At 42.4% G+C, this 57,671-nt stretch carries 50 protein-coding genes and 4 tRNA genes (1 of these 54 running past the window's edge); 31 read left to right on the top strand and 23 right to left on the bottom strand.

Annotated features, from left to right (window positions below):
• Together lnt and WAE57_RS11205 are read right to left on the bottom strand one after the other, a co-directional pair.
• Nucleotides 1-854, bottom strand: the 5' portion of a protein-coding gene (gene lnt / locus WAE57_RS11210) for an apolipoprotein N-acyltransferase (RefSeq protein ID WP_337710683.1). It extends 706 nt beyond the left edge of the window; only the first 854 of its 1,560 coding nucleotides appear in the window; it begins with the start codon at nt 852-854; its stop codon lies off the left edge, out of view.
• Nucleotides 851-1,690: a CBS domain-containing protein gene (locus WAE57_RS11205; protein ID WP_337710682.1), complete on the bottom strand. Its 840-nt coding sequence runs from the start codon at nt 1,688-1,690 to the stop codon at nt 851-853. The genes lnt and WAE57_RS11205 overlap by 4 nt, the downstream gene beginning before the upstream one ends.
• 200 nt (nt 1,691-1,890) lie before the next feature.
• Between WAE57_RS11205 and tusA the strand changes: the two genes are divergently transcribed.
• The gene (gene tusA, locus WAE57_RS11200; RefSeq protein ID WP_291355657.1) at nt 1,891-2,148 is read left to right on the top strand and encodes a sulfurtransferase TusA; all 258 of its coding nucleotides are present in this window, start codon (nt 1,891-1,893) and stop codon (nt 2,146-2,148) included.
• A gap of 114 nt (nt 2,149-2,262) precedes the next feature.
• On the opposite strand, the gene WAE57_RS11195 is transcribed toward tusA, so the two are convergent.
• A complete protein-coding gene (locus tag WAE57_RS11195) occupies nt 2,263-3,975 on the bottom strand; it encodes an electron transfer flavoprotein-ubiquinone oxidoreductase (protein WP_237787753.1) in 1,713 nt (570 codons plus the stop codon).
• A 184-nt stretch (nt 3,976-4,159) separates the two neighbouring features.
• Between WAE57_RS11195 and WAE57_RS11190 the strand changes: the two genes are divergently transcribed.
• The 5 genes from WAE57_RS11190 (at nt 4,160) to WAE57_RS11170 (ending at nt 8,595) form a co-directional block, all read left to right on the top strand.
• The gene (locus WAE57_RS11190; RefSeq protein ID WP_337710681.1) at nt 4,160-4,771 is read left to right on the top strand and encodes a DUF1285 domain-containing protein; all 612 of its coding nucleotides are present in this window, start codon (nt 4,160-4,162) and stop codon (nt 4,769-4,771) included.
• Nucleotides 4,772-4,819: 48 nt separating this feature from the next.
• Nucleotides 4,820-5,692 carry a glutamate racemase gene (murI, locus tag WAE57_RS11185; protein ID WP_337710680.1) on the top strand — a complete coding sequence of 291 codons (873 nt, stop codon included), beginning with the start codon at nt 4,820-4,822 and terminating at the stop codon, nt 5,690-5,692.
• A 127-nt stretch (nt 5,693-5,819) separates the two neighbouring features.
• On the top strand, nt 5,820-6,848 hold the full coding sequence (locus WAE57_RS11180; RefSeq protein WP_237787756.1) for a DUF4062 domain-containing protein: 1,029 nt from the start codon (nt 5,820-5,822) through the stop codon (nt 6,846-6,848).
• Between the two features lie 67 nt (nt 6,849-6,915).
• Complete coding sequence (gene hemH / locus WAE57_RS11175; protein WP_237787757.1) at nt 6,916-7,929, top strand: ferrochelatase; 1,014 nt, start codon at nt 6,916-6,918, stop codon at nt 7,927-7,929.
• A 21-nt stretch (nt 7,930-7,950) separates the two neighbouring features.
• Nucleotides 7,951-8,595, top strand: coding sequence for an MBL fold metallo-hydrolase (locus tag WAE57_RS11170; protein WP_337710679.1), 645 nt, complete (start codon nt 7,951-7,953; stop codon nt 8,593-8,595).
• A 772-nt stretch (nt 8,596-9,367) separates the two neighbouring features.
• Here the strand turns inward: WAE57_RS11170 and WAE57_RS11165 are convergent.
• Nucleotides 9,368-9,553 (bottom strand): DNA gyrase inhibitor YacG, encoded by a 186-nt coding sequence (locus tag WAE57_RS11165; RefSeq protein WP_086174058.1) that lies wholly within the window; start codon nt 9,551-9,553, stop codon nt 9,368-9,370.
• Between the two features lie 84 nt (nt 9,554-9,637).
• On the opposite strand from WAE57_RS11165, the gene WAE57_RS11160 reads away from it, so the two are divergent.
• The 3 genes from WAE57_RS11160 (at nt 9,638) to WAE57_RS11150 (ending at nt 12,016) form a co-directional block, all read left to right on the top strand.
• Entirely contained in the window at nt 9,638-10,312 is a 675-nt protein-coding gene (locus WAE57_RS11160; protein ID WP_337710697.1) for an SAM-dependent methyltransferase, read from the top strand.
• Nucleotides 10,313-10,319: 7 nt separating this feature from the next.
• On the top strand, nt 10,320-11,522 hold the full coding sequence (locus tag WAE57_RS11155) for a TIGR03862 family flavoprotein (protein WP_337710678.1): 1,203 nt from the start codon (nt 10,320-10,322) through the stop codon (nt 11,520-11,522).
• Between the two features lie 83 nt (nt 11,523-11,605).
• Nucleotides 11,606-12,016, top strand: a complete 411-nt coding sequence (locus WAE57_RS11150) for a GFA family protein (RefSeq protein ID WP_237787761.1) — start codon at nt 11,606-11,608, stop codon at nt 12,014-12,016.
• A 45-nt stretch (nt 12,017-12,061) separates the two neighbouring features.
• On the opposite strand, the gene WAE57_RS11145 is transcribed toward WAE57_RS11150, so the two are convergent.
• Nucleotides 12,062-12,676 carry a hypothetical protein gene (locus WAE57_RS11145; protein WP_337710677.1) on the bottom strand — a complete coding sequence of 205 codons (615 nt, stop codon included), beginning with the start codon at nt 12,674-12,676 and terminating at the stop codon, nt 12,062-12,064.
• 10 nt (nt 12,677-12,686) lie between these two features.
• Nucleotides 12,687-13,469: a class I SAM-dependent methyltransferase gene (locus tag WAE57_RS11140; RefSeq protein WP_337710676.1), complete on the bottom strand. Its 783-nt coding sequence runs from the start codon at nt 13,467-13,469 to the stop codon at nt 12,687-12,689.
• A 120-nt stretch (nt 13,470-13,589) separates the two neighbouring features.
• On the opposite strand from WAE57_RS11140, the gene WAE57_RS11135 reads away from it, so the two are divergent.
• The 3 genes from WAE57_RS11135 (at nt 13,590) to WAE57_RS11125 (ending at nt 16,277) form a co-directional block, all read left to right on the top strand.
• Nucleotides 13,590-14,870 carry a hypothetical protein gene (locus tag WAE57_RS11135; RefSeq protein ID WP_337710675.1) on the top strand — a complete coding sequence of 427 codons (1,281 nt, stop codon included), beginning with the start codon at nt 13,590-13,592 and terminating at the stop codon, nt 14,868-14,870.
• A gap of 143 nt (nt 14,871-15,013) precedes the next feature.
• Nucleotides 15,014-15,211, top strand: a complete 198-nt coding sequence (locus WAE57_RS11130; RefSeq protein ID WP_337710674.1) for a hypothetical protein — start codon at nt 15,014-15,016, stop codon at nt 15,209-15,211.
• Between the two features lie 112 nt (nt 15,212-15,323).
• Entirely contained in the window at nt 15,324-16,277 is a 954-nt protein-coding gene (locus tag WAE57_RS11125) for a 2-hydroxyacid dehydrogenase (RefSeq protein WP_337710673.1), read from the top strand.
• A gap of 85 nt (nt 16,278-16,362) precedes the next feature.
• Here the strand turns inward: WAE57_RS11125 and WAE57_RS11120 are convergent, their stop codons facing one another.
• The 6 genes from WAE57_RS11120 to glyQ all read right to left on the bottom strand — a co-directional run bounded on the left by WAE57_RS11120 (nt 16,363) and on the right by glyQ (nt 23,778).
• Entirely contained in the window at nt 16,363-16,827 is a 465-nt protein-coding gene (locus tag WAE57_RS11120) for a hypothetical protein (protein WP_337710672.1), read from the bottom strand.
• A gap of 204 nt (nt 16,828-17,031) precedes the next feature.
• Nucleotides 17,032-17,388: a hypothetical protein gene (locus tag WAE57_RS11115; protein WP_337710671.1), complete on the bottom strand. Its 357-nt coding sequence runs from the start codon at nt 17,386-17,388 to the stop codon at nt 17,032-17,034.
• A 356-nt stretch (nt 17,389-17,744) separates the two neighbouring features.
• Nucleotides 17,745-18,134, bottom strand: coding sequence for a hypothetical protein (locus WAE57_RS11110; protein ID WP_337710670.1), 390 nt, complete (start codon nt 18,132-18,134; stop codon nt 17,745-17,747).
• A 73-nt stretch (nt 18,135-18,207) separates the two neighbouring features.
• Nucleotides 18,208-20,649, bottom strand: coding sequence for a P-loop NTPase fold protein (locus tag WAE57_RS11105; protein ID WP_337710669.1), 2,442 nt, complete (start codon nt 20,647-20,649; stop codon nt 18,208-18,210).
• Nucleotides 20,650-20,719: 70 nt separating this feature from the next.
• Nucleotides 20,720-22,789: a glycine--tRNA ligase subunit beta gene (glyS, locus tag WAE57_RS11100; protein ID WP_337710668.1), complete on the bottom strand. Its 2,070-nt coding sequence runs from the start codon at nt 22,787-22,789 to the stop codon at nt 20,720-20,722.
• Nucleotides 22,789-23,778, bottom strand: a complete 990-nt coding sequence (glyQ, locus tag WAE57_RS11095; protein ID WP_237787772.1) for a glycine--tRNA ligase subunit alpha — start codon at nt 23,776-23,778, stop codon at nt 22,789-22,791. The genes glyS and glyQ overlap by 1 nt, the downstream gene beginning before the upstream one ends.
• A 205-nt stretch (nt 23,779-23,983) precedes the next feature.
• On the opposite strand from glyQ, the gene WAE57_RS11090 reads away from it, so the two are divergent.
• Nucleotides 23,984-25,084 carry an HPP family protein gene (locus tag WAE57_RS11090; protein WP_337710667.1) on the top strand — a complete coding sequence of 367 codons (1,101 nt, stop codon included), beginning with the start codon at nt 23,984-23,986 and terminating at the stop codon, nt 25,082-25,084.
• Nucleotides 25,085-25,168: 84 nt separating this feature from the next.
• On the opposite strand, the gene WAE57_RS11085 is transcribed toward WAE57_RS11090, so the two are convergent.
• Complete coding sequence (locus tag WAE57_RS11085; RefSeq protein WP_237787774.1) at nt 25,169-25,432, bottom strand: PspC domain-containing protein; 264 nt, start codon at nt 25,430-25,432, stop codon at nt 25,169-25,171.
• A gap of 308 nt (nt 25,433-25,740) precedes the next feature.
• Between WAE57_RS11085 and WAE57_RS11080 the strand changes: the two genes are divergently transcribed.
• On the top strand, nt 25,741-26,346 hold the full coding sequence (locus WAE57_RS11080) for a hypothetical protein (RefSeq protein WP_337710666.1): 606 nt from the start codon (nt 25,741-25,743) through the stop codon (nt 26,344-26,346).
• A 122-nt stretch (nt 26,347-26,468) separates the two neighbouring features.
• On the opposite strand, the gene WAE57_RS11075 is transcribed toward WAE57_RS11080, so the two are convergent.
• From WAE57_RS11075 to WAE57_RS11050, 6 genes are all read right to left on the bottom strand, one after another.
• Nucleotides 26,469-26,544 (bottom strand) — tRNA-Lys (locus WAE57_RS11075).
• 221 nt (nt 26,545-26,765) lie between these two features.
• Nucleotides 26,766-26,841, bottom strand: a tRNA-Lys gene (locus WAE57_RS11070).
• 23 nt (nt 26,842-26,864) lie between these two features.
• Nucleotides 26,865-26,940 (bottom strand) — tRNA-Lys (locus tag WAE57_RS11065).
• A gap of 23 nt (nt 26,941-26,963) precedes the next feature.
• A tRNA-Lys gene (locus WAE57_RS11060) sits at nt 26,964-27,039 on the bottom strand.
• Nucleotides 27,040-27,232: 193 nt separating this feature from the next.
• Nucleotides 27,233-29,074 carry a long-chain-acyl-CoA synthetase gene (locus WAE57_RS11055; protein ID WP_337710665.1) on the bottom strand — a complete coding sequence of 614 codons (1,842 nt, stop codon included), beginning with the start codon at nt 29,072-29,074 and terminating at the stop codon, nt 27,233-27,235.
• A gap of 196 nt (nt 29,075-29,270) precedes the next feature.
• On the bottom strand, nt 29,271-32,654 hold the full coding sequence (locus WAE57_RS11050; RefSeq protein WP_337710664.1) for an Rne/Rng family ribonuclease: 3,384 nt from the start codon (nt 32,652-32,654) through the stop codon (nt 29,271-29,273).
• A gap of 761 nt (nt 32,655-33,415) precedes the next feature.
• Here WAE57_RS11050 and WAE57_RS11045 point away from each other — a divergent pair.
• The 7 genes from WAE57_RS11045 to WAE57_RS11015 all read left to right on the top strand — a co-directional run bounded on the left by WAE57_RS11045 (nt 33,416) and on the right by WAE57_RS11015 (nt 41,693).
• Entirely contained in the window at nt 33,416-34,366 is a 951-nt protein-coding gene (locus WAE57_RS11045; protein ID WP_086174038.1) for an RluA family pseudouridine synthase, read from the top strand.
• A 395-nt stretch (nt 34,367-34,761) separates the two neighbouring features.
• Complete coding sequence (locus WAE57_RS11040) at nt 34,762-35,430, top strand: HAD-IA family hydrolase (RefSeq protein WP_086174037.1); 669 nt, start codon at nt 34,762-34,764, stop codon at nt 35,428-35,430.
• Nucleotides 35,431-36,081: 651 nt separating this feature from the next.
• On the top strand, nt 36,082-36,879 hold the full coding sequence (locus tag WAE57_RS11035; protein ID WP_337710663.1) for a fumarylacetoacetate hydrolase family protein: 798 nt from the start codon (nt 36,082-36,084) through the stop codon (nt 36,877-36,879).
• A 37-nt stretch (nt 36,880-36,916) separates the two neighbouring features.
• A complete protein-coding gene (locus WAE57_RS11030; protein WP_337710662.1) occupies nt 36,917-37,813 on the top strand; it encodes an acetaldehyde dehydrogenase (acetylating) in 897 nt (298 codons plus the stop codon).
• Between the two features lie 11 nt (nt 37,814-37,824).
• Nucleotides 37,825-38,844: a 4-hydroxy-2-oxovalerate aldolase gene (gene dmpG / locus WAE57_RS11025; protein ID WP_086174034.1), complete on the top strand. Its 1,020-nt coding sequence runs from the start codon at nt 37,825-37,827 to the stop codon at nt 38,842-38,844.
• A gap of 429 nt (nt 38,845-39,273) precedes the next feature.
• Nucleotides 39,274-40,539, top strand: coding sequence for an OprD family outer membrane porin (locus WAE57_RS11020; protein WP_337710661.1), 1,266 nt, complete (start codon nt 39,274-39,276; stop codon nt 40,537-40,539).
• A 296-nt stretch (nt 40,540-40,835) separates the two neighbouring features.
• Complete coding sequence (locus WAE57_RS11015) at nt 40,836-41,693, top strand: alpha/beta hydrolase (protein WP_337710660.1); 858 nt, start codon at nt 40,836-40,838, stop codon at nt 41,691-41,693.
• 71 nt (nt 41,694-41,764) lie between these two features.
• Here the strand turns inward: WAE57_RS11015 and WAE57_RS11010 are convergent, their stop codons facing one another.
• Together WAE57_RS11010 and hcaR are read right to left on the bottom strand one after the other, a co-directional pair.
• Nucleotides 41,765-42,436: a DUF1345 domain-containing protein gene (locus WAE57_RS11010; protein WP_237787782.1), complete on the bottom strand. Its 672-nt coding sequence runs from the start codon at nt 42,434-42,436 to the stop codon at nt 41,765-41,767.
• A 287-nt stretch (nt 42,437-42,723) separates the two neighbouring features.
• Nucleotides 42,724-43,623, bottom strand: coding sequence for a DNA-binding transcriptional regulator HcaR (gene hcaR, locus WAE57_RS11005; protein WP_337710659.1), 900 nt, complete (start codon nt 43,621-43,623; stop codon nt 42,724-42,726).
• Between the two features lie 282 nt (nt 43,624-43,905).
• Here hcaR and hcaE point away from each other — a divergent pair, with 282 nt between their 5' ends.
• The 9 genes from hcaE (at nt 43,906) to WAE57_RS10960 (ending at nt 53,142) form a co-directional block, all read left to right on the top strand.
• Complete coding sequence (hcaE, locus tag WAE57_RS11000) at nt 43,906-45,273, top strand: 3-phenylpropionate/cinnamic acid dioxygenase subunit alpha (protein ID WP_092819097.1); 1,368 nt, start codon at nt 43,906-43,908, stop codon at nt 45,271-45,273.
• Nucleotides 45,270-45,788: a 3-phenylpropionate/cinnamic acid dioxygenase subunit beta gene (gene hcaF / locus WAE57_RS10995; protein WP_337710658.1), complete on the top strand. Its 519-nt coding sequence runs from the start codon at nt 45,270-45,272 to the stop codon at nt 45,786-45,788. Before hcaE ends, hcaF begins: the two co-directional genes overlap by 4 nt.
• Complete coding sequence (hcaC, locus tag WAE57_RS10990) at nt 45,788-46,114, top strand: 3-phenylpropionate/cinnamic acid dioxygenase ferredoxin subunit (protein ID WP_076752998.1); 327 nt, start codon at nt 45,788-45,790, stop codon at nt 46,112-46,114. Before hcaF ends, hcaC begins: the two co-directional genes overlap by 1 nt.
• Nucleotides 46,115-46,116: 2 nt before the next feature.
• Nucleotides 46,117-46,935 (top strand): 3-phenylpropionate-dihydrodiol/cinnamic acid-dihydrodiol dehydrogenase, encoded by an 819-nt coding sequence (gene hcaB / locus WAE57_RS10985; protein ID WP_237787784.1) that lies wholly within the window; start codon nt 46,117-46,119, stop codon nt 46,933-46,935.
• Nucleotides 46,936-47,001: 66 nt separating this feature from the next.
• Nucleotides 47,002-47,964, top strand: a complete 963-nt coding sequence (locus WAE57_RS10980) for a 3-carboxyethylcatechol 2,3-dioxygenase (RefSeq protein ID WP_337710657.1) — start codon at nt 47,002-47,004, stop codon at nt 47,962-47,964.
• Nucleotides 47,965-47,975: 11 nt separating this feature from the next.
• Nucleotides 47,976-49,208 (top strand): 3-phenylpropionate/cinnamic acid dioxygenase ferredoxin--NAD(+) reductase subunit, encoded by a 1,233-nt coding sequence (hcaD, locus tag WAE57_RS10975; RefSeq protein WP_337710656.1) that lies wholly within the window; start codon nt 47,976-47,978, stop codon nt 49,206-49,208.
• Nucleotides 49,209-49,503: 295 nt separating this feature from the next.
• Complete coding sequence (locus tag WAE57_RS10970) at nt 49,504-50,406, top strand: EamA family transporter (protein ID WP_337710655.1); 903 nt, start codon at nt 49,504-49,506, stop codon at nt 50,404-50,406.
• Between the two features lie 666 nt (nt 50,407-51,072).
• Nucleotides 51,073-52,011 carry a cation diffusion facilitator family transporter gene (locus WAE57_RS10965; RefSeq protein WP_337710654.1) on the top strand — a complete coding sequence of 313 codons (939 nt, stop codon included), beginning with the start codon at nt 51,073-51,075 and terminating at the stop codon, nt 52,009-52,011.
• A 75-nt stretch (nt 52,012-52,086) separates the two neighbouring features.
• On the top strand, nt 52,087-53,142 hold the full coding sequence (locus WAE57_RS10960) for an MBL fold metallo-hydrolase (protein WP_337710653.1): 1,056 nt from the start codon (nt 52,087-52,089) through the stop codon (nt 53,140-53,142).
• A 5-nt stretch (nt 53,143-53,147) separates the two neighbouring features.
• Here WAE57_RS10960 and WAE57_RS10955 read toward each other — a convergent pair whose 3' ends face one another.
• A complete protein-coding gene (locus tag WAE57_RS10955; RefSeq protein WP_337710652.1) occupies nt 53,148-53,549 on the bottom strand; it encodes a DoxX-like family protein in 402 nt (133 codons plus the stop codon).
• A 370-nt stretch (nt 53,550-53,919) separates the two neighbouring features.
• On the opposite strand from WAE57_RS10955, the gene katG reads away from it, so the two are divergent.
• On the top strand, nt 53,920-56,112 hold the full coding sequence (katG, locus tag WAE57_RS10950; RefSeq protein ID WP_337710651.1) for a catalase/peroxidase HPI: 2,193 nt from the start codon (nt 53,920-53,922) through the stop codon (nt 56,110-56,112).
• 193 nt (nt 56,113-56,305) lie between these two features.
• Here the strand turns inward: katG and WAE57_RS10945 are convergent, their stop codons facing one another.
• Nucleotides 56,306-57,493, bottom strand: a complete 1,188-nt coding sequence (locus tag WAE57_RS10945; protein ID WP_337710650.1) for a DUF4268 domain-containing protein — start codon at nt 57,491-57,493, stop codon at nt 56,306-56,308.
• Nucleotides 57,494-57,671 lie beyond the last annotated feature (178 nt).

Here is a 57,671-nt window from a genome sequence, read left to right as displayed (position 1 = left end):
TCGAGGAAAGGTTCGATATCGGTCTGGAACATAGGAATCGAAGATTCTGGCCAGACAATCAGATCGCGTCCCCATTCAGTCCGGCTTAAATTGGCATAGATCATCAAGGTTTTGACTTGATACTCTGTCAGCCATTTCAGGTCTTGTGGAATGTTGCCCTGAATTAATGAAACGGAAAGCGGCTTCTCATTTTTTTGTTCCACAAACTGAAGGTAGGAAGCACCCCAAGCGCCCAGCAGTATCAGGGCTGAAGGGATAATCCAGAACATGCGTTTATTCAGGATTTCCACCAGCGCACAGGCTAAGATAATCACTACAAACGAGACACCGAAGATCCCAAACAGTGGCGCATAGTTATCTAGGAAGCGCTCGGTAAACGCATACCCTGCAAATAACCAAGGGAAACCGGTAAATACCCAGGTTTTTGCCCATTCAAAGAATACCCAAAGCGGCGCAAAAGTCAGCGGTGTTTCCGGGAAAAAGCGACGATAGATCCAAGTTTGCAATGCGGTAAACAAGCCCATCACCAAGGCCATAAAAGCAATCATCAGCACACTTAAAAAGGCACTGGTATCCCCATAGACATGAATCGAGGTATATAACCAGAAGGCACCGACAAACCACAAGCCAAAGCCGTAAGCCCAGCCAATGAAAAAAGCCTGTGGAGCAGAACGTTTACGCAGTGAAGCATAGAGCAAAGCTGGAGACAGCAGGGCCAGCCACCAGTAATAATAAGGTGCCAGTGCAAAACTGAACATGGCACCTGAAAAAAGCGAAATTAAAAAGGGATAAATAAAAGGGAGCTGCTTGTGTTGTTGAGATGAATTTAACAGCTTATCAAAGTAAGTTCTCATTTACGGACAGCTCGAATCAGATGAATAGTACGTGCATCTGCTTCCAAAATGGTAAATTCCCAATTCTCAAGTTCAATCACTTGACCTTGTAAATCGCTGACTAGACCCATTTCCTGAAGCAATAAACCGCCGACAGTTTCTACTTCATCATCAGAAAATTCAGCATCTAAAACATTGTTAAAGTGTTCAATTGGTGTAAGCGCCTGAACCAGCCAGGTATTCGCCGTGTGTGGATCTTGATCGGGAACAATGTACTGGGCTTCTTCATCCACCTTGTCATGCTCATCTTCAATTTCACCGACAATCTCTTCCAGAATGTCTTCCAGTGTCACTAGGCCTGAAGTCGTGCCATATTCATCAATCACTACAGCAATATGGGTCTGGGTGTTTTTCAACATCCGCATCACCTGGTCAGAACGTGCGCTTTCCGGCACAAACAGTGGTTGGCGCATTAAGGCGCGAATGTCCACTTTAGATGTCGGCTCAGTCAGGAATGGCAATAGGTCTTTGGCCAATAAAATGCCGACCACATTATCCGGCTGGTCAGATGAAAAAACAGGAAAACGTGAATGGGCAGACTCAACCAGCACATGCAGGATATCAAGCAGTTGATCATCTTCTTGCAAGCTGATCATGGCAGTTCGCGGGGTCATGACCTCACGAATTTTAGTGGCAGGCAGGTCAAGTACGCCCTCAAGCATGGCCACTGTATCGGGTTCTAAAAAACGACGTGAATCTTGTACTAATTTTAACAGTTCGTCGCGAGTTTCGGGTGCTGTACCCAACCATTTGCGTAAGCCGCGCATGCCCCACGACGGGCCTGATTCCTCGTGCATGATCTTTCCTAAAGACGCTTAATATCTAAAAAACATAATTTTCATCATACCGTAGAAAATACAGTTGTCTATCGCTAATATTGATCTAAATCATGGGTAATTGAGTCAAAAAAAAAGGCTATCTTTTTCATTTTGCTGTATTTCACCGGGTCTTGATGTTTATGCTAAAATAATTGCAGATTCTAAACCTGAGTTTTTTGATGTCTGAACCCTCTGTTACTCCAAGCATTCAACTAAATACCCGTGGATTACGTTGCCCTGAACCGGTGATGATGCTGCATCAGGCGATTCGTAAATCCAAGTCTGGCGATGTGGTGGAAGTATTTGCAACAGATAATTCAACCTCTTGGGACATTCCGAAATTCTGTATGCATTTGGGACATGAGCTGTTATTGCAGGAAGAACGTTTAGATGAAAACGGCAATAAAGAGTTTCATTATTTAGTCAAGAAAGGCTAGAGGGATTTCGAGTCAGTTTCTTTCTCAAAGCCTAATAAAAATCCCTGCATTAAGCAGGGATTTTTTTAATTTGTTTGAATAGTTCAAGCAAAGCCCAAACCATCCACAATCAAATTACATGTTTGGATAGTTCGGACCACCGCCACCCTCAGGCGTTACCCAGGTGATGTTCTGAGATGGGTCTTTAATGTCACAGGTCTTGCAGTGTACACAGTTGGCTGCATTGATCTGGAAACGTTTCGAGCCATCATTATTTTCCATGATTTCATAAACTCCCGCAGGGCAGTAACGCTGAGCAGGCTCATCCCATTTCGGCAGATTCACGTTCACTGGAATTGAAGCGTCAGTCAGTTTTAAATGCGCTGGCTGGTTTTCTTCATGTACCGTATTCGATACAAACACCGAAGACAGGCGGTCAAAGGTCAGCTTGCCATCCGGTTTTGGATAATTCGGCTTAAAGGTTTCTGCTGCCTGTGTTTTTAGTGCTGCATAGTCAAGAACAAGATCATGCAGTGTAAATGGCACTTTAAAGACATTCTGATCGATGAAGTTAAATGCACCACCACCGAATGTACCGAATTTATGCATCGCCGGGCCAAAGTTACGCGAGTTATATAACTCTTCTTTTAGCCAGCTGTTGTTGAACTTGTCGGTATAAGCCGTCAATTCTTTAGTGAAGAAATCTTCACCTTCAGTCACACGTGCAACCGCAAGGTCACCACCTTTTTCCACACCGGCAGCAATGGCTTCAAACACTGCTTCACCACAGAGCATGCCGGATTTCATCGCGGTATGTGAGCCTTTGATTTTGGCAAAGTTCAGGAAGCCTGCATCATCACCAATTAAAGAGCCACCCGGGAAGGTGAATTTAGGTAGCGAGTTAAAGCCACCTTTGGTCACGGCACGCGCGCCATAAGAAATACGCTTGCCGCCTTCCAGGTACTGTTTGATCAGCGGGTGGGTTTTCCAACGCTGCATTTCCATAAATGGATACATATGCGGGTTAGTGTAGGAAAGATCGATGATCATACCCAAAGTGACCTGATTGTTTTCAGCGTGGTATAACCACCAGCCACCTGAAGAACCGGTCTCGGCAAGAGGCCAGCCGGCACCGTGCATCACCAGACCGGGCTTGTGTTTAGCAGGATCAATTTCCCAAAGCTCTTTAATCCCGATACCGTAATGTTGTGGATCTGAATCTTTATCGAGGTTGTATTTGGCAACTAAACGCTTGCCGAGGTGACCACGGCAGCCTTCAGCAAACAGGGTATATTTGGCATGCAGTTCATAGCCCGGAGTAAAGTTATGTGTCGGTTCGCCATCCTTGCCAATGCCCATGTCACCGGTTTGAATGCCTTTCACCGAACCATCTGCATGGTACAGAATTTCAGCAGCGGCAAAGCCTGGGAAGATCGATACTTCCAGCTCTTCCGCTTTTTGACCCAACCAGCGCACCACGTTGCCGAGCGAGATAACATAGTTGCCATCGTTATGCATGGTTTTAGGCACCATCCAGTGTGGCGCTTCTTGTGATTTTTCATCCGAAAGCAGGAAATAGGTCTTGTCTTCGGTCACTGGAACATTTAAAGGTGCACCTTGTTCTTTCCAGTCAGGGAATAATTCATTGATCGCACGTGGCTCTAGTACAGCACCAGAGAGGATATGCGCACCGACTTCAGAGCCTTTTTCCACGACACAAACCGACAGATCGTTCAGGTTGTTTTCAATTGCAAGTTGACGGATCTTGATCGCTGCAGAAAGACCGGCCGGTCCTGCACCTACGATGACGACGTCAAACTCCATCGATTCACGTTCGATGTGTTCCATGTAGGATTCCTCATATCATTAGAAGGTGGCGACCGTCATTATTCCGGTGCTGCCATGAGTGTTCTGTATGCCCAGACACAATTTTAGTATCGTGCCTTTTATATTGTGGGCTAGTATAGTTTTAAACCTTGATCTAGCCAATTGGCTGAATCATATTATTTTTCCGTCAGCAGGGTCTTTAGTTATGATTAATCAAAATAATTCACCAAATCCGACGAAAAAAGTAGCTATTCCCGATGATAAAAATTTAATGGACATTGCACAATACTTAAAAGATGCACAGGCCGGTCACAAAAGGTCAATCCCCCCATTAGACCAATTTAACCCGAAGCATTGTGGTGCAATGGATTTGAAGGTAAAAGCCAATGGAGAATGGTGGCACGAAGGTCAATTGATCAAACGACAAGCCTTGATTGAGCTTTTCTCAACCGTGCTCTGGAAAGAACAGGACAAGTTCTACTTAAAGACTCCGGTTGAGCAGATTGAAATTGAAGTAGAAGATGAGCCTTTATTTGTCAATCAGGTTGATCAGGTCGAGATTGATGGAAAGACTTATATTCAATTCACCACGACCACACAGGATGTGGTGATTATGGATCAGGCGCATCCCGTGTTTATGCGTGAATATGAAAGTGAATTGCGTCCTTATGTATATGTGCGTTTTGGCATCAATGCCTTAATTCAACGTTCTGCTTTTTTTCATTTAATTGAAATGGGACAGCTCCTTGAAAATGACAAAAATGAAACCATTTTAACGCTACAAAGTGGCGATTTTCACTTGCAATTAGGCACCTGAGGTTTAAGCTTTGATCTTCCGATTTCTTGAACTGCTGAAAGTGGAACTATGACAGCCATTCATCCTATTTATCCTTTAATCGACCCAATGCCCAAGGCACAAGCTGATGCACCCATCGGGATTTTTGATTCTGGAATAGGCGGTTTGTCTATAGCGCAAGAAATTGCCAGACATTTGCCCAAAGAACGTATTGTTTATTATGCAGATACAGCCCATGTACCTTATGGGCCGCGTAAGGATCAGGAAATTCGTGAGCTTACCGCGCATGCCATTGAATGGCTGTATCGTCAGGGATGTAAAGTAGCAGTCGTAGCATGTAATACCGCTTCAGCATTTAGTCTGGATTATTTACGTGATCATTATGGAGAAAATTTTCCTATTATAGGTTTAGTACCTGCACTGAAACCGGCCGTTCTGCAAACTAAATCCAAAACTGTGGCTGTGCTTGCCACACCTGCAACCTTTCGTGGTCAGCTGATTAAAGACGTCATACAGCGTTTTGCTCTTCCCGCCAATGTGACGGTTATTCCTGTGACCTGTCTGGATCTGGTGCCTTTTGTAGAAAGTGGCGCACAGATGAGCGAGCCATGTTTAACCACCTTAAAAGAAATTTTGCAACCTGTGGTCGATCAGGGTGCCGATTATTTAGTTTTGGGTTGTACACATTATCCCTTCCTAAAACCTGCAATTCAGTCTATATTTGGTCATAAACTGACATTAATTGACTCTGGACTGGCAGTTGCGCGACAAACAGCCCGTATTTTGATCAAGAATCAATTATTATTTGAGCAAGATCAAAATAATGGCTTACGTATCGAGTGCTATGTCAGTGGCAATAATGCAGAAAATTTAAAAACTGTGCTGCAGTACCTGATTCAAGGGGATTTGACTTGGGATATTCGCAATATTGGTGTTGAATAAATAAACAAATGCAGCTAGTCTTTTGAAATATATTAAAAAATATTTATATTGGGGTTGTTGAACTATATCGTGACTGCTTAGCAATGTGACGGTCAGGATGTAACAGGCAATTGGAAGAGGATAACCAATGCTCGATAAGCGTTATCAGGTTTTTATTTCTACTTCTGGCAGTGAAATGCAGCCGGAACGGATCATTTTGGCTCAAACTTTAGTGGGCATGGGTTTCTTTTCTTGGGGATTAGAACAGCGCACGCCATTAAGTACAGCATTTGCACGTCGTCAGATTGATGATTGTGACTATGTGATACTACTTCTGGGCAGTCAATATGGTGAACAATCTGTTTCAGGTGTAGGTTATATGCATCTGGAATATATTTATGCAGTCACCAAACAGAAACCGATTATTGTGTTTATGCATGATGATCCTGCATCACGTGATGAATCTTTACATGATCAAAAGCCTGAATTACGTGAAAAATTTTTAGAATTCCGTAAATTATTACAGCAAGAAGTGGATCAGGTTTTTACTTACCGCAGCATCCGTGATTTGGAAATGGCAGTACGTTTGAACATGCCACAAATGCTGGAGCGCTATCCGGTATCGGGATGGGTTCGACCGCAGAACACTCAATCTTTACATGACGAGATTGATCAACTGAAAGCCAAAATCGAACAGCTTGAAACGGAAGTCGGAAAACGGGAAGTAGACCCTTTCCTGTCTTTACCTAAAGTTTCCATGAATGAACTGTTTTCATTTGAATATCGTATGCATGCCTACCAAGATGGTAATTTTAAAGAGCTGAAAATTGAGAAGAAACTGACTTGGGCCCAGTTACTTGCCATTTTGGGTAGCATGTTTAAAAATCCAACGCCAGAAGAATATTTTTCCAAATGCATCAATGACTATTTGAATGATACGGGGCTGGCCGATGCCCGGATGGAAATGCCACGTGCACATGCCGTTGCCCGTGCACAAATCAATATTCGTGCCTTACACAGCATTAAAATGCAAATGCGTCAAAATGACTGGATTATTCAGTCAGGCCGGGATGACCGTCAACGGATGCTCTGGCAATTAACCCTCAAAGGACAAAAGCTACTTGAGAGCAATTTGCTTGATAATGATCGTGTTTTTCAATTTAAATCTGCGTTTTAATCCATATAGAGAAAGTGCAGAAAGCTGTTAAAGTAAAGCAGTACATTTATATTGGAAAAGGGTTTTGATGTCTTCTGCACCTAAAACGAAAGTCACTATTATTTTGGCCAATTTGGGTACGCCAGACGAGCCCACGGCCCCTGCGGTACGTCGTTTTCTGAAACAATTTCTCTCTGACCAGCGTGTCATTGAAATCCCGAAGCCGATTTGGCAAATCATTTTACGTCTGTTTGTTCTGCCATTTCGCCCCAAACGTGTGGCCCATGCCTATGAAATGGTGTGGCAAAATGACTCTCCAATGCGTGAAGTGCTATTGAATCAAGTCATTGAAGTAAAAAAGGCATTAACGGGACAATATTCTGAATTTGACCTCAATGTAATTCCCGCCATGACCTATGGTAATCCCGGCATTCAGGCTGCATTAAGTCGCTTGTCACAGGATATGCCAGATCACCTGATTTTATTGCCTTTATTTCCGCAGTATTCAGCCACCTCAACCGCACCTTTATATGATGCGGTAGCAAAGTGGATTTTGACGCAACGTAATTTGCCGGGCCTGTCTATCATTCGGGATTATTATCAGCATCCCGCGTTTATTCAGGCTTTGGCACAAAGTGTCCGAGACTATCAGGCAGTCCATGGCCAGCCAGAAAAACTGTTAATGTCATTTCACGGGATTCCTCAGCCCTATGCAGATAAAGGCGACCCTTATGCCGATCGTTGCCGCGTGACTGCACAATTATTGGCACAAACTTTAGGTTTGAAAGAGGATCAATGGGCTATCAGTTTCCAATCACGTTTTGGAAAACAGGAGTGGATAAAACCCTATACCGATGCTTTACTTCAAGAATGGGGCGAGCAAGGGGTTAAATCCGTTCAGGTCATGAGTCCTGCCTTCTCTGCCGATTGTCTGGAAACTCTGGAAGAACTGGCAATTCAAAATGCCGAATTATTTAAATCGGTTGGTGGGCAAAGTTACAGTTATATTCCCGCCTTAAATGTCCGTGAAGATCATTTGCAATTGCTCAATCTTATGCTTCAGGCTAATCTTGATGGATTAAAGCAAACATTCGCTCACTAATTTCCCTGAGGTTTCACTATCATGCTGCAAGTCAAAATTGTTCCGGTCACGGCATTTCAGCAAAACTGTTCCATTATTTGGGATGCAGAAACCAAAGAAGCTATTTTGATTGATGCAGGCGGTGAGCCTGAAAAATTAAAAGCCGAGGTGGAAGCCTTGGGACTCAACGTGAAAGCCTTATGGTTAACCCATGGACATCTGGATCATGCCGGAGCAGTGGGTAATTTAAGTAAGCTCTGGAATGTTCCGGTGATCGGGCCGCATAAGGAAGATGCCTTTTGGCTCGATATGATTCAAGAAGTATCGGTACGTTATGGTTTCCCGATTCCAGAAAAAGTAGACGTGACTCAATGGCTTGAAGGCGGAGAAGTGTTAACGCTGGGACAGGAAGAGTTTGAAGTTCGTTTTGCCCCGGGTCATACGCCGGGTCATGTGATGTTCTATAATAAAAATTATGGCCTGTTGTGGACAGGGGATGTGTTGTTCAAGGGATCAATTGGGCGTACCGATTTTCCACGAGGCAACCATCAGCAATTATTAGATTCCATCCAGCGAGAATGTTTTAGTTTGCCCGATGAAACCCAGTTTATTTCAGGTCATGGTCCCTTAAGTACCATTGGTTTTGAAAAACAGCATAATCCTTTTGTAGCAGGTAAAGCGGGTTAATTTTTCCTGTAAGAGATTGATGAATTCATTTCATTAATCTCGGTGAAAGGGGCCACTGCGCAGCTGTTTTAATTCCAGTGCAATGATAATGGCTGCAAGCATGAATAAAATGCCAATCGAAATAATAATGCCATCGTGGATATACAAGCCGAAAATCAGACTCACTAGACTTGAGATGGCAAATATGAAAAATAGAAATTTTAAGCACCAAAGCCCCATCGAGATTTCCTTTTTTTAGTTTTTAGAATTTAAAGCTGTTCAGTGTTTAGTTATTAAATTTTTTATTAATTTTTTATAGTGTAATTGCAGGTTAAAAAATAAGCATTAGTTGTTTTTTTGTCAATAAGCTATATATAAAACAATGGGATTATTTTCCAAAATCGGTTTTTTTCAGACTTTTTTGATCTGGTATTGATAAAAATGAAAACAAATTTAATACAAAATGCTAGACAAAAAGATTTTTTTGTACTAAAAACGTTTAAAAAATCACATTATTAACAATTTTTTTTAATTTTTTCTTATTTTGAGAGTAACACATGAAATTATTAGTGATAAAAATAATCTTATTGATATTTAGCCTTTTGACATGTATCTGTTTAGGTTTTGGTTTTTATAGTCACGATATGTTCATTGAGGCGATTGGTATCCTTCTGATTTTGTGTATTATTCTTTTAGGTTTAGAATATAAGAAAATGCTTTCCAATCCCTTTGATGGAGGTTGATAATTAATCTTTATCAACCTGATGATAGTTTTTACGCAGATGGGACAAGATTAAAATTCATCTTGTTCGCCACTATTATCTGCCTGTGGTGCATCCTGAGTCGGCAGTTTATATTCATCACTGGCCCAGGCTCCCAGATCAATCATTTTGCAACGTTCTGAACAAAAAGGACGAAATTCATTGCCTTCCCAAGTCGTGGGTTTGCCACAGCGTGGACATGGAAAAGTACGGGGCATGTTATTCTCCGAAGAAAAATAAGGATTCAATTAGGCAAATACAGTCGCTCTTGCTAGACTTGAGCGGATTTTTGTTAGTTTGATCTGATTATGTCCATTCGTCAATTTCAAGCACAGCGTATGCATGCGCCCCGTGATTTTCACATGATTCGTCCAGATTCCGTTTGTGTGGAAATTGGTGCCGGTAAAGGTAAGCATGCCTTGCTGTTTTCAGCTCAACATCCTGAAAAAAAATTGATCGCCATTGAGCGCACACGTGAAAAATATCTGGCCATGCAAAAACAGCATGCCCTGGAAGGACAAACCAATTTACAGGCGATTCATGCCGATGCCATGCCCTGGATTGTGCATGCTTTATTGCCTGCTCAAGTGCAGCAGTTTTTTATTTTATATCCGAATCCGGAACCGCATAATCCGGCACAGCGCTGGTTAAACATGCCATTTTTTGAATTTTTACTGTCACGTTTACAGGTCGGCGGTACAGTCACGTTAGCCAGCAATATTCCTGAATATATCGCAGAAGCACAGCAGCAGTTAATCGAAGTCTGGAAATTACCTTTTGTTAAAGAAGTGATTCCAGGCACATCGGCACGTACCCATTTTGAAATTAAATATTTGCAGCGTGGGGAGTTGTGCCAGCAACTGATCATCAGCAAACCTGAAGGCTACAGCACACGTTTTGATGATTTCATGCCTTTACTGGGACAAAATCCGGTTCAAGCGGTCGAATCAGAAACTGCTGTGAAAGATGCTGAATGAGTGGGTTATGAAAAAGCGTGTTGCAATTATTGGAGCAGGTCCAGCAGGGTTGATGGCTGCAGAAGTCTTGAGCCAATACGGCTACGAGATTCATGTCTATGAACAAAAACCGTCTGCTGCACGCAAATTTTTGATGGCTGGTAAAACCGGACTGAATATTTCCCATGCCGAGCCTGTTGAGCAGTTTATTCAGCGTTATGATCAGGTGGAATGGCTGGCGCCTTGGGTAAAAAAATGGGATGCCCACTGGATTCAGCAATGGATGAAAGGTTTGGGGATTGAGTCCTATATAGGTTCGTCAGGCCGGGTGTTTCCGGTAGAAATGAAAGCCGCACCTTTACTTCGGGCCTGGCTCAAACGCCTGGCTGAACAAGGGATAAAATTTCATTATCGCCATCAATGCTTAAATTTAAATGGCGCAACCCTTAGCATCAAAAACTTGCTTAATCAGGATATTATCGAGCAAAGCTTTGATGCCATCATTATGGCTTGTGGAGCGGTATCGTGGTCGCAACTGGGCAGCGATGGAGCATGGCAGCAGTGGCTGTCTGCGCATGACATTGAAGCCTTTCAGGCCAGTAATGCCGGGGTGGAACATGCCTGGTCCAAGTTTATGCAGCCGGTATTTGGTCAGCCCTTAAAGCGTGTCGAAGCTTGGGTAGAGGGACAAACCAAAACCATGGGTGATATTGTGATTACCCATTATGGTCTGGAAAGCGGTTTGATCTATAAGCAGGGACGGGCACTACGTCAGCAGCAAAAAAATGGTCAGGCCATGCAACTGTGTCTGGATTTAATTCCCGAACAAAGCATGGAGCAATTGGCGAAAAAATTACAGCCGAGTAAAAAGCAATCGTTAAGCAATGTCTGGCGTAAGGCGGGATTAGATGCGGCTAAGGCCAATTTGCTGCGTGAACTGGTGGCGAAACATCTATGGAACGATCCGCTGGCTTTAGCCCAACAGATTAAACATCTGCCTATTGCTTTAACGGGTTTCCGTCCGATAGAAGAGGCGATTAGCTGTGCAGGTGGGGTGAAACGAGAGGTGTTGTCCGAGCAGTTGCAATTAAAGTCTAATCCGCATGTGTTTTGTTGTGGAGAAATGCTGGACTGGGATGCGCCGACCGGGGGTTATTTGCTCACTGCCTGTTTTGCTACAGGTCGTGCTGCAGGTGAGGGTGTGCATGCTTATCTGGTTGCACAAAAATAACAGTACATTATGGCACAGATTTTGAACTGTGATGGGAAGCATGCTAATTTGCATACTCAGTCATTATAAAAAAATGCATCGCTATGTCAGAAGCAAAACAATATACCGGAAGCTGTTTGTGTGGCGGTTTACGCTATGAAATTCGGGGTGAAATTGGCGACATCATAGAATGTCATTGCCAGCGCTGTCGTAAAGCCAATGGCAGCGCTTTTGCCAGCAATGCACCGATTCGAAAAGCCGATTTTAAAATTGTGCAAGGGGAACATTTACTGAAAAAGTTTCAGTCGACCGAAACCACGCAGCGCTGTTTCTGTGCCGATTGTGGCTCACCGATTATCAGTATTAAAACCGAAACGCCTGATCTGTATCGCCTGAGAATAGGCACGCTGGATACACCGCTGCAGCAAAAGCCGACCCAGCATATTTTTGTGGCGTCCAAAGCAGAGTGGGAGACCATCTGTGATGGCCTGCCACAATATGATGAGCGGCCGTAGTCATTGCGAAACCTGTGATTAAAAGACTTTTTTATGCACTCGATTCTAGTAGCTAGATTGAGTGGTTTCGGATTTAGCTACTTCAGCTTTTTTTGTTTCGGCTTTGTTCATTTGCGGATATTGAGATTGCCAGTGTTCCAGCTGTTCCTGAGCATGTAAAAATTCGCCCAGGTCTTTGACTTGATCTGCTGAATTTTTAATGGGTTCTGCTTTTTTATCTTTGTGCTCATCATAAAGTTTGGCTTGAGATTGCCAGTATTCGGCCATCAGACCTTGAATATAGCGTCCTTGTTCAGTTTTTAAATCCAGTTCTTTAAGCATGTATAAAGCCGAGCGGATGTTGTCGCGTTTACGGTTATGCGCAAATTCATCAGTCAGGGAACCTTGCTCCTCCATTTTGACCAGTTCGTCTTCCATCTGGTCACTCATTTGGGTAAAACGTTGGTCAAAGTCAGTCAGCAAGGCAATATCATGTGGGTCATCTGGAGTTTTTTTAAATTCTTTAACCGGTTCTGTAACCAGCTCCTGCATCACCTTATCTTCAGGCTGAATCTTATCGTCTTGAGATACGGTATCTTGATGACGATCACAGGCACTCAGCAATACACTTGAGCACAATAAAACAGGAAGACCAAAGTGTTTGAGTTGAAGTTTTATCATGATGGTTCCTTTATTTCTGATCGAGTGTTTTAAAGTCATAGGCATAGGTCACATAGGGGAATGCGATTTCATCTTGAGGATGCTTGCCTGTATACTCTAAAACGATCTGTTCAAATTCAGCTTTTAACTGCTGCTGTTCATGTGCTGACATGGCGGCAATAAAACTGGTAGAGAGCAGGCGTTTGGACACCACCTGTTCCACAGTGCCAACATGTTGCTGCTGAAACGTTTCGGTATTTTCTAATTGAAACAAGGCTTGCTGTTCAAAAACCTTTTTCCATTGACCGCTATGATAACGTGGCGTATTGCCTTCCAAAGGCTCAATACGGTCTGCCAGCGCTTTGACCCAGTCGACCTGAACATCGCGCTGATTCCAGATCAGTGCCAGATGTCCGGATGGTTTGAGCGCTTGATGAATTTGTGTTAATGATTCAAGATTGGCAAACCAGTGAAAGGATTGTGCGCAGACCACAGCATCTATACTATGGGCGGTTAAAGGCAGAGACTCACTCGATGCCTGTAGCGTTGAAATGTCAGGATAGGCTTGTTGCAATTGTGTCAGCATGGCCTGAATCGGCTCAATGGCAATGATGTGTGAGGTCAGCTGTTTTAAGTAAGGTAAGAATTTGCCAGTACCTGCACCCAGATCAACCACCTGCGAATGTTCACCCAGTTGGAGCTGATCACGTAGCCAATTGACGATGTCTTGTGGATAACTCGGACGAACTTGTTGATAAAGTTCAGCGGCAGAACTGAAGCCTTTTTGAGCAGCAGGATGAAGTGATTGTGTCATATTTTGCGCTTTTTAATCTTCATGGCATCTATAAAATACCATAGTCGCTTTTCGTAAATAGGCAAGGTGTCTATTTGTAGCATTGATTCTGATAAAGGGCCGATTTGCTTCGGTGTGGAAATGGATAAACACATTATTTTTGAAGACGAACAAATTCGTGCAATCTTTCTGAAAGGCTCATCGGATGAGCTAATTTTCTCTTTTGGCGACCTGATTACCCGGGCCAAAGGGCTGTCGATTAATGCCGAAAAATCCCTGCATAAATATGACTTTAATGTGATAGGCATTATGCCGAAGCAGAAATCCTGGTTTCCTGAAAGTTCGATGCGCGAGATGTTCGCCCAGATTCAGGAACTGATTGCGCCGTTTAAAACCCGGATTGGCTATGGCGGTTCCATGGGCGGGTATGCGGTCATCAAGTATTCCAACCTGCTGGATTTAAAGCGCGTAGTGGCGCTGGTGCCGCAGTATTCTATCAATCCTGAAGAAGTCGAAGACCCGCGCTATAACATGTTCTTTCATCCTGAACAGAATGCCCATATGCGCATTCAGCCCCAGGATGTTGCGGCTGAACGTGAGTATATCGTGGTCTATGACCCTTATTGTCCGGAAGACCGTGCGCATTATTTAAAACTTGAACAGGTGCTGCCAAAAATTCAGACCCTGAACCTGCCTTTTACCGGACATGATGCCATTGCGGTACTGGCCAGTTCAGAACTGCTGTATGACTTTTTATTGCATGAGTTTGATGCCAGCTATTTTTATCGCAAAATCCGTCAGGTGAAAAAGAACAGCAAGTTTTACTATCGTAAAGTCATTGAAAACCTGTTGCCTCGACACCGCAATGCCTTAGGTTCCATTCTGGTCAATAATGATTTGCAGCTGGACAGCCAGTTTTTTGATGCCAAGTTAAAAAACAATTTACTCAGGGAATTGCTGCGTAATAAACAGGTCAGTCAGCAAGATTTACTGAAACTGGGCATCCAGGTCAATTTGCCGCAAGAAAATCGCAGTCAGTTACTGGACTGTTTTGGTCATGGTCTGGTATTTAATGTGATTAGCCAGAAGATTGAAAGCTATGCGGCCAGCGCCATCGCCCTGAATCATAAATTTCTGATTCCGATCTTTGCCAAGGGTAGTGGACTGGTACACATTTCAATGAATGACGAACGTTTTATCGTGGCCATGAATGACCGGCAAGTGATGAAACTGTTCAGGGAACAGGAAACTTTGACCCTAGGCATGCATCCATTGGTGATTAAAAAGTATAGTGATTTCTACCTGCTCAGTTATAAGCATTTAAACTTGAGCAATAACGAATATGGTAGTCATGAGTTCGTGGAAGATGCTCCTGAAACTGCGCAATTTGTGACCCAGCCTGACCCGGTATCTGCCCTATAGCCTATCCTTCAGGGTTGAACATGTACCTCAATTTGTTTTAATTTTGATCACTTGCTTTATCTTTAAATCGGTCTAAGATAGAACGGTAAGGCAAGTTCTCATGACTCAAAATTAAACAATAAACAAATAACGGGTGCTTCAGGATGAAACGTGATTTTATACCGGCTGTACTTTTAACCCTCATCTCTATATCCATCCCTTGCTATGCTTTCGCAGACAGTCTAGATCCGACTTATATCATTATGGGCGGGGGAATGCTTGTAGTGTTTGCTCTGGCAATTTATGTATTTTATGAAATCTACAAGTCGATTCAGCTGCATATCAATAAACCCACTAAATAGTGGGTTTTGTATTTTTAAGCTCTAAATTTGGTTGAAAAAGAATATAAAACTGGCTTTTAATGTCTGGGCAATAATTTTTAGATATTCATCAAACTCAGCCAAGGAAAGCAGCATGAAAGCCGTATTTTTAGATTATGAATCACTGGATAAAAATGATCTGGATTTCAGTCAGCTTGAAGCTGGATTTGATGAGCTGGCGCTGTTTCCAACGACGACTCCGGCACAGCTGCTAGCGCGTGTGCAAGAGGCAGAGGTCATTATCAGTAATAAAGTCGTGGTTGATGCAGCGACCATGCAACAATGTCCTCATTTGAAACTGATTTTAATTTCCGCAACTGGCACCAATAATATTGATCTGGTTCAGGCAGCTAAGCAGGGCATTGTGGTCTGCAACTGTCAGGGTTATGGCACGGCGGCAGTGGCACAGCATACCTTAAGCTTGATGTTGGCCTTAGCAACTTCGTTAATTCAATATGATTGGGCAGTGAAACAGGGACAATGGAATAAGGCTTCGCAATTCTGTCTGCTGGATTTCCCGATTATTGAACTGGCCGGCAAAACCTTGGGCATTATAGGTTATGGTGAACTGGGGAAAGCGGTAGCCAAACTGGCTGAGGCTTTTGGTATGAAGGTTTTGGTTGGATCATTGCCGAGCCGTCCAACTGATGCCAGTCGTATTCCTTTTGCAGATTTATTGCCCCAAGTTGATTTCCTTAGTCTGCATTGTCCCTTAACTGACGATACCCGAGACCTGATAGATCACCAGGCCTTCGGGGCCATGAAATCGAGCGCATTTTTAATTAACTGTGCCCGCGGTGGAATCGTCAATGAAGCTGCGCTTGCCGATGCTTTACGCCAAGGCAAAATTGCAGGTGCTGCAACCGATGTGCTCACGGTTGAACCGCCTAAAGATGGTAATGTGCTTTTGGCTGACGATATTCCTAATCTGATTATTACCCCGCATAGTGCATGGGGCAGTGTAGATGCACGGCAACGTATTGTGCAGCAGATGGTGGAAAATGTAGAAGCCTTTAAAGCAGGACAAGCGATTCGACAGGTGAATTAAAAAATATAAAAATCAATAAAGCCTCTCCCTGACCGGGAGAAGCTTTATATTTTCAATACTGGTATTTATTTTGAGTCAAATGTATTTAACTGGTTGGTGTTTGCTGTGCAGGAACCGACTGCTGATCTGTTGAAGACTCGCTTAGCGGACGAGAAACAATCGGTGCAGGCTGGTCATTTGGACTGCCAATAATATTATCTTTGGTTTGATTCAGCTTTCTGTTCACTGTTGTTGCAGCTCGCTCGGTTTTTTCTTTGGCTATTTCTGATTTTTCAGTAGCAAAATCCTTGGTTTCTTCCCAGGCATTTTCTACTTTAGGTTTGACTTTGGCGATGCCTTTTTGTACCCCATAATCGACTTTTTCCGCCGTATGCTGAACCTTCTGCTGTGCCTTATGGCCTAGCACTTTAAAGATATTGGGATTATCACCATAGGGTGCTGGTTGAGTATGAGTTGAAGTATTGGCTGGAGCGGTTGTGGCTGTTTGAGCCCAAAGGGGAGTAGAGGCCAAAATTGCACTGGTTATTAATACCGTTTTCATCATTTTCATTGTGGGTTTTATTCCTGTTTTAGCGATGACTTCAATTCGTTTCAATATGATCTATTTGATTTTATTCTAAGGGTGAATTTGGCTTAAAATGTGAAATGTGGCGAAATTAATACAGATTCATTACATTTGAGATATATCTACAATTCATCCAGCAAGAAAAAAGCCCATAGAGATGGGCTTTTTCAAGAGAGCTGAGCTATGGATTTACTCTTCCTCATTGCTTGGTGTTTCGACCGTAAGTCCTGAATGCATTTTCCCTGAGTAAGTATCCAGCTCTGCATGGGTTTTACCATTAATATCCATATTGCTTGGGTGTGAATTGTTGCTGTTTTTGCGTTGTTGGGCGTTTTTACTGGCAAAGTTTTGAGTATTCTCTCGGGAGTTTTTGCTCGCAGTCCGAGTTTTATTGATCCCTTTTTTAACGCTATCCACTTTGTCAGCAGTATTTTGATCACTGGGTTGGGCTTTTAGCTCTGAAGTCGCTTTGGTGCTAGGGTTGGCCAAAAGGGAAGTACAAGCTAAAAGTGTAGTGCTCATCACTATTGTTCTGATTGTTTTCATAGCTCGATTTATCCTTACAATAAAACTCGAGTGTTTACCGAGTTATAAAATCATTATCTTAATCGGTTAAACCTTAAAATTTGGAATTTAAGAATAAATTCCAACGTTTTAGCAACATCGAATTAACAATTTGGACAAATATGTGAATGTGATTTTCAGCTATCTTTTTTTAGTTTTTGAATTTTAATTTTTTTTTCAAAAATCAGGATTTAGCTTGGATACAAAGTATTGATATGTAACATTTTAAGGAAAATAACGATAAACGGTATTTGAATAGAAATAAAACTAATGAAGGCTTTGTATTGAAGGGGTAGAAGAATCACCGAGTCGAAGTAGAATCAGTGATTCTGGATGGATTAGTTACATTGTGCTAAAGCATCTTTATGAAAATAATGACGTAGTGCAAGGAAGTTTTTTTGCACAGCTGCATCGTTCAGGTCAAAGTTAGTGGCTGCACTTGTACCATCTGTAGCAAATACGGTTGAGCCGCCAGTAATTAAGGTATTGCCCTTAAATGACCAGTGTTCTATGGCTTTGCCAGCTTGCAGGTTGCCGGTAAATTCGATCATGCATTTGTTGGTAAATTTGGTCAGTTTGGCTTTGTTGTCGGTAGTGTCTGGATAGACTTCCAGATTCTGAACTTCTTGTAATACACCCGTTTCAAGTGTTGGAATAGTTGGAGCAGTTGTACACGCCGTAATAGCAATACCCGCAAGAGCAGTCAAAATAAGCGTTTTAAATTTCATATGATTCTTTCTTGTTGAGTGTTGTTAGTTTGAGTATAGGTGGTTAATGGATGATTAGATATATCTTTTCAATTTAAGATTTTGAATAATTTCGTCGAGCACTTTGTAAGGCATAATCACAATTCGAAAGAAAATCTACTTTCTGTTCTCGTAGAGGATGAGTTAACCAAATAGGATCTAATTTGCGATGATTAGCTTCTGTCAATAATGGTTCATATAAACTTTCCATATAATCATAGAAACATTTAGCACGCTCAATTCTTAACTCGAGTTTATGAATAATATCTCGTTCACTTGCTATTTTTGTACTTAAGTATTTCATATTATCCCAAACTTCTTTATTTGATATAAAAGTATCCATTAAAATATTTTCTATAAATGTTAAATCACCTAGTAAACTTTTAATAACATGCCCACCTAACCGACTTGGATAAAAGCTACTAGTCATATCTGCATTTTTATGCGATTTAGTATGGATAAAACGAAGGGAACATAAGCTTGTTAAAACTAAAAGAGTGATTTCCTCTTTAAATCCGATTTTAGTTAAATTATAAGCAATGTCACTAGCTGTAATAAATTCAGACCCTGTAATAGAATGTTGTTTAACTAATGCAGCTAATATAAAAAGTCTTAATAATTCACTATTATTTTGATTAAGTTTAGAATCAAGCGGATTACCTATCACAGAATAATTTTCATCATACACTGATCTGTTACCAAGTAAAATTGATCGAAAAGCTTCATGAACCGGCAATCTGTATTCTTTTCCACTTTGATAGAAATTAATAGCTTTTCCTGGATCTGTATAGCCGTTTGATAGAAACTCTCGGGTCATCCTTAATGCTAAACGTACATCATGATTTGATAAAACATCTATACGAGTACCTATCTCAGTACCTAAAACAGAGCTTTTAGTAAGACGTATGAAATCTGCTAGATTATTGACTTCGAAAGAAGCTCCGTTTATTGCCTGAAATGATCCTTTTTTCTTCTCTAAAAGTTGTTCTGTTAAACTGAATCTTTTAGATATCACCGAGGGAATTGGTGGTGGTTCTATTAAGATGGGATCAAAATCAAAAGCATCAAAAGTAGGAGAACTTCTATGGTTTACATAAGTGGACTCACGCATTGCAATAATTAAATTAATATTGAGCTTTCCTGCAAAAGCAATTGAATCAGAAAAAATTTCTGATTGTATGGAGTCAGATTCGAATTGATCAACATTATCAATTACAACAAATATCGGAGAAATTTGAGTATAGTACTTTAGAATTTTATCTATATAAGAAATTTTATTTTCATAGTCTGAATATATTTTTTCGGCAATTTTTTCTTGAAGCTTTTCAGGTGATTTTGATATTAAAAAAAGAGGACCTTTTTTTAAACTATCTATTTCTTGTTGATATGCTTTACTTACGACTTTTTCATAATCGTTTAAAATATGATTTTCAGTATTTGTAATTATATGAAAAATATTATTATAAATGAAATCTAAAGGAACTTGGTTTTGAGAAAAGTTCCTAAAATCAATTTTTATCCATTGAGGAGGATTCGGTAAATTTTCATTAAAAAAATCTTTTGCAGAAATTTTATGTGTATATTCTATAAATGTAGTTTTTCCAGAACCAACACTACCTAATATAAGTATTGCTAATGGTCGATTTAAATTAGTAGAAGTTTTGATTTTTTCTTTAAAACTTTTCGATTCTTTAGAACGCATTGGTCGTAAAGTTTTAGAAAATAAAGACTCTTTTTTTTGTAAATGCATTTGTATTTTTTGATCAAATTTTTGTCGATCGTTAGTTGATACATAGCATTTTTCTAATAATTCAGGATTATCATTAATTAAAGAATCGGAAAATGCAACAGTTACTTCTTTATCTATTAAATGGAAAACAGGGTTAGTTTGATTAGTGGTTCCTGTAAAAATTTTATTTAATCGTCTTATTTCAATTTGATCTATGCTTCTTCCTATTATTTCTACCTTAAGATTTTCTTCAATAAAACCTTCTCTTGATAATAATTTATAAAAATAATCGAATCGGTTTTTTAATATATCATCTATACTATGAAAAATAATCGCCGATGATTCAGCAAAGCTAACATTATCTATTCTCGATGCTGGAAAAATTATCCATTGATCACCGTTAGTTACGATAGCAAAAGGTATTCCTAGTTTTCTGCAATAATCTCTAGCTTGGATAATTGCCTCACCAACTTCATCTTTTACTAACGCTGAGTTTAATTTTGATAATGTATTTTGTGGAAGTTTAAAATTTACATTTATTCTTTTTGCTTCAAGAAGAATAGAGCTATTTGCATTTTTTATAATGTAATCTGCATATTTAGTTTTGCCATCTTCCTGAACTTTCTCCTCATAGGAAATATCTAGCACATCCCATCCTAGAACTTTTTCTAAAATTTGATCTATGATTTTTCTACGAGTTTCGGCTTCATTGCTACAATTAGCTTTTAATAAATCTACACTCTTTTTTATTTCATCTTTAATGTTCATTTTGTATTTAAAAAAAACCTATTATTTAAAAAGATAATAGGTTTTTTAAATAAATACAAGCAATTAAGGCTTAATGTTGAAGCACCGAAATATCAGCCACTTTCGTAAATAACTCACGAAGCTGAGCAAGCATACGCAAACGGTTTGCTTTTAGGTCAGCATCATCAGCCATCACCATCACGCCATCAAAGAACGCATCTACAGGCGCACGCAAGGCAGCTAGCGCAGACAATGCAGCAGTGTAGTCTTTAGCAGCAAACAATGGCTCAACCACTGGCGTAATTTTCGCAAGTTCAGCGAATAATGCTTTTTCAGCATCTTCTACCAGGTTCGCTTCAACCACAGCACCTGTAGGCTCTGCTTCTTTAGCCAAGATATTCGCAACACGTTTGTTAGCAGCCGCTAGCGCAGCAGCTTCAGGCAAGTCACGGAAATGGTTTACTGCATTTACACGTTTGTCAAAATCAAGCGGAGATTTTGGTGACAATGCTTGAACAGCTTGAATCACGTCAACCGCAACGCCTTGGTCTTCGTATTTCGCACGGTAACGACCTTCAAGGAATGCAACTGCATCTGCCAAAGTCTTATCGTGATCTTTCAATACATCGCCATACGCAGCCAAAGCAAGCTTGATTAAATCTTCAATAGAAACGTCAAGGTTGTTTTCAGTCACTAAACGAAGGATACCAATTGCAGAACGACGAAGTGCAAACGGGTCTTTAGAACCTGTAGGCGCTTGACCAATACCGAAAATACCAGTCAAGGTATCTAAACGGTCGGCAAGGGCAATCGTTGTACCTGTTTTGGTTTTCGGTAAAACATCACCTGCGAATTTAGGTAAGTATTGCTCACCTAAAGATTCAGCCACTTCATCATTTTCGCCTTCAATGCGTGCGTAATAAGTACCTGCAATACCTTGAAGTTCCGGGAATTCACCAACCAGTTCAGACGTTAAGTCGCATTTTGCAAGAAGGGCAGCTTTTTCAGCATCTGCTGCGTTTGCACCTGTAATTGGCGCAAGCGCAATAGCCAATTTTGCAATACGTTCAGACTTGTTCCACAAAGTACCCAGTTCAGCTTGGAATACCATGTTAGCCAGTTTTTCTTTGCGTGATGCCAGCGGTTGCTTCTGGTCTTGCAGGAAGAAGAATTCAGCATCCGACAAACGCGGACGAACCACTTTCTCGTTACCTTCAATAATTTGGGTCGGATCTTTCGACTCAATATTGGAAACGGTAATGAAGTACGGTTGCAGTTTATTGTCAGCATTGACCAAACAGAAATACTTCTGGTTGTCCTGCATGGTAGTGATGAGTGCTTCTTGAGGCACCGCAAGGAAACGTTCTTCGAAGCTTGCACGTAACGCAACAGGCCATTCCACCAGTGCAGTCACTTCGTCACGAAGGTCACTTGGTACAATGGCAATCGCATTGACTTCATCAGCCAAAGCTTTCACTTGCTGGTCGATGATGGCTTGACGCTCTTCAAAAGACGCTACCACATGTGCTGCTTTTAATTTAGCAAGATATTCATCAGCATTCGCCAGTGTGATCGCTTCAGGCGCGTGGAAACGGTGACCATATGTCACGTTACCTGCTTTGTGATCCTGAATAGTCGCATCAATCACATCGTTGTCTTTTAACAACACTACCCATTTTACCGGACGTACGAATTCGGTACGGCTGGCCGCAGAACGCATACGTTTTGCAATTGGCAGGTTGTCTAAAGCAGCTTGTAAAATTTGTGGTAAAAGTACGTCTAGGCTTTGACCTTTCACGTCTTTTAAATAGCACACTTTTTCAACTTTACCGGCCTGGAAAGTTGATACTTGATCAACAGTGATGCCTTGACCGCGCATAAAGCCCTCTAACGCTTTAGTCGGGTTACCTTCAGCATCAAACGCTGCTTGTTTTGCAGGGCCGTCAAAACGTTTTTGCGTATCGGCTTGCGCGCCTTCCACATTGACAATTTTCAATGCCAAACGGCGTGGTGCTGCATAAGCTTCAATTGAGTCGAAAGCCAGACCCGCATCTTTTAAGCCTTTTTCAGTTTCTGCCTGAAGAGCATCACGTAATTTTTTTAAGCTTTTTGGAGGAAGTTCTTCACAGCCAAGTTCAAATAAAACAGTATGTTTAGACATTATTTGTTCTCCGCTGCTTTTTCTGCTTGAGCTGCTTCTGCTTCAACTTGTGCTTTTAACTGCGCTAATACTTCGTCACGTAAATGTGGTTCTGCCATTGGGAAACCCAGTTTCGCACGTGCTGCTACATAGCTTGTTGCAATTGAACGTGCCAAAGTACGGACACGCAAAATATAACGCTGACGTTCAGTCACAGAAATTGCACCGCGAGCATCCAGCAAGTTAAAGCTATGCGATGCTTTAATGACTTGTTCATATGCAGGAAGTGGAAGTTCAGCTTCGATTAAACGTGTTGCTTCAGCTTCGTAGAAATCGAACAGTTCAAACATTTTTTCAACGTTGGCGTATTCAAAGTTATAAGTCGATTGTTCTACTTCGTTCTGATGGAATACATCGCCATAGGTTACTGTACCGAACTGACCTTTGGTCCAAACCAGATCGTAAACTGAATCTACACCTTGCAAGTACATTGCAAGACGTTCAAGACCGTAAGTGATTTCACCTGTTACTGGGTAACATTCAACACCACCAACTTGCTGGAAGTAAGTGAACTGAGTCACTTCCATACCGTTAAGCCAAACTTCCCAACCTAAGCCCCAAGCGCCAAGTGTTGGTGATTCCCAGTTATCTTCAACAAAACGGATGTCGTGAGTCAGGGTATCAATACCAATGGCTTCTAAGGAATCGAGATAAAGCTGCTGGATATTGTCTGGGTTTGGCTTAAGCACCACCTGAAACTGATAGTAGTGTTGTAAACGGTTCGGGTTTTCACCATAACGGCCATCTTTAGGACGACGTGAAGGTTGTACGTAAGCCGCGTTCCAAGTTTCTGGCCCTAAAGCACGAAGGAAAGTTGCAGTGTGGAATGTCCCTGCACCCATTTCCATATCGTAAGGTTGTAACACTACACAACCTTGTTCAGCCCAGTAGTTTTGTAAGGCAAGAATTAAGCCTTGAAATGTATCAATATGCGATATGGCGCGACTCATGTAGCATCCATTAAAATTAGAGAAAAATTGGCTCTAAGTATAAGGATTTTGTCGGGGAGTGGCAAAGATTTCAGGATAAGAATTAGGCTGTTTAAAAATGATTCACAAATTTATTGATAAATATAAGATGTAAAATAAATACACCTTCATGTCTCAGCATTTTATAATGCCGAACTTCCACTCCAATACAACAAATAGGCACACTGTGTTTCACTCAAAAGCAGACTGGCTGAATACCCTAAAACCCAATTTTAAAGTGCTTCCATTGAAAGACCGCCTGCTGTGCGGTCTGGGTGCATTACTTGGACTGACACTCTCATCTTTCATAAGCTGGTGGGTGCTGGGGGATATCAATGCATGGTATATCGCACCGATGGGTGCATCTTCGGTATTACTGTTTGCCGTGCCTGCCAGTCCTTTGGCACAGCCGTGGAATATGGTGATTGGAAATATCATTGCAGGAGTCATTGGGGTGACCTGTGCGGCCTATATTCCGAACCTGACCGAAGCCTTTAGTGTGGCGGTGGCATTGTCTATTTTTCTGATGATGACCACGGATTCCTTGCATCCACCGAGTGGGGCGGTGGCGATTACTGCCGTTTTAGGTGGCAAAGCGGTCCATGAGCTGGGATATTACTTTATCTTTTATCCGGTTTTATTAAATTCGGTCCTGTTGATGTTTGTAGCGATTATTTTTAACCGTCTTTTAGGAAAACAGTATCCGCAAGTCGCTCAGATCAACCAGCGTTCTAAAGACCCGACACCCACGCAAAAAGTCACCATTCAACCGCAAGATATTCAGGCCACATTGGATCAGCAAACTGAGCTGCTGGATATTAGTGAATATGACCTGCAAAAAATTATTTTAGCGGCCCAAGAAAAAGCCAATGCCCGGGGCATGAGCCAGTTTAAATGTCAGGACATCATGACCAAAGACGTGATTAGCCTGAATGAAAATGATGATATCTATTCTGCGCTGGATAAATTCAAGCACATGAATTTAATGAGTCTGCCTGTGATCAATGCCCAGCAGCAACTTGTAGGTACGCTGGCTTTATATGAAGTGGTGGAATGGTTTAAGCGTGCAACCGATTTACGAACTACCTGGCAGCGTCAGGTCAAGGATATTATGGTTCGACAGGTGGTCACCGTAAAGCCGGAGCAACCGATTCAGGACCTGGTACCTTATTTTGTTGAGCGTTCATTTAACTATATTCCAGTGGTGGAAAAACAGAAAATGGTCGGCATTATTAGCCGTGCCGATATGATTGCGGCATTGAATCAGCAGTTGAATGTAGTGGCATAAGGAAAAAATTAGGCAAAAAAAAGCTACGACCGATTGGGGTATAGGTCGTAGCATAAAACGAACTCATTAGAGTTCAACGAGATATTATCGATTCTGATCCGAATTTACGGTGCGGATCGGGTTGTTATAGGCTTGTGACTGAGCAAACATAGTATTTTGCTGTTTTGGTATCACCAACCATAAAATTAAATAAACCAAAATCCCCGGGAATGCTGCACTCATAACAGAAACAAGAATAAAAATAATGCGCAGCAAAGTGGCATTCCAACCAAAACGTTCAGCAATACCACCCATTACACCGGCAATCATGTTTTGGCGGTTAGAGCGATATAAACCAACATTGGCCATCTAGGTCTCCTTAGAATGAGAAAATAAAAGTTAAAACAACATACTCATAATAAAGAAATGGAGATGCCAATGCATTTTTAAAGTGGCAGGTCCTAAAAAATGGTTAAGTTATGTAAATAAATAATTACTGCAACCAGAGTTGGGATATAAAATACACTTGTCCTAAAAAAGTTGATTTATATCAATAAAAATCAATTAAATATGGAAATACCTTGCAAGATGATAAAAAGCCTCTCATGACTTAAGTCATAAATAATTGAACAGATGAACAAGTAGCCGAAGAAAATAGATGATTCAGGGGTGAATAGGTGTTTCAAAAAGCAGATTATCAGCTATGGATCTTGATTGTAGTTTTAGCGGGTCTGATCGGTTGTCACAAACCTGTGGAGGATTCTGTAGCGAAACAGATCAAAGCAGAAACTTCAGCTGTTAACGATACTCAAGATCGAAAACTCACCGAAGTTGCCGGGCGGGCGACTGCTCCGGTGGAACAGGCAGAATCCAGAATCAAAAAAGCCATTCCAGACTATGCCGAGCCTTATATTGGCCGTTATCAAGCCACGATCAGTTGTGATGATCCTTTTGTCAGATGTAAAGATGGTATAGCAGATTATGTTATTAATTTACAGGAGGATGGAATTGCCCATCGCACTCTGATCCATTCGGGGCAAATCAGCTTCGCTTCAAATCTGTATCACCGGCAAGATCACTGGTCTTATGATAGGCAAAATCATCAGGTGATTTTGCATCGCTCAAATGGGGTGGATTTTTTTTATAATATTGATAAAGATCAAAATCTGGTCATGGATTTGGACAAGATTGCGCATGCTTCAGCCTTAAACGAGCAATATTTTGCCGAAGGCAATCCCTTTCCACAACAGGCATACCGTTTGCTTAAAGAAAAAGTCAGTTAAAGAAGAGAGGGGGTTGGTTGATTTAACCAAGCTTGCAATTTAAAAGGATGGAAATGCTCTAAATATGGAGCATTTTTTATTATATGTGCGTATAGAGATAAGAAGAATAATATAAAGAAATCTGGTGGGTTGTGAGGGACTCGAACCCTCGACCAATAGATTAAGAGTCTACTGCTCTACCAACTGAGCTAACAACCCTGAATGAGGATTAGTGAACTTAAAGCATCGCTTTAAGGGTTCACCCGAGTGCAAGAAAAAATCTGAGATTTTTTAAAAATGCATTAAAGCATTGTGTTTTGCAACATCGGTGTAGCAAAATTTCGAGAATGGCGAATCAACCGAAACGGTGTGGTTTGTCTTGGTCGGAATATTGCAGGTTTCGTTTCTATTGTAGTACAGAAAGAAGCCCTAAGAAAGAATGGTGGGTCGTCCGCGATTCGAACGCGGGACCAACGGATTAAAAGTCCGCTGCTCTACCAGCTGAGCTAACGACCCATCTCTAGGTTGATCAAAATAAGTGGTGGGTCGTCCGCGATTCGAACGCGGGACCAACGGATTAAAAGTCCGCTGCTCTACCAGCTGAGCTAACGACCCATCTCTAGGTTGATCAAAATAAGTGGTGGGTCGTCCGCGATTCGAACGCGGGACCAACGGATTAAAAGTCCGCTGCTCTACCAGCTGAGCTAACGACCCTGAACCAACATTCAGCACTTGTCTGAATGTGCAGTGCAAGAAAATAAAGGCTTTCTAAACACCACTTTGTTTTGATGGAGCGTATTGTAGCAAGATATCAAACGAGCGCAAGTAAAAATTAGCAAACTTGTTGATGTTTGATTATAAATACAACAAATTTGCTTAATCTTGTTAAAAAACACCTGTTCAGAAATTAGAAACGGTATTTATAGGCTTGAATATTGCTGAATATTTCCGCGGTTAAATCACAATATTCGCTGGCATTCGGGAGTAAAACCAGCAGACGTTCATCGGTCTTGTTAGGATCAAAAGCCTGTTCTTTGAGCTTGTTCTTTTGATATTTAAAAGTACCCGTAGTTTCGACCTGAGCTTGAATGCGTAAAAATACCGGAACAGCATAAGCCGGCAAACATTTTTTAAACTCGCTTGCCATTTGCTTTAAGTCTTGTGCAGTTAATTCTGCGCCATCGCTCAAGGTGATGGCTGCCATACCGGCACGACCATTGGTATGCGGAATTTCCACCCCATAAACCACCGCTTCAGCAATTTTTTCATATTCACTGACCGCATTTTCAACTTCGCTGGTAGAAACATTTTCGCCTTTCCAGCGGAAAGTATCACCCAGACGGTCTACGAACTGGGCATGACGGAAACCGATATCGCGTACCAGATCACCGGTATTAAAGAATGCATCGCCATGTTTAAACACATCTTTCATAATTACGGCTTTGTTTTTTTCCGGATCGGTATAGCCATCAAAAGGGGAGCGGCGGGTAATTTTACCTACCAGTAAGCCGACTTCGCCTTTTTTCACCTTTTTACACCAGCCTTTGTCATCTTTCACGGGCTGATTGTTTTCTTTATCAAATTCAATAATGGCATAAGGCGTTGGAGAGAAGCCAACCGTGTTGTCAAAGTTAAACACGTTACTAAAACCGACATTACCTTCACTGGACGCATACAGCTCCAGCACTTCTTCAATGCCAAAGCGCTCTTTGAATTTGTCCCAGATATTCGGGCGCATGCCATTACCAATCATTTTGGTGACACGGTGGCCTTTTTCCAGTTCAGACACCGGGGCATCCATTAAGTAACGGCAGAGTTCACCGACATAACCGATGGCAGAAGCATCAAATTTTTGCACATCTTTCCAGAAGGAAGAGGTCGAATATTTACGACGCAATGCCAAAGTGGCACTGCCGGCAATCACGCCACACCAGCACACCACAATACCGGTGGCATGATACAGTGGCAGGGTGCAGTACATCACATCATCAGATTTTAAATCCAGCACATGTCCATAGGTACCATAGGCCAGTGTCCAGCGGCTATGCGTGAAAATAACCGCTTTAGGCAGGCCCGTAGTGCCCGAGGTGTAGATGTAAAATAGACCATCTTTACCTTGAATAGTGTTTGTGGTTGGGGTGTTGAATTTGGGAAATTGATCCACTTTTTCTGCAAGATTGGCCCAGGCTTGAGGGGTTTTGCCTGCATCCTTTTGTGTGGCTTGATCGGCGAACCAATGAAAACGGTCTGCTTGGAGCTGTAAATCCTGACGGACTTCTTCAACAGCATTACGGCATTCTTCACCGACAATGATGGCAATTGGTTTAACCAGATTGATACTGTGGGTCAGGGCTTTACCTGTTTGTGAGGTATTGACTAATGCAGCTGTCACCCCAATTTTTGCCAGGGCAATAACTGTGGCCACCAGTTCAGGACGGTTTTCCACCATCACCGCAATCACATCACCTCTGCAGGCACCGATGGATAGATAAAAGTGTCCAATCTGGTTGGCCCATGCATTCAGTTCTTGATAGCTGAATTTCTGGTCTTCAAATAATAAAGCCATGCCGTGCGGATTGCGTTTTACCGCTTTTTCAAAGGCAATCCCTAAGCCTGCAGGAGTATTGGAGGTACGCAAATAGGCTTGTTTGAGACCACTCAACAGGTGAGGGACTTTGCTCATAAATTTAGGTAATTTTGCTGCGACATCCGCAATACCAATAAGATCGCTCGGTGTGGTATGGTTCATATGAATCCTATTTATTTTTCGTAATCCAATACAGTTTATTTGTTCGCAATACGCTAGCAGTCATTTGTACTCTTGTCTTTTAGCCGTTTCAATCTAGTGCAATCAACCTAATCCGATAAAAGTATCAAAAAAAACCTAGTCACCGGAATGACTAGGTTTTTTTATTTCGCTGCATTAGAGCTAATTATGTGACTAATTATGACTCATTTGCAGGCGTTGCTTTCTTTGGTGGACGACCGCGAGGGCGACGAGGACGGACAGGTTTGTCAGCGTCTTCACCTTCGGTTTTTTCAGCTTCTGCTTTAGGCTCAAGCTCAGTTGGTACATCCTGAGCAGCTTCTACCGCCAATTCAGCTTGTACCGGTTTTGCTGCCTGTTCAGTTTCTACTGGAGCAGCTATTGTTTCTGCAGCAGTTTCAGCAACCGCTTCAGTCACTACAGGCTCAGCCACTTCGGCTGTCACTGTTTCGGCTTCTATGACAGGAGTAACTTCGGCTGGAACAGCTTCCGCAGGAGTCACTTCAGGTTCGCTATGTGCCTGCTTTGCTTGCTCTAAAGCTTGTTCTGCAGCCTGTTTTGCCAAACGGCGACGTTCACGTGGATCATTTGCCACACGCTTGTCAGATACCGGTGTTGGCGGCGTTAAGTCCAGCACGGGTGCGGGTTCTGCTTCAGGTGCTGCTTTGGTTAATGCCACATCACGAGTCACAGGCTGTACTGGTGCTTGCGCTTCAGTTGCCTGTTGGCTGATGGTCTCGGCATATTGCTCGGTAAATTTTACCAAGGCACGGTTGAAGGTTGGAATTAAACCAAACTGTTCAATCAATACTGAACAATCTTCACCATATACATGGCGAATGAGGCTGCCCACCGTGTATTGACCCAAAGTTGGAACCTGAGAAGGGCTTAACTTTGGTGCCTGAGCTTGTTTTGCCTGAGCTTCACGTTTTTGGCGACGATGCATACGCGGATCGTTGCTGGCACGTTTTTCTGCAGAACGTGGTTTTTGCGGCTCATGAGTTTCAGTTGCAGCAGCAGTTTTTTCTTCCTTCGCGACCACTGGTTTCTCAGTAACAGGTGCTGGGGCTTCAACAGCTTCAGGTGCAGATTGTGCAATTGGCGCTTCAACTACAGGAGTTGAATTTAATGCAACAATTTCACTTTTTGCCTGATCGATATTGATCACCAATGCTGTTGGAAGAACATCCTGGCGAGGTGTATCAATCACTTCGACTTTAGGTTGCTGTTCATTCACTACTGCAGCAGGTGCAGCTTGTTGTGCTGGCTGTTCGTTCAATACGCTTTGATCGCGGTGGCGATTTGGGCGTTCAGGACGTTGCTGGTTACGACGGTCACGACGTGGCACAGCATTTTGCTCTGCTTGTTGATCAGTGTTTTGCTGTTCAGCGTGTTGACGTCGAGTCGGGCGCTTGTTTTCACGTGAATCCTGGCGCTGTTCGGGACGTTGCTCTTGGCGCTGCTCATGACGAGAAACCTGAACAATTTCTTCATGCACTTGGTTTTGCTGATTGTCGTGCTGAGTTTGTTCCCGTTGCTCTTTAGGCTTATTACGCTTTTTGTTGTGACGTTGCGATTTTTCTTCTTTATCAGAATATTTATCTGCAACTTCATGCTGTTCCTGTTTTTGTGTTACAGGCGCAGTTGGCGATAAGTAAGCATTGTTGTTTGCAGTGGCAACCGGGGGTGCGCTCTGAGTAGGCGCAGATGTTACAACCTGACCGAATTGACCACGGCTGACCGCACCACCATTGACCATTTGTTCAATGGCAGCAGCAGCATTGTTTGCAGTACGTGCTTGATCAACTGTTTTAGCTTGCTTTTGCACAAACAGGTTTTCTAGCCATGCACATGGGCTGGATGAAGCTTGAGCAGCAGGCGCAACTTGAGCTGGTTGTGATTGCTGTACTTCTTGAGCTACTTGTTGTGGACGACGTTGTGGCTTGTTGTTTTGGTTTTTAGCCTGTTGCTGAGCAGGTGCCTGCGCAGCAGCTTGAGCTTGTTGCTCACCTTCCAAATGCCATTCAGAAGATTCATAACCCAACTCTTTTTCGCTTGAACGTGTTGCTTCGGTACGTTCATAGCTGGTTGGTGCAAAACCTTCAGCATTATAAGTGATTTCGTAATGCGGTGTTTCCAGGTGCGGATGTGGCAACACGGTTACACGGACATTTGAAGTTTGTTCTAAATACACCAAAGTATGACGCTTTTCATTCAACATGAATGCTGCGATTTCAACCGGAACTTCGACCTGAACTTCACCATGACGTTCGCGCAGTGCAATTTCTTCCACTTTACGCATGATCGAAAGGGAAAGAGAACGTAAATCACGCACCATACCTGTACCATGACAGCGTGGGCATACGTAACCGGTTGCTTCTTCAAGCGATGGGCGTAAGCGTTGACGGCTCATTTCCATTAAACCAAAACGGGACAATTGACCGAATTGGATACGGGCGCGGTCGCTTTGGGTCGCTTCACGAAGTTTGGCTTCAACCATGCGCTGGTTGCGGTCTTTGGTCATGTCGATGAAGTCGATTACCACCAGGCCACCGATATCACGTAAACGCAGTTGACGTGCAATTTCTTCGGCTGCTTCCAGGTTGGTATTTAAGGCGGTGTCTTCAACGTCGTGACCACGAGTCGATTTAGCCGAGTTAATGTCGATAGACACCAAAGCTTCAGTCTGGTCAATCACGATTGAACCGCCAGAAGGAAGTTTTACTTCACGTTCATAGGCAGTCTGGATTTGACTTTCAATACCGAAATGAGCAAATAAAGGCTCATTTAAAGTATAGGTTTTTAACTTGTCGATTTGACGTGGCATAACCGCTTTCACGAAGTTATACGCTTCGTTATAGGCTTGTTCAGAGTCAATCAGGATTTCTGCAACATCATCACGTAAGTAATCACGAATTGCACGTGTTACCACACCGGCTTCTTGATGTACCAGCATTGGTGATGGACCAGAACCAGCCGTGTTTTGGATTTGTGCCCAAAGGTCCATTAAGTGTTGCAAATCAAGTTGCAATTCTTCTTGAGAGCGACCAATACCCGCAGTACGAACAATCACACTCATGCCACGAGGAATATTCAGTGAGGCCAACATTTCTTTCAATTCGTCACGAACTGAACCGGAAATTTGACGGCTGATACCGCCACCTTTCGGATTATTTGGCATAAGCACCAAATAACGGCCAGCAAGCGAAATAAATGTAGACAGGGCAGCGCCTTTATTGCCACGCTCTTCTTTTTCCACTTGTACTAAAAGTTCGGTACCTTCAGTGATCAATTCGCGGATATTTGAAGTTTGGCGAGGATCTGCCTTGTAGTAAGAGTTTGCGATTTCACGCATAGACAGGAAGCCCTGACGGCCTGCACCATACTCTACAAAAACAGCTTCTAAAGAAGGTTCAACGCGAGTCACGTGACCTTTATAGATATTGGATTTTTTTTGTTCACGGGTACGATTTTCTAGATCGAAATCGTAAAGACGCTGACCAGTGACAAGTGCAACGCGAATCTCTTCGGCATGTGTTGCATTAATCAACATACGTTTCATGGGTGTAACACCTAATAGTGATACACACCAAAACATCGCTATACACGTAGCGAACATCACACATTACGGATCAACACCCAGATCTCAAAATGACGCAATTGTGGTCTGAGCTTTTTTACCGGCCTTTTTTTGGGCTTCGGTTTTTGATTCACGTATTGAAGATGGCAATACGGCTTCAATCTTATAAACGATTAAAGTCACCTGAACGATTCACTGGCGGTCTAACGGTGCATTAGATGTGAGTAACTTTCACTGTCACGTAGCTTGAAGACCGTCCCTTCATTAATTCATGATCGGGCGTCTTGATACGGAATTATCATCGTATCGTTGCTTTATGTGCAGATCCAATGCATCAACGTTATAGCCTGAATACAACTTCAGGGTGCGACTAATCTGATGTGTATCAGTTTACGTTTAAAAACCAACTTAACGTTGGCGACATATTTTTTAGGGCAAACTGATTTATGTACGAAGTACAATTAAACGCAACAGTTTGCTTTTTTGCCGATATAATAAGCCTTCGGCGTCGGCATATTCTTTAGGGACCTTTCCGTGTTTAATGTGAATTGTGAAATTTAATTTTGAGCTTCAAAAATATTGAAGGAATTAAATTTTTTCACACTAACGGTGGTATCCGTGCGCTGACTATATCAAACCTTGCATCATCTGCCTATGGGCTAAGCTTATGTTTCTTGTGTAAAGCATAGCCTAAGTGATCAGTTTTTAATCAATTTTAGTATTTTTTGGGTCATCGTAACTGTATGAATTCTACGCAAGAATGGCAAAGTGTCACCTGGTTTGAAGTGGACGAGCATCAATTAGGTCAACGTATCGATAATTTTTTATTTTCCAGACTGAAAGGTGTGCCTAAAAGTCGGATTTATCGTTTAATCCGTGAAGGACAGGTTCGGGTCAATAAAAAGCGCATCAAGGCAGAAACCAAGCTAAATATTGGTGACCAGATTCGCGTTGCGCCGATTCGTTATGAGCAAAAAGATGAAACGGCGGCACCAGTATCGGATAAAGTGGCTCAAAGCCTGCTCAGTCGAGTGGTGTATGAAGATGAAGGCCTGATGGTGATAAACAAACCTTCAGGGATTGCCGTGCATGGCGGCAGTGGTGTGGCTTATGGCTTGATTGAAGGTCTGCGTGCTGCAACCGGCAAGAAATATCTGGAACTGATTCACCGTATTGACCGTGACACTTCTGGCCTGGTGATGATCAGTAAAAAACGCAGCACCTTAAAAACACTGCAAGATTTACTGCGTGAACACAAAATTAAAAAGACCTATGCTGCAATTGTTAAAGGGCAGGTCAGTCTGGATAAACAGCTAATTGATGCACCTTTGCATCGCTATGAGCTGGCCAATGGCGAGCGCCGGGTTCGTGTGTCTAAAGAGGGTAAAGACAGTAAAACTCAATGGAATGTGGCAGAGCGTTTCATGCATGGCACACTGGTGTATGCTTCACCACTTTCTGGTCGTACCCATCAGATTCGTGTCCATGGTTTAAGTATTGGTCACCCTTTAATTGGTGATGAAAAATATGGTCATGAAACCGAATATAACGGGCCGAAGCCACGTCGTTTGTGTTTGCATGCGATGCGACTGGAAATTCCGGGTTATCCGACCATTGAAGCGCCATTACCTGAAGATATGCAGAGTTTGGTGGCGCAGTTAAGAGCGCAGAAGAAAGATAAAGAGTCTTCTTGATTGATCTCTAATTTCTTGTAATTGGAAATTCTCCTCTTTAAGAAAGAGGGGTTAGGAGAGATTCGAATTTAATATGTAGAGAGTTAAGCGAAAGGCGACATGGATGTCGCCGTTACTCTGTGGTACAGGGATGTTCCATCAGAGTAACAAAGGATTTTTGTTACTTTTCATCCTTGAAAAGTAAGTAATACCTACACGGAAAAAGTCAGTTATTGAGGCTAACCGTGGTTATGAATTACTTTAACCTCTCCCTTGCGGAATATATTCCTCATCTCCTGGAAGGAGAGGGAATATTTCGTTAATTCAAAAATTATATGAATTCGAAATAAAGCTCTTCTTTGAAAAAATAAGAGTGAAGTAAATTAAAAAACTGAACCAAATATTGGAACTCAAACATGAACACACCTGTAGAACTCATCATTTTTGACTGGGATGGAACGCTATTTAATTCAGTCGGTCAGATTGTTGCGAGCCTACAGTTTGCGGCACAGCAGTTCGAGCAGCCGCTGACAGAAGCTGCTGCAAAAAGCATTATTGGTCTGGGTTTACCGGAAGTGGCGCAAGTCTTGTTTCCTGAAGTGCCTGAATTACATCATGAGATTTTGCAGTGCTATGCCACTCACTATGTGGAAAACTCCAAAGGAGATGCCTGGTTTGAAGGGGTTTCGGTTATGTTGCAGGATCTAAAGGCACAAGAGGTGAAACTTGCTGTGGCGACAGGAAAAAGCCGTAAAGGTTTAGACCGTGTACTTCATCAAACAGCCAGTGATGACCTGTTTGATGTGACCCGTGCAGCCAGTGAAACCAAATCCAAACCTGATCCTTTAATGTTGACTGAAATTTTACAGGTCACGGGCATCAGTGTTGAAAATGCCATTATGGTGGGTGATACCTCTTATGATCTGGAAATGGCACAAAATATTGCCATGCCGCGTATAGGGGTAAGTTATGGTGTGCATACGCCTGAAGTCCTTGCCCACTATAATCCGCTAGCCATTGCAGAGGATGTTGCCGATTTGCATCAGCTTTTATTAAAGCATGTGAATTTAAAACAGGCGGTTTAATTCCAGGATGATGGGTTAAAATAGGAGGATTTTAAATCCTCTTTTTTTATCTTTATTTCATTTGATCTGCTGATGTCTGGTACTCAAAAGTTTAACTGCCATAAGGCTCTATTGGCATGTATGCAGATCCACCTTGATATCGAAAAAGTACCGCGATGGAACAGAATTGTGGACTGCGAAGTTAATCGGCCGCATATGAGCTGAAGATAAAACTGATTGATAATTAAAATATAAGATATTGATTTTTAATTGGTCTTTTTAGAACTCATGATTTAATAAAAAAAGGTTTGTACTAAAAACAGGCAAAGTATCTAGTCTTTTAGTCGTAGATTGATGGTTGTTTTATGAATCTGGCAATTTACCTCGCAGCAGATGCAAGAAAGCATTTTTTAATATTTTGTTCATATGCCTGTTTTTTAAAAATAAAACCAAGTTAATTTATAGGAATTAGCTATTGTCATAAATAAAATAAGTATTGGCATAAAAAGCGCAATTTTCCGATTCTAAAACTGTTTATATATACGCGTTTGCCAAGATGGGCAGCACCCCTTTGCTGATGGCTTTGATCAGTTCACAGATTTTTTCTCGTTGTTCATTCCATTTCCATCGATAACGGTATAAGTCCAATTTTTGCAGTTTAAGGAAACATTGATGTCGAATTCTGCTGTTGTTGAATCAGTTGCGCAAGCATTACGTGACGCTGAATTATCAAAAACTGCGATCGCACCTGTTCGCCCGCAACTTGGCGGTGAAAGTGCTGATGTGGATATTGCATACGCAGTTCAGGAAGTAAATACCAAACGTGCAGAGGCTGAAGGCCGCCGTTTAACCGGTCGTAAAATCGGTTTAACCTCTAAAGTTGTGCAAGCGCAGCTGGGCGTAGACCAACCGGACTTCGGTATGTTGTTTGCTGACATGGCTTATGGTGATGGCGAAGCCATTCCTGCGGGTCTGTTGATTCAACCGAAAGTTGAAGCGGAAATCGCGTTAATCATCAATAAAGATTTAACTCAAGAAAAACACACTTATGCAGACATTATCAGTGCAACTGAATATGCACTGCCTGCTGTAGAAGTGGTCGATAGCCGTATCGAAAACTGGAAAATTTCATTGATCGATACTGTTGCAGATAACGCATCTTCTGCGGCTTATGTTCTGGGTTCACGTCCTGTGAAACTGGAAAATCTTGATCTTGTGAACTGCAAAATGACTATGACCCGTGCTGGCGAAGTGGTATCGACTGGTGTGGGTAAAGCCTGTCTTGCTAATCCATTAAATGCCGCTGTTTGGCTGGCGGATGAAATGGTACGCCGTGGCCGTCCGCTGCTTGCCGGTGACATCATTTTAACCGGTGCGCTGGGTCCTATGGTTGTAGCCAACCCGGGTGACGAATTCCAGGTTGAAATTGAAGGTTTTGGTTCTGTAACTGCTGCATTCGCTGCTGAATAAGTCCAGATTTTAAGAGCGTTTTTAAGAGAAATTGTTCATGAAAAAGATTAAATGTGCATTGATCGGTCCAGGTAATATTGGTACTGACTTGCTGTATAAATTACAACGCAGTGAATTTTTAGAGCCAGTTTGGATGGTGGGTATTGACCCGACTTCTGAAGGTTTGGCACGTGCTGCGAAAATGGGTTTAAAAACCACGGCTGAAGGCGTGGACGGTTTATTGCCACACGTTGAAGCTGACGAAATCAAAATTGCATTCGATGCAACTTCTGCATACGTTCACGCAGAAAACAGCCGTAAGTTAAACGAACTTGGCGTGTTGATGATTGACTTAACCCCAGCGGCAATAGGTCCTTACTGCGTACCACCGGTAAATCTTGAAGCTTTGCTTGAAGAGGGTGAATTACCAAACGTGAACATGGTGACTTGTGGCGGTCAGGCGACTATTCCTATGGTTGCCGCAATCTCACGTGTTCAACCGGTTGAATATGGTGAAATCATTGCCACTGTATCGACTAAATCTGTAGGTCCAGGTACACGTAAAAACATTGACGAATTTACCCGTACCACTGCCGGTGCGATTGAAAAAGTCGGTGGTGCAAAAGCGGGTAAAGCGATCATCATTATTAACCCAGCTGAGCCACCATTGATGATGCGTGACACGGTTCACTGCCTAGTTGAAGGCGAGCCAGATCAGGCTGCAATCACTGAATCAGTGCATGCGATGATCAAAGAAGTTCAAAAATACGTTCCAGGTTACAAACTGGTCAATGGTCCTGTATTTGACGGAAACCGTGTATCCATCTTCCTGGAAGTTGAAGGCCTGGGTGATTACCTGCCTAAATATGCCGGTAACCTCGACATTATGACTGCAGCGGCTGCACGTACTGCAGAAATGTTTGCAGAACGCGTATTAAACACTGCTGAAGCTTAAGGAATACCAAAATGTCTAAGATTATTATTAATGATATGACTTTACGTGATGGTATGCATCCTATGCGCCATCAAACTACACCTGAACAAATGGTTGCCATTGCAACTGCTTTGGATGATGCAGGTGTACCTTTAATCGAAGTAACACATGGTGACGGCTTAGGCGGTAACTCTGTGAACTACGGTTTTGCAGCAGCAACCGATGAAGAATACCTAAAAGCGGTAATTCCAAACCTGAAACAGGCCAAAGTATCTGCACTTCTATTGCCTGGTATTGGTACGGTTGACCATTTGAAAATGGCACATGATGTTGGTGTAGCAACCATTCGTGTTGCAACTCACTCAACTGAAGCTGACGTTTCTGAACAGCACATTACTGCTGCACGTAAACTTGGTATGGACACTGTGGGCTTCTTGATGATGGCGCACATGGCAACTCCTGAAAAACTTTTGGAAGAAGCCAATAAAATGGTGTCATACGGTGCAAACTGTATTTATGTAACTGACTCTGCTGGTTATATGTTGCCTCAAGACGTGACTGACCGTGTAGGTATTTTACGTGCCAACTTGGCTTCAGAAATCGAAATCGGTTTCCATGGTCACCATAACCTGGGTATGGGTGTTGCGAACTCTGTTTCAGCGGTTCAAGCTGGTGCAACGCGTGTCGATTTAGCTTCTGCCGGTCTGGGTGCAGGTGCAGGTAATACTCCACTTGAATTGTTTGTTGCGGTTGCCAACCGTATGCAAATGGAAACAGGTGTGGACTTGTTTAAAGTTCAAGATGTTGCCGAAGATTTAATCATTCCAATGATGACACATCAGATCCGTGCTGACCGTGATGCAGCAACTTTAGGTTATGCCGGTGTTTATTCTTCGTTCCTGTTATTTGCGAAACGTGCTGAAGCGAAATATGGCGTGTCTGCGCGTGAAATCCTGATGGAACTGGGTCGCCGTGGTACTGTAGGTGGTCAGGAAGACATGATTGAAGATTTGGCATTGACCATGTCTAAAGCCAAAGAAGCCAATGCTTAATCTGTTTTAAGTTGAAACGAAAAAGCGTCCGAAAGGGCGCTTTTTTTTATGGCTAGACCTTGATTTTACACTTGAGTTTATAGATAAAAAATATCATATCATAGGATGGTTATATTAATATAATCAATTATTTAAGTGGCTTTAGTTCTGGGTTAAACTTAAAAGCGATTAATCAATTTTTTTTTGCGCTCAAAAAGCCTAAATTCTTTTAAAATAAACACTGAAACAAAGGTTTAACAAAAATGAAATGAAAGGAAGATAAAATGACTTATTGTTTAAAGTTCTTAACGTGACCTGAGTCTTTAAAATAAAAACAAGCAGAAATAGCCATAAAGGCAATAAATCTTAATACTCTGGTCGGATTTCGTTTTTTGTGATTGTTTAGCATGATGGCGCCATAGCTTAATTTGATTACTAGGGAATTCAGCCATGCGTCGTCAAAACTTATGGATAGCAATGCTTGCTGCGACAGCAACTTTAGGAACAACTGCATCGAATGCAGATTTTGTTGACGACAGTAATGTCCAATTAAAATTTAAAAACTTTTATTTAGACCGTCAGTATGCGGATCTTCCGCAAAACAACTGGGGTTCTTGGTCTCAAGGCATCACACTAGATGCCAAATCAGGTTATCAGGACATCGGTGGCGGTATTCAAGTGGGTGCAGACCTTTTGGTGCAGCACGCATTTAAATTGAATGGCCGTGATAAAAATCCGGACTGGGTTTTGCCACATGATGGTCAAGAGTCGAAAGATAATTTTGGTAAAGTAGGGGCAACCTTAAAAGCCAAAGTTTCACAAACTGAATTAAAAGTCGGTGAGTTATTACCAGTATCTCCAGTACTGGTATTTGATCCATCACGTCAGTTATTGACGACTTATAGCGGTGCATGGTTAGAGTCTAAAGAGATTAAAGACACCAAACTGACTGTGGCTTATATTGATAAGATCAATAACCGTTATGACAACCAGTTCCGTGACTTAACCTTGTTTGCACCTGCTAAGGGTAAAAAGTATTACGATAATGGTGAAGCTTCTGATGGAATGTTGATTGCGGGTGTTGATCACCAGTTTACTCCGGAAATTGGCGGCAGCTATTGGTATGCAGATGTTGAAGATATTTACCAGCAGCATTATATCGGTACCAGTTACAAAACCAAGCTGGGTGAAAAAGCCAAGTTAGACAGCCATATCCGTTACTTTGATAATTCGGAGTCAGGCGACAAGTTGTATGGTGATATTGATAACCAGGCGTTGTCTGTAGGTGCTAAAGTCAATTATGGCGCACATACTGTTGGTTTGGGCTACCAGCAAATGTTTGGTGATTCTCCGTTCCCAACATTGGGGGGCTGGGTACCACAACCTTACCTGGTGAACTGGGGTGTCGCAACCTTTACCAATACCAATGAAAAATCATGGGGCTTCACCTATGTTTATGACTTCTCTGGATTGGGTGCCAAAGGCTTAAATGCTACGGCAGTGTACTTCACTGGTTCAGGTGCTGAGGTGAAAACCCAGGCAGGAACCTTGAAAGATCAGAAATCGGATGAGCTGAATTTGATCCTTAATTACACTGTACCAGAGGGTAAACTGAAAGGTTTAGGCTTCCAGGCCATGTATATTGATACCGATTTTGACTGGAAATCAGACTTGCAAGAGTACCGTGTAGCAACGACTTATACTTATAAGTTCTAATTAAGCGGTGTAATAAAAAAGCGACTTTAAATAAGTCGCTTTTTTTTTGCTATGTAGAAAGCTATTTTTTTATTAAATGCCTTAATAAAAATAAGGGTTTTGTCTTTAATAAAGTTTTTAAAAACAAATAGTTAAATTATCGTTTTTTTATAGCATTTGATCGTAAATTTGTATCAGTTTGACCGGTTTGAACAGGTAATATAAGGCGGTAAAAAAGTAAATTTCACCGAGTCAACTTGACGTTAAATTCTGAATCAAGATGGAAACGCAAGCTAAAGACTGTACGAGGAGTATGTATGAGCACTGTTCAAATCCCTGAATATACAACAGATCCATTCTTTGGCTTAGAAGACAAATGGATTGAAACTGCAGAAGGTGAGTTGACTCACTATCACGAAGTGGGTGAAGGTACGCCTATTCTGTTTTTGCACGGTTCAGGTACTGGTGTATCTGCTGCGGCAAACTGGTGGTTAAACTTGCCGCAAATTGGTGAGCAGGCACGTTGTATCGCCATCGACACCATTGGTTATGGTCAAACTGTAGTTGCACCAAATACTGCTTATGGTATCCGTGCCTGGGTAGACCATGCGGTGCGTACTTTAGATGCACTTGGCATTGAAAAAACCTGGTTGGTTGGTAATTCATTGGGCGGCTGGTTGGCATTCCAAATGGTACTTGATTACCCTGAACGTGTATTGGGTATTGTGTCTATGGGTACTGGCGGTGCTAAACAGACTGCAGCACTTAAAGCGCATGCCAACCCGGTATTGACTGAAGAAGGCATCAAGAAAACATTGTCTATGTTCGTGGTGAACAAAGACCTGATCACCGACGAATTGGTGAAAGTACGTTATGCTTCTGCTGCAAATGACTATGCATCGAATCGTTTGATGGACGTAGTGGGCGCACGTGACCGTGACCGTTTCGAATTCCCGCTTGATTTCGAAAAAATGAAAGGCATTACTGTACCAGTATTGTTGATTCACGGTGTACAGGACGTGGTCATTCCAGTTTCACGTACTTGGGACATTTTAAACACTGTACCGAATGCTGATGCGCACATTTTCAGCCAATGTGGCCACTGGTCTCAAGTGGAAAAAGCTGAAGAGTTCAATACTGTCATTAAAGACTACTTAACTGCTCGTGGTGTTTAATCACAGCTGTTAAAGATAAAAAAGGATGACTTCGGTCATCCTTTTTTATGAGCATATTTTTATGAATATATTTAGGGGCTAATAAAGTTTGCTGCCACATTGATAATGATGGCCAGAATAGTCGTGTTAAATCCGTAAGCCAGAAGCAAGTGCAAGGTATTTAGTACCCGCATTTTGGAGTGGCTAACGGATACATCTGCAGTTTGTGCAGAAGTACCCACGATATAACTAAAATATAAAAAGTCGGGATAAGTCGGCTTAGGGGTTTTCGGAAAATCCAGTCCACCTTCATTATTCTGGTCTAATGCCAAATAAAAGTCATGCGCATAATGAATCGCAAAAATTGTATGTATCAGGAACCAGGCTGAAGTAATGGTCAGCATGGATAAAATTAAATGACCCGTTCGAATCGCAGTATTGCTAGGCAAATTATTCACTTCAATAATAATCGCGATGAAACAAATAATTAAAGTGAGGATCACCAGAAAAAGAATCAGCCATTTACTGGCATCCTGTTGTTCCGCACGTTGCAGGATATGAGCATGGTCAACATGCCAGAGTTTTTTGAGGGTAAGCAATAAATAAGTATAAACAGCAAGATTCCAGCTCATTAAAAGACAGGTCGACCAGCTCCATGCGGTCATGAACTGAAAAGCGGCATAAAGTACCGCAATAAAAGGAAAGATCAGGAAGAAATGAAGATGGTGCCGAATCCCTGTTTTTATACGGAGCAGTAGCTGCATGGTTATCATCTCCTTTATGGTTGTTTTTGTTTTGTAAATTTTAAAAAGCCTGTGAAGAATTTATTAGACTTAAGTTGTAATTTTTTGCTGATGAAATATTGATTATAAGTCCTTAAAAGAAAAGTTATGAGTTATTTCCTATTAATGCCGTGTTGATGATATGAAAAATGAGTAAGACTTAAGTCTAAGCGGGTTTAAAAATACACAAATTGAAATAAAAAAAAGCCCCATTATTTATTAGCAAAATAATGGTGGCTTTAATTCAGCGCAAAAGTGTAAAAAATTAATTAACCGCGATTAATGTTCAGATAAAACACATGGGTCAGTAATTCAATAAATTTTTTCACTGCCCCAGAACTGCTGTTTTTATGGTAACTCACATACAGGTCGAGGTAGGGCAGTTCCACATCTAAGGCACGAATCACGGTATTGTTCATGGTGAGCGGAGCGACATAACCCGGCAGAATGGTACAGCCTAGGCCCATCCCTACAGAGTTGATGTTAAACAGGATATTATCGGCTTTTTGCACAATATTGAATTCAATGCCATTAGCATGGGCAAAATCCATAATGGCATTATGCAGCGTTAAAGACTGTTCCGCAGCGGGAATAATAAAATCTATACCATTCAATTCTTTAACTGGAATACGCTCATATTTAGCCAAAGGATGATTTTCTGGCAAAATAAAGATCAATGGCTCGCGCAGTACGAATAAACTTTCAATTTCATCGCTATTAAAGTTGTGTCGGGTAAAGGTGATATCGAGCTCGCCTTTTTTCAGCAACTTCATTTGTTCATTGTTGTTTAAACTGAGCAAATCAATTTTTAAATCAGGGTTTTGCACGCGCAAATTCGGCAACACATAAGGGAAAATTTTCATTTCCGCCACCGGAACGAAGCCTATACGCAGCATTTGCTGTTTGGCTTGAGACACATGGCGTGCCATGGCAACGGCTTTATCTGCCTGTGCCAGGGTTAAGCGGGCCTGTTCGAGAAATACGGCACCTTCTTCAGTCAGCTCAACCTTACGTTTGGTACGATAAAGCAGTTTTACCCCGACATCTTCTTCCAGGTCTTTAATTTGCTGGCTTAAAGAGGGCTGGGCGGTATAAAGCTTTAGTGCAGCCTTACTGAAGTTAAGTTCTTCTGCAACGGTGATAAAATAGCGTAGGTGTCGTAATTCCATATAACTCGTCCAAAAGAGTAATCCAAAAAATGTCTTACTATATTTTTGTAGCAGTATAATCTATAAACAACTATGAGGTGAAGATTATTCTGCCATTTAGAAAATAAATGATCTTGCATTTTCTATTAGTGTTTAAATATATAAAGCACAGTTTTAAATAATCCATAAAATATCTTAATTGAAACAAAAAAAATATTTCACCAAAACTGGCTAAAAATCCATTATCGCTGAAAAGTTGAGTCTATTTACTTTGTGCCGTTACTGGTCACAGGAGAGCTTTTCATGAGTGGAAAAATTGATGTGCGCGAAATCGACGCTTTAGTCGATGCACAAAATGGACGTATCTCGCCGTCGATCTATACAGATCCAGATCTATACGAACTAGAACTTGAACGTGTGTTCGGTCGTACCTGGTTGTTCCTTTGCCATGAAAGCCAGATTCCTAAGGCTGGTGACTTCTTCAATACCTACATGGGCGAAGATCCAATTATTGTGGCACGTCAAAAAGACGGTTCAATCAAAGCATTCTTAAACCAATGCCGTCACCGCTCTATGCGTGTGAGCTTCGCGGACTGTGGTAATACGCGTGCATTCACTTGCCCATACCACGGCTGGTCTTACGGTATTGATGGTTCTTTAAAAGACATCCCGCTTGAAGAGCGTGCTTTCCCGCAAGGCGCATGCAAAGAGCAATGGGGTCTGGTAGAAGTTAACCGTGTTAAATCTTATAAAGGCTTAATCTTCGGATGCTGGGATGAAACGACTCCAGATCTAGAAGAATACATGGGTGATATCGCTTGGTACCTCGATGGCGTATTAGACCGTCGTCCGGGTGGTACTGAAATCATCGGTGGTGTGCACAAATGGGAAATCGAGTGTAACTGGAAATTTGCAGCTGAACAGTTCGCATCTGACCAATATCACGCATTGTTCTCTCACGCATCTGCAATTCAGGTGTTGGGTGCAAAACCAGATGATGATTCAACCAAGAAATTAGGTGCTGCACAAACTGCCCGCCCAGTTTGGGAAACTGCCAAAGACGCGATCCAGTACGGTTCACGTGGTCACGGTTCAGGCTTCTTCTTCACAGAAAAACCAGACGCTAACGTATGGGTTGATGGTGAAGTGGCGAATTACTTCCGTGAAACTTACGAAGAAGTGAAGGAACGTCTTGGTGAAGTTCGTGCGCTGCGTCTTGCAGGTCACAACACCATGTTCCCAACATTGTCTTGGTTGAACGGTACTGCAACACTTCGCGTATGGCACCCACGTGGTCCTAACAAAACTGAAGTTTGGGCATTCTGTATTGCCGATGCTGAAGCTTCTCAAGAAGTGAAAGAAGCATTTGAACGTTCTGCAACGCGTGCCTTCGGTCCTGCTGGTTTCCTAGAGCAAGATGACTCTGAAAACTGGATCGAAATCCAAAAAGTTTTACGTGGTTATAAAGCGCGTAAGAACCAGTTGATTATGGAAATGGGTAAAGGCAACGAGAAAGTTCGTGAAGATGGTATCCCGGGTATCACCAACTATATTTTCTCTGAAACTGCAGCACGTGGCATGTATCGCCGCTGGGCAGATTTATTGATCCATGAAAAATGGGAAGACGTGGAAAAAGCAGCTGACGAATATGAGAAGGAGCTTATGAAATGAGTCAGATCAGTTTAGAACTTCAACATCAAATTAGTCAGTTCCTCTATCGTGAAGCAAAATTGCTTGACGACTGGAAATTCCGCGATTGGTTAGCTGTGCTGTCAGAAGATATTTCTTACACACTGCGTACCACACCAAACGCTCAAACACGTGACCGTCGCCGTTCGATCGAGCCACCTACAACTTGGGTATTTAACGATACCAAAGATTTGCTGGAACGCCGTGTTGCCCGTCTTGAGACAGGTATGGCATGGGCCGAAGAACCTCCTTCACGTACCACTCACATGGTGTCTAACATCATTGTTGAGCCAACGGAAGTTGAAGGCGAATACGACGTTTACGTGACTTACCTGTTGTACCGCACCCAGAAAGAAAAAGATGTCACCATCTACTGTGGTAAGCGTCACGACAAAATCCGTAAAGTCGATACTGCTCAAGGCTTTGAGATCTTCAATCGTAAGATCACCCTTGATCAGGTGACTTATAACTCACATAACCTGAGCGTGTTCTTCTAATGAATAAGATTTTTGTTTGCCAAGTTGACGAATTAGACGAAGGCGAAGCATTGAAAGTGGATTGCGGCGTGAACGGTATCGAAGCGCTTGCAGTCTTCAACAATGGCGGTGAGTTCTTCGCAATGAACGACCGTTGTTCTCATGGTAATGCTTCTATGTCAGAAGGTTATCTTGAAGACGACGGTACTGTAGAGTGCCCACTTCATTCAGCACGTTTCTGTTTGAAAACTGGTCAAGCATTATGTTTACCAGCAACCGATCCAATCCAGACTTTCCCGGTGATTGTTGAAGATGGTCAGTTATTTGTAGAGATGGCAGGAGAGTAATCATGGGTTGGCTACAAGGCGAAGTTGCACTCATTACCGGTGGTGGTTCAGGCTTAGGCTGGGCACTGGTTGAACGTTTCCTGGAGGAAGGTGCACAAGTTGCAGTTCTTCAGCGTTCAAAAGCAAAAGTGGATGCATTAAATGAACACTTTGGCGGTAAAGTTCTTGCGATCGAAGGCGATGTAGCCAGCTATGAAGACAACGTCCGCGCTGTTAATGCGACCGTTGAGCATTTTGGTAAGCTCGATTGTTTCGTTGGAAATGCAGGTATCTGGGATCACTACGCAGATATCGTCAATACATCTGGTGAACAGCTGGAAAAAGCCTTTGATGAAATCATGGGCATTAATACCAAGTCACTCATCTTGGGTGCCAAGGCTGCACTGGATGCATTGATAGCTTCTGAAGGTTCTATCATATTTACTTTGTCTAACTCTGCGCTGTACTCAGCAGGCGGAGGCCCTATCTACACTGCATCTAAGCATGCTGGTGTGGGCGTGATGAAAGAACTGGCTTATGAGCTTGCACCTAAAGTACGAGTGAACGCAGTTGCACCCTCAGGTATGAATGTAAATATCAAAGGTGCAGCATCTTTAGGCCAGGAAAACCTTGGTTTATTGGATGCCCGCGATCCTGAAAAAATTGGACGTGGTATGCCGCTTGGCTTCTTACCAGAACCTGAAGATATGACTGGTTCATATGTATTACTGGCTTCTCGTCAAAACAACCGCCCATTGACCGGCGTTTTAATTAACGCGGAATGTGGCTTAGGTATTCGTGGTTTACGTCAGCCACGTGCCGGCTTCTTTGATGAGATCTAATCAGCCTAAATCGTAATGGACTTACTCGGCAGCCTGATCAGGCTGCCTTCCGTTTAGGAGTCACTCATGGCCGTTAAACTCATTTGTGCATCGCACAGCCCATTAATGGAATTCGCTTCACCGCAAGAAAAGCATAAAGAACAAGCCGTTCGTGAAGCTTTTGCCAAACTTGCCCAAGAAGTTGAAGACTACAATCCAACTTTAATCATTACTTTTGGTCCAGACCATTTCAATGGTTTCTTTTATGACCTGATGCCAAGCTTCTGCGTGGGTATTCGTGCCAAAGCAGCGGGGGACTGGGATTACGGTAAAGACAATGACCACATTAATGTGCCTGAAGAAACAGCCATTAATCTAGTGCGTCGTGTGTTGGATGAAGGTGTGGATGTTGCGTACTCATATCGTATGCAAGCCGATCATGGCGTGACTCAGCCATTGCATTTCTTGTGTAACGGTCAGCTTGACCGTTACCCAACAATTCCAGTTTTCATCAATGGTGCAGCTGCGCCAATGCCAACCACCAAGCGTACCGTGGCGTTGGGTCGAGCAGTAGGTCAGTTCATCAAGTCATTGAACCTTGAAAACGAACGTGTACTGGTACTCGGTACTGGCGGTCTTTCCCATGATCCACCAACTCCACAAATGGGCTCAGTGCCTCCAGAAGTGGAAGAATTCTTGATTTGTGGCCGTAACCCGTCTGAAGAATCACGTAATAACCGCCAGGCCAAAGTGATTTCAGTAGGTCAGCGTCTTGCTGCTGGCGATAAATCAGTCTCAGTGCCGCTCAACCCTGAGTGGGATCGCGCATTGCTGGAAACTTTTGCTAAAGCAGACTTTGCTGCAATTGAGGCAATGACCGAAGCTGAAATTCGTGTCGAGGGTGGTCGTGGCGGTCAGGAAGTTCGTTCCTGGATGGCTGCGTTTGCTGCATTACATGAAGTTGGTGAGTATGAAATGACAACTCACTGCTACGAAGATATTAGTGAGTGGATTGCGGGCTTCGGCATCGTATCTGCAGAATTGAAATAAGGATTGAACCCATGAGCCAAAATGCTATCGAAACCATCGTTATCGTCGGTGCTGGTCAAGCTGGTGCTAGCGCCATTTTAGAACTCCGTGCCAACAAATACGAAGGCAAAATCATTTTGGTGGGTGATGAAACACATCTGCCGTATGAACGTCCGCCTTTGTCTAAAGATGTGATCTTAAAGCCAGAGGAAACCAAAATCGAAATTCTGTCAGAACAAAAACTGGCAGATTTGGGTGTGGAAACCATTCGTGGCAATGGCGTGGTGAAAATCAACAGCGAAGCAAAAACCATTGAACTTAAAAATGGTGATGTGGTTGCTTATGACAAGTTGCTGCTTGCCACTGGCGGTGCAGCGCGCCGTTTACCCAACTTCGATGCTTTGGGTAAACACGTTTATACGCTACGTAACCTTGAAGATTCACAAGCACTGGTTCCTGTACTTCAAGCCGGTCGCCGTTTGATCTTGATCGGCGGTGGTGTAATCGGTTTGGAACTTGCATCATCAGCACGTTACAAAGACTGTCAAGTGACCGTAATCGAAATGGGTCCTATGGTGATGGGCCGTTGTTCACCACGTATCTTGAGTGAATTCCTGCTTGAGCAGCATCGTCAAAATGGTGTGGATGTGCGTCTTGAAACCAAGATTGCAGACTGCAAGTTAGACGGTGAAGAAGTTGTCGTAACCCTTGAAGGTGGCGAAGAACTTCGTGCCGATGCGGTGGTTTACGGGATTGGTATTGTGCCGAATGCACAGCTTGCAGTAGATGCCGGTCTGGATGTTGATGTTGCCATCAAAGTTAATGAAAACTGCCAGACTTCAAATGCTGACATTTATGCAGCAGGTGACGTAGCCACTCAGCTTCGTGAAGATGGTCAGCACCGTCGTGTAGAAACCTGGGAAAATGCCAACCTTCAGGCAGGTATTTTCGCGCGTCACGTGATGGGTGTAGAACATCCGAAAGCCAATCCGGCTTGGTTCTGGACTGACCAGTTGAATATCAACTTCCAGTTTGTGGGTGATATGGCTGCAGCTGAATGGGTGATCCGTGGTGAAATGGATGCAGCCAAAGGTGCAGACAATTCATTCGTGATGTACGGCGTGACTGATGGGCAGATCGTTGCCGGCATTACCGTGAATGCCGCGAAAGAAATGCGTCATTTGAAAAAAATGATCAGCAAAAACACCACTTTTGAAGCAGAAAAACATCTTGATTTAAGCCTGGATTTACGCAAAGTTGCTTAAGTTTTATTGAGATATTTTTGGACAGACCTATGCTTTGCATAGGTCTGTTTTTTATGCGTGGTTTAAAAAACAGCGCAACCGCAATTGACGTTCATAGTCTGTTAAAACTTTGCGTAGGTAGTATTTCACTTTTGAAGGATCAAAAGTGACAAAAATCCTTTGCTGAACTGAGGGTATATCCCTATACCCCAGTTCAGCGAGCGGCATCCTTGCCGCTAGTCACGATATTCTATTGGCACTGTATATTTCAAACGCCTTTATTATCAATTCTATTCAAATTCGTTTTGAGAATGATATGAAATCATCACTGCCGGTCATGGCAAGTATTTACGCTTTATTGGTATTTATCTGGGCCACTACGCCACTGGCGATTGTCTGGAGTGTGCAGGAAGTCCATCCGATGTGGGTGCTGATCATCCGCTATTTTGGCGCTTCAATCATTGCCTTATTCCTTTTAAAGCTTATGCGTGATCCGCTGCCTTTTGATCAGACTTCGTTAAAAAGTTATGTGGCGGGAAGTTTGAACCTGATCGGTGCGCAGCTTTTTATTTACATTGCGGCGAATTATTTAACTTCAGGTTTAATGGCGCTGATCTTCGGTTTTTCACCGTTGATCGCCGGTTTGATCGGGCATGTGATTTTAAAAACCCAAAGACTGATCTGGCTACAATGGTTGGGTATGGCGATTGCGGTTTCAGGTTTGACCTTCGTCTTTGCCGATTCTGCTGACAGTAAAATCAATCCGATTGGTGTGGTCTTGATGCTGATCAGTATGGTGTCGTATATCAGTTCGATTTTTTGGGTCAAACAGATCAATGCGCCTTTGAGTCCGATGTCTCAGGCTACCGGTTCACTTCTGGTATCGGCAGTCGGTTCACTGCTCCTGATTCCATTTATCTGGCAGCATATGCCGACCCGTCTTCCAGGCACTGAGGCCATGATTGGTTTTGTCTTTACCATGATCATGTCTTCCATTGTGGCCATGCTGTGTTATTTCTGGCTGATCAAGCGTTTGAATGCCTCGACCGTGTCGTTGAGTAATGTCATGACCCCGGTGATTGCCCTGATTCTGGGTACCACCTTGAATAACGAACATATTAGTCCGAATGCCTTTGTCGGCATTATGGTGGTGATGTTCGGCATAGTGCTGTACTTCTGGAAAGAATGGCGCCAGCAGTATTTTTCTAAACTGCGTTAATCCGGTAGGGTGGACAAGATTAAATTGGAGACTTTGGCTTCAGCACTCTCCCATAGTTCTGTTAAGGGCTTGTATTTTAATGAAAATGGTTAATTTCCAATTAAAATCATATAGATGAATTTCTATGAGGTCTGTTTTTAGACATTCGTTTGTTAATCGAATGGTCGTTATTTTCTTTAATTCTTTGCTTATAAGAAAGCTTAAAATTTCATATGTAAGTTAAAGTCTTTCACAGCCACAATTTTTCAATAAAATCGAAATGTATTTGTGTAGGCGATGTCTTACTTTTGACAGGCCAAAAGTAAGCAAAAGCCTTTGTTACCCACACATAACATCCATGTTATGGTGGGTAACATGTGGCATCCCTGCCACATTCGTAAATCCAAAGTTTACTTAAATTAAATTATGGGACAGCAGTGGCTTCTGCTTCTTTTTGATTAGGTTGGCATCTGTGTAAATCGCGAAAAATGCATCACATTTCACGGTAGGGTTTCATCTGCAACATCTATCTGGGGGTTGGCGAAATAATCAACAGTTACGCTAAAAACAACAAAAGAATAAACCACGACAGCAATCACATTGAGTACTATGCAAAGAGCTATAAAAATCAAATAGATCTATTTGATAACAATAACGCTTAGCAAAAAATGTTTAGGACAAATTTGAATGTCTGATTCGAACAAGATTGTGGTTTATGCGGCACTGGCAGGTAATCTTGCAATTGCTTTGGTCAAATTTGTCGCGGCATATATCACCAATAGTTCAGCCATGCTCAGTGAAGCCATTCACTCGGTGGTGGATACCCTGAATGAAATTCTGCTGCTCTATGGCATGAAAAAATCCCAGCAGCCGGCAAACTACAAGCATCCTTTTGGTTATGGCCGTGAACTGTATTTTTGGGCCTTTATTGTGGCACTGATGGTGTTTGCACTGGGTGCCATTGTGTCTATTTATCAGGGCATACAACACGTATTACATCCTGAAGAAATGCTGAATCCCACCATCAATTATATTGTTTTAGGGATTGCCATTGTATGTGAAGGCACCTCATGGTTTGTGGCCTTGAAAGCGTTCCGCAAGATTAAAGGCAAGCAAGGTTATTTCGAGGCTTTTCGACACAGTAAGGATCCCACCACCTTTACCGTGTTGTTTGAAGATACCGCTGCTTTATGTGGCCTGTTGATTGCCTTGATCGGCATTTATCTGGCGCATGCCCTGAATATTCCTGAACTGGATGGCGTGGCTTCGATCCTGATTGGTATAGTATTGGCGGTTTCTGCTATTTTATTGGCCCGCGAAACCAAGGGCTTATTGCTGGGTGAAACGGCCGATCCAAAACTGCGTAATGACATCTTGTTGATTGCGCAGCAAGATGAGGCGGTACAGTCGGCCAATGGCGTGTTGACTGAACAGATGGGGGCACATCAAGTACTGGCTTCCTTAAGTCTGGAATTTGAAGATAACTTGAGTTCGGATGATATTGAGGCTTGCGTCAACAGAATTGAAGCGAAAATTAAACAGATTCATCCGGAAATTGTGGCATTGTTTATCAAACCGCAGACTAAGCAGGTGTGGTTGGAACGTATGCAAGGACGTTTGGAATAAAACGTGATATATATGGCTTGGCATTCAGAATATCGAATTTTGGATGTTGAGTTCACACTAAGAAATTGAATGTACATGAAGCAGAAGCCTGAGCAATTACACTTTCAACTCCCGACCAAAGCATGCTGGTCGCATACCTGGCGTCAGCCTTCATTTCAGTTTATGCATTCGAATCACCATAATGGTGAGCGATTCGTCAATGCCTTACCACGGCCAGCAGGGCGTGGTCGCACCGACTTGATAAAATGGCTGTTAACCCGCAAGTCATCCACATGGAATGTCGATAGCGCTAAGGAACATGCCGAATTCCATGCGAACAAACGTGCCATTCCCCAGAATCGTCCTCAGGCAAATATGGATGATTGGCAAGTGTGGTTTGTCGGACATGCCACGGTGCTGTTGCAGATCGGGCCATATAATTTATTAACCGATCCGGTCTGGGGTGAATATGCCGGCCCTGCGCAAGGTAATGGTCCGAAACGGGTAATTCCTGCGGGAATTGCCCTGGAAGAATTGCCGACCATTCATGCCGTGCTGCTCAGTCACAATCATTATGACCATATGGACTTGGCCAGCTTGCAGTGGCTACATGATAAATTTGCCATGCCGATTTATACCGGGCTGGGCAACTCCTGGTATTTGCCTAAAAGTTTCCATGTGCTGGAAATGGACTGGTGGCAATCGTCTTTATTGCATGAGTTAAAAATTATCTATACCCCGGCGCAGCATTTTTCCGGTCGCGGCTTGCGCGATCATAGCCGGGCACTCTGGGGCGGATTTTCGGTGCTGAATGGTAAAGATCACTGTTTCTTTGCTGGGGATACCGGTTATTCACCGCATTTTAAAGAAATTCACAGCCGTTTGGGCGCACCGCGTGTAGCCCTGTTGCCGATAGGCGCCTATGAACCGCGCGAGCTGATGGGTTATATGCACATGAACCCGCAAGAGGCTTTTCAGGCGCATCAGGATTTACATTGCAAATGTTCGCTGGCCATTCATTACCGAACCTTTCAACTGACCGATGAAAGTCGGGAACAGCCGGAAATCGACTTAAAGATCGCGATGAAAAATACCTCCAAATTGATGACACCTTTTATCTGTATACGGGAAGGGCGACGTTTGGTGGTCTGATTTTTTTAAGGTTGCTGGTTTCTGAGCTTTAAAATTTGAATGGCAACCATTGAAATGACGATCATGGCAATATTCATCACCACTGGATTAAATGCAGTGGTGAGTTGTAAGGGATTCGTGAGCATAATCAGCAGTAATAGCCCACTTAAGCCTAAAATATTAAGCTGATGGATTAAAATGGCTCTTGGCCAAATCACAAAAGTACAGCCAAACATAATTTCAATCATGCCCGATAGCGCAACACAGATTTTTGCCAGAGCTAGTTCTAGGCCCATGCTCTGCCAAATTGCAATTTCCGCAGTCGATTGAAAGAGTATTTTGGGTATTAATCCCTGATAAATCCAAAGTACCGCAAGCGTGATCTGAATAAGCCGAAGTGGTCTTTCTAATTGAAGCTTATGATTCACGAATGGCAGGTTCCAGAAAATACGGTCTGTTCTTAGCAGTAGCGATTAGGCTTGATCGACATGATGTGAGGTATTCTTGTTTGTTATGGCTTCACTATAGCACATTATTTTTAATCAGAAATATTGTTCAAAATATCAAATCCTGATTGTCTTTATCACCAATTGATAATGCAGTTCTAAAAATTTGACCTCTTGTTGTGAAGGTTGATAAATCCTGTTTTTAATCCCATTTTAGAATAGGCTTTTTCGATCGTTTTCATTCATATAACTTGCTTTCTATTGTCATAAAAAACAGCTATTTTGATGATGAGTTAGAAATTTTTAACGGTTCATGACAATCGTCATTTTATGATTAATTTGGAGCTCAGATATGAATAATGATACGAAAACTGTAGGGAAATGCCCGTTCCACCAAGAGGGTGGTAATACCAATGCCGCCAGCTCAAATATGGCTTGGTGGCCCAACGCTCTAAATCTTGACATTCTTTCTCAACACGATAAAAAAACCAATCCGATGGATCCGGATTTTGATTATGCCAAGGCATTCAATTCACTGGATTTAGAAGCAGTGAAACAAGATCTGCGTGAACTCATTAACAGCAGCCAGGACTGGTGGCCATCAGATTATGGCAGCTACATTGGCATGTTTGTGCGCACTGCCTGGCACTTGGCCGGTTCTTACCGCAAACAGGACGGTCGCGGCGGTGCCAATACCGGTAACCAGCGTTTTGCACCACTCAACAGCTGGCCAGACAACGTCAACACCGATAAAGGCCGCCGTCTGCTTTGGCCGATTAAACGTAAATATGGCAATAAAATCTCTTGGGGCGATCTGATCATCCTGGCCGGTACGGTGGCGTATGAAGAAGCCGGTCTGAAAACTTTCGGTTTCGGTGGCGGTCGTCAAGACATCTGGCACCCTGAAAAAGACATCAATTGGGGTTCTGAAAAGAAATGGCTGGATGCCACCAAAAACCGTTATGAAAATGACCAGGACCGTAAGTCATTAGACAATTCGCTTGCTGCTGTGCAGATGGGTTTGATTTACGTGAACCCTGAAGGTGTGGATGGTGTACAGGATCCGCTGCGTACTGCACAGGATATGCGTGTGACCTTCGACCGTATGGGCATGAATGACGAAGAAACTGTGGCACTGACTGCAGGTGGTCACACCATTGGTAAAGCACACGGTAACGGCAAAGCTGAATTGCTGGGTAAAGATGTTGAAGGTGCAGATGTCGAATTCCAGGGCCTAGGCTGGCATAACCCTGAAGGTACCGGTAACGGTGCCAATACCATGGTTAGTGGCCTGGAAGGGGCTTGGACTACCCATCCAACCAAATGGGACAATGAATTCTTCTATTTATTGTTCACCTATGAGTGGGAAAAAACCATCAGCCCGGCAGGCGCGAAACAATGGGAACCGATCAACATCAAAGAGGAAGACAAACCTGTTGATGCGCACAACCCGAATGTCCGCCGTAACCCGATGATGACCGATGCCGATATGGCACTGAAAATTGATCCTGAGTATCGCAAAATTTCTGAGCGTTTCTATAAAGACCCAGCTTATTTTGCTGAAGTGTTTGCGCGTGCATGGTACAAGCTGACTCACCGTGACATGGGGCCAAAATCGCGCTATTTAGGTGCCGATGTTCCTGCTGAGGATTTAATCTGGCAAGACCCGATTCCATCGGTGAACTACGTGTTGTCTGAAGCGGAAATTGAAGACCTCAAAGCGAAATTGCTGAACAGCGGTTTAAGCACAGCCGAGTTAATCAGCACCGCATGGGACAGTGCGCGTACTTTCCGTGGTTCGGACTATCGTGGTGGTGCAAACGGTGCGCGTATCCGCCTGGCCCCGCAAAAAGACTGGGTTGGTAACGAACCTGAACGTCTGGCAAAAGTATTGGCGAAACTTGAAGAAATTCAGGTAGGTCTTGAGAAGAAAGTCAGCATTGCCGACCTGATTGTACTGGGTGGTACGGCTGCGGTGGAAAAAGCAGCTCAGGCTGCGGGTGTAGACATTCAAGTTCCATTCACGCTGGGACGAGGGGATGCCACTCAAGAGCAAACCGATGCCTATTCATTTGAAGACTTGTTGCCAAAACACGACGGTTTCCGTAACTGGCTAAAAGAAGACTACACTGCACAACCTGAAGAATTGCTGTTAGACCGTGCTCAGTTACTGGGTTTAACTGCCCCTGAAATGACGGTACTTCTTGGTGGTATGCGTGTACTCGGTACTAACTATGCTGGTGCAAAAGAAGGCGTGTTTACAGACCGTGAAGGCGTGTTAAGCAATGACTTCTTCGTGAACCTGACTGACATGACATACAATTGGAAACCGGTAGGCAAAAACCGTTATGAGATTGTAGACTGTGCGACTGGTGCAGTGAAATGGACGGCAACACGTGTGGATCTGGTGTTTGGTTCGAACTCGATTCTTCGTTCTTATGCAGAAGTGTATGCGCAAGATGATAACAAAGAAAAATTCGTGAAGGACTTTGTTGCCGCTTGGGCTAAAGTGATGAATGCAGACCGTTTTGATGTGAAGAAATAATTTACATTGAGATGTAAAAAACCGCCTTTAGGGGCGGTTTTTATGTGAAACAAGGATATCTCATGTAAAAGCTGAATCTTACACACTTAGCTTTTTTATAGATTATAAGATATTGAAATTATTTGACTTATTTATTGAATTTCGTATAACGTGTATTATGTTAATTTTAGAAATTCTTTAAAATTAGTAAATATTAACTGATATTATTTAAGGCTTTATAAGCTTCACTTATTAATGGCTTAAATGCTTTTTCTAACCTTTCTATATTTTGCAAATGCCACTTAAAATGTTGTTCCCAAGATTTATTATCATATCCATCTACTAGTATTGATAATTGAATACGTGATGACTTTTTATCATCTAAACGCAACCACTCCAGAGGTTGTCCAAATACTTCTTCAATTTGCTGTTTATGCTGGCTAAAAAAATCGAATAGTAGTTTGTTCTCTTCTGCATTTGAACGCCCCATAGCAAATTCAACTCTTAGCTCTTTTTGTAAAAAAATTAGGGTATATGCACATCCTGAGATACCAGAACCAGTATTAAGCCAATGATCACTTTTTGGACTTATATTGTTATATAAACGATTATTAAATTTTGAAAAATATTCTAATAACTGTTCCCAGTATTGATATCTAATATCAGTTCTATCAGTGCGTTTAATCTTAACTGAAACTTCCGCAGCATCTTTCCTGTTTAAACGCACCATATATTCAGAAGCTTCTGGAACAGGAATAATTTGTTGGATTTGAACTAGAAGTTGTCCATTTAATATATATGGGGAAACTTTGACACATTTGACCTCAATACCGCGCTCAATTAACCATAATGCTGTACTAGTAACTTCTCGTCTAAATTCGCCTGCTACTAAAATTATACGCTGGCTATTTCCTAAATTAAGTGTAGGTATTTCCGTATCTAATTCTTGATTTTCTTCAAGGAACCTTTGAATAAGTGACTTTACTGTATGCTTGATTTGATCTAAATCATATGCATTATCATCGAGTTCGAGATATCTAGGTTTGTATTTAAGTAGATACTGTTCAAAAACATTTTCAATATCTTCTACAGTGAAAGTAGCCACATAAGAAGCATATTTGATAGCTTGCCAAACTGCATCACGTCCACTTTCATCTCGTTTATTCTCAATAAGAACTAATCTACCTTGGGTATCTAATGCTAATAAATCTAAACGTTCCCCTGTCCCATCAAAGCCCGAAAATTCTTTTTGAATAATTAGAAGCTCTTCACCTAAAGCTTTAGGATGACTAACTAGCCATTCTTGTAAATCATAACGTTCTGTCAGTTGTTGTTCACTCAGTTTTGTTCCACCAAGTGGCATTAATACTTTCTTATCAGTATCTACAGTAAATAAACTCATATCGCTTCCAAATGTATATGCTTTAAAGCTATTAGGGTCAGCCTAAGCACTTTTTCAATTTAAGATGATACAAGCATGCATCTATATATTATGCAAAGCATAATTAGATTATTTCTAATAAATTTAGAATCGTAAAATCCCCCCTATTTAACATAATGGCGATTATGCGAACCGAGAG

Source organism: Acinetobacter sp. NS-4 (genome assembly GCF_037402435.1).
Classification (GTDB): Bacteria; Pseudomonadota; Gammaproteobacteria; order Pseudomonadales; family Moraxellaceae; genus Acinetobacter.
Note: the sequence above shows the minus strand (reverse complement) of the source record. Positions and strands in the feature narration are given on the sequence as shown.

Bases quoted from the DNA above. Each gene is read 5' to 3' on its own strand.
- WAE57_RS11140 (WP_337710676.1), bottom strand. From the start codon at position 13,469: ATGACACAATCACTTCATCCTGCTGCTCAAAAAGGCTTCAGTTCTGCC.
- hemH (WP_237787757.1), top strand. From the start codon at position 6,916: ATGTCTTCTGCACCTAAAACGAAAGTCACTATTATTTTGGCCAATTTG.
- murI (WP_337710680.1), top strand. From the start codon at position 4,820: ATGACAGCCATTCATCCTATTTATCCTTTAATCGACCCAATGCCCAAG.
- WAE57_RS11155 (WP_337710678.1), top strand. From the start codon at position 10,320: ATGAAAAAGCGTGTTGCAATTATTGGAGCAGGTCCAGCAGGGTTGATG.
- WAE57_RS11085 (WP_237787774.1), bottom strand. From the start codon at position 25,432: ATGGCCAATGTTGGTTTATATCGCTCTAACCGCCAAAACATGATTGCC.
- WAE57_RS11030 (WP_337710662.1), top strand. From the start codon at position 36,917: ATGAAAAAGATTAAATGTGCATTGATCGGTCCAGGTAATATTGGTACT.
- WAE57_RS11145 (WP_337710677.1), bottom strand. From the start codon at position 12,676: ATGATAAAACTTCAACTCAAACACTTTGGTCTTCCTGTTTTATTGTGC.
- WAE57_RS11165 (WP_086174058.1), bottom strand. From the start codon at position 9,553: ATGCCCCGTACTTTTCCATGTCCACGCTGTGGCAAACCCACGACTTGG.
- WAE57_RS11120 (WP_337710672.1), bottom strand. From the start codon at position 16,827: ATGAAAATGATGAAAACGGTATTAATAACCAGTGCAATTTTGGCCTCT.
- WAE57_RS11190 (WP_337710681.1), top strand. From the start codon at position 4,160: ATGATTAATCAAAATAATTCACCAAATCCGACGAAAAAAGTAGCTATT.
- hcaD (WP_337710656.1), top strand. From the start codon at position 47,976: ATGAGCCAAAATGCTATCGAAACCATCGTTATCGTCGGTGCTGGTCAA.
- WAE57_RS11115 (WP_337710671.1), bottom strand. From the start codon at position 17,388: ATGAAAACAATCAGAACAATAGTGATGAGCACTACACTTTTAGCTTGT.
- WAE57_RS11105 (WP_337710669.1), bottom strand. From the start codon at position 20,649: ATGAACATTAAAGATGAAATAAAAAAGAGTGTAGATTTATTAAAAGCT.
- WAE57_RS11015 (WP_337710660.1), top strand. From the start codon at position 40,836: ATGAGCACTGTTCAAATCCCTGAATATACAACAGATCCATTCTTTGGC.
- WAE57_RS11110 (WP_337710670.1), bottom strand. From the start codon at position 18,134: ATGAAATTTAAAACGCTTATTTTGACTGCTCTTGCGGGTATTGCTATT.
- WAE57_RS10960 (WP_337710653.1), top strand. From the start codon at position 52,087: ATGAAGCAGAAGCCTGAGCAATTACACTTTCAACTCCCGACCAAAGCA.
- glyS (WP_337710668.1), bottom strand. From the start codon at position 22,789: ATGTCTAAACATACTGTTTTATTTGAACTTGGCTGTGAAGAACTTCCT.
- WAE57_RS11195 (WP_237787753.1), bottom strand. From the start codon at position 3,975: ATGGAACACATCGAACGTGAATCGATGGAGTTTGACGTCGTCATCGTA.
- WAE57_RS11045 (WP_086174038.1), top strand. From the start codon at position 33,416: ATGAATTCTACGCAAGAATGGCAAAGTGTCACCTGGTTTGAAGTGGAC.
- hcaF (WP_337710658.1), top strand. From the start codon at position 45,270: ATGAGTCAGATCAGTTTAGAACTTCAACATCAAATTAGTCAGTTCCTC.
- glyQ (WP_237787772.1), bottom strand. From the start codon at position 23,778: ATGAGTCGCGCCATATCGCATATTGATACATTTCAAGGCTTAATTCTT.
- WAE57_RS11150 (WP_237787761.1), top strand. From the start codon at position 11,606: ATGTCAGAAGCAAAACAATATACCGGAAGCTGTTTGTGTGGCGGTTTA.
- WAE57_RS10980 (WP_337710657.1), top strand. From the start codon at position 47,002: ATGGCCGTTAAACTCATTTGTGCATCGCACAGCCCATTAATGGAATTC.
- WAE57_RS11205 (WP_337710682.1), bottom strand. From the start codon at position 1,690: ATGCACGAGGAATCAGGCCCGTCGTGGGGCATGCGCGGCTTACGCAAA.
- WAE57_RS11040 (WP_086174037.1), top strand. From the start codon at position 34,762: ATGAACACACCTGTAGAACTCATCATTTTTGACTGGGATGGAACGCTA.
- WAE57_RS11010 (WP_237787782.1), bottom strand. From the start codon at position 42,436: ATGCAGCTACTGCTCCGTATAAAAACAGGGATTCGGCACCATCTTCAT.
- WAE57_RS11170 (WP_337710679.1), top strand. From the start codon at position 7,951: ATGCTGCAAGTCAAAATTGTTCCGGTCACGGCATTTCAGCAAAACTGT.
- tusA (WP_291355657.1), top strand. From the start codon at position 1,891: ATGTCTGAACCCTCTGTTACTCCAAGCATTCAACTAAATACCCGTGGA.
- hcaE (WP_092819097.1), top strand. From the start codon at position 43,906: ATGAGTGGAAAAATTGATGTGCGCGAAATCGACGCTTTAGTCGATGCA.
- WAE57_RS10965 (WP_337710654.1), top strand. From the start codon at position 51,073: ATGTCTGATTCGAACAAGATTGTGGTTTATGCGGCACTGGCAGGTAAT.
- hcaR (WP_337710659.1), bottom strand. From the start codon at position 43,623: ATGGAATTACGACACCTACGCTATTTTATCACCGTTGCAGAAGAACTT.
- WAE57_RS11055 (WP_337710665.1), bottom strand. From the start codon at position 29,074: ATGAACCATACCACACCGAGCGATCTTATTGGTATTGCGGATGTCGCA.
- WAE57_RS11050 (WP_337710664.1), bottom strand. From the start codon at position 32,654: ATGAAACGTATGTTGATTAATGCAACACATGCCGAAGAGATTCGCGTT.
- WAE57_RS10970 (WP_337710655.1), top strand. From the start codon at position 49,504: ATGAAATCATCACTGCCGGTCATGGCAAGTATTTACGCTTTATTGGTA.
- WAE57_RS11135 (WP_337710675.1), top strand. From the start codon at position 13,590: ATGGATAAACACATTATTTTTGAAGACGAACAAATTCGTGCAATCTTT.
- katG (WP_337710651.1), top strand. From the start codon at position 53,920: ATGAATAATGATACGAAAACTGTAGGGAAATGCCCGTTCCACCAAGAG.
- WAE57_RS11130 (WP_337710674.1), top strand. From the start codon at position 15,014: ATGAAACGTGATTTTATACCGGCTGTACTTTTAACCCTCATCTCTATA.
- WAE57_RS10945 (WP_337710650.1), bottom strand. From the start codon at position 57,493: ATGAGTTTATTTACTGTAGATACTGATAAGAAAGTATTAATGCCACTT.
- hcaB (WP_237787784.1), top strand. From the start codon at position 46,117: ATGGGTTGGCTACAAGGCGAAGTTGCACTCATTACCGGTGGTGGTTCA.
- WAE57_RS11035 (WP_337710663.1), top strand. From the start codon at position 36,082: ATGTCGAATTCTGCTGTTGTTGAATCAGTTGCGCAAGCATTACGTGAC.
- WAE57_RS11180 (WP_237787756.1), top strand. From the start codon at position 5,820: ATGCTCGATAAGCGTTATCAGGTTTTTATTTCTACTTCTGGCAGTGAA.
- WAE57_RS11125 (WP_337710673.1), top strand. From the start codon at position 15,324: ATGAAAGCCGTATTTTTAGATTATGAATCACTGGATAAAAATGATCTG.
- hcaC (WP_076752998.1), top strand. From the start codon at position 45,788: ATGAATAAGATTTTTGTTTGCCAAGTTGACGAATTAGACGAAGGCGAA.
- WAE57_RS11020 (WP_337710661.1), top strand. From the start codon at position 39,274: ATGCGTCGTCAAAACTTATGGATAGCAATGCTTGCTGCGACAGCAACT.
- dmpG (WP_086174034.1), top strand. From the start codon at position 37,825: ATGTCTAAGATTATTATTAATGATATGACTTTACGTGATGGTATGCAT.